47 protein-coding genes (1 of these 47 running past the window's edge) are annotated in these 44799 nt (G+C 65.9%); 13 read left to right on the forward strand and 34 right to left on the reverse strand.

The window, feature by feature from the left end; all coding sequences use genetic code 11:
- The 11 genes from JQK15_RS11305 to truB form a co-directional block, all read right to left on the reverse strand.
- Positions 1-783: the 5' portion of an acyltransferase family protein gene (locus JQK15_RS11305; RefSeq protein ID WP_214865539.1), read on the reverse strand. It extends 246 nt beyond the left edge of the window; 783 of the gene's 1029 nt are visible here — the first part of the coding sequence; the start codon lies at positions 781-783; the stop codon falls past the left edge of the window.
- Positions 784-860: 77 nt separating this feature from the next.
- A complete protein-coding gene (locus JQK15_RS11310) occupies positions 861-1178 on the reverse strand; it encodes a hypothetical protein (RefSeq protein ID WP_004211293.1) in 318 nt (105 codons plus the stop codon).
- A gap of 114 nt (positions 1179-1292) precedes the next feature.
- Complete coding sequence (gene ligA / locus JQK15_RS11315; RefSeq protein ID WP_214865541.1) at positions 1293-3404, reverse strand: NAD-dependent DNA ligase LigA; 2112 nt, start codon at positions 3402-3404, stop codon at positions 1293-1295.
- A gap of 33 nt (positions 3405-3437) precedes the next feature.
- Positions 3438-3803, reverse strand: coding sequence for a hypothetical protein (locus JQK15_RS11320; RefSeq protein ID WP_251007696.1), 366 nt, complete (start codon positions 3801-3803; stop codon positions 3438-3440).
- A complete protein-coding gene (locus JQK15_RS11325) occupies positions 3800-4174 on the reverse strand; it encodes a putative quinol monooxygenase (RefSeq protein ID WP_037511323.1) in 375 nt (124 codons plus the stop codon). Before JQK15_RS11325 ends, JQK15_RS11320 begins: the two co-directional genes overlap by 4 nt.
- Before the next feature lie 141 nt (positions 4175-4315).
- The gene (gene recN / locus JQK15_RS11330) at positions 4316-5977 is read right to left on the reverse strand and encodes a DNA repair protein RecN (protein ID WP_214865542.1); all 1662 of its coding nucleotides are present in this window, start codon (positions 5975-5977) and stop codon (positions 4316-4318) included.
- Between the two features lie 52 nt (positions 5978-6029).
- Positions 6030-6818 (reverse strand): outer membrane protein assembly factor BamD, encoded by a 789-nt coding sequence (locus JQK15_RS11335; protein ID WP_037492082.1) that lies wholly within the window; start codon positions 6816-6818, stop codon positions 6030-6032.
- 67 nt (positions 6819-6885) lie between these two features.
- Positions 6886-7905, reverse strand: coding sequence for a sensor histidine kinase (locus tag JQK15_RS11340; protein ID WP_214865544.1), 1020 nt, complete (start codon positions 7903-7905; stop codon positions 6886-6888).
- Between the two features lie 147 nt (positions 7906-8052).
- Positions 8053-10368, reverse strand: coding sequence for a polyribonucleotide nucleotidyltransferase (gene pnp, locus JQK15_RS11345; protein WP_214865546.1), 2316 nt, complete (start codon positions 10366-10368; stop codon positions 8053-8055).
- A 202-nt stretch (positions 10369-10570) separates the two neighbouring features.
- Positions 10571-10840: a 30S ribosomal protein S15 gene (gene rpsO / locus JQK15_RS11350; protein WP_010337408.1), complete on the reverse strand. Its 270-nt coding sequence runs from the start codon at positions 10838-10840 to the stop codon at positions 10571-10573.
- Positions 10841-10857: 17 nt separating this feature from the next.
- Positions 10858-11811: a tRNA pseudouridine(55) synthase TruB gene (gene truB, locus JQK15_RS11355; protein WP_214865548.1), complete on the reverse strand. Its 954-nt coding sequence runs from the start codon at positions 11809-11811 to the stop codon at positions 10858-10860.
- 163 nt (positions 11812-11974) lie between these two features.
- Between truB and JQK15_RS11360 the strand changes: the two genes are divergently transcribed.
- Positions 11975-12670, forward strand: a complete 696-nt coding sequence (locus tag JQK15_RS11360) for an HAD family hydrolase (RefSeq protein WP_214865550.1) — start codon at positions 11975-11977, stop codon at positions 12668-12670.
- 3 nt (positions 12671-12673) lie between these two features.
- Here the strand turns inward: JQK15_RS11360 and JQK15_RS11365 are convergent, their stop codons facing one another.
- The 15 genes from JQK15_RS11365 to JQK15_RS11435 all read right to left on the reverse strand — a co-directional run bounded on the left by JQK15_RS11365 (position 12674) and on the right by JQK15_RS11435 (position 24407).
- Positions 12674-13216 carry a GNAT family N-acetyltransferase gene (locus tag JQK15_RS11365; protein ID WP_214865553.1) on the reverse strand — a complete coding sequence of 181 codons (543 nt, stop codon included), beginning with the start codon at positions 13214-13216 and terminating at the stop codon, positions 12674-12676.
- A gap of 5 nt (positions 13217-13221) precedes the next feature.
- The gene (locus JQK15_RS11370) at positions 13222-13800 is read right to left on the reverse strand and encodes a thymidine kinase (RefSeq protein WP_214865555.1); all 579 of its coding nucleotides are present in this window, start codon (positions 13798-13800) and stop codon (positions 13222-13224) included.
- A 9-nt stretch (positions 13801-13809) separates the two neighbouring features.
- Positions 13810-14706, reverse strand: a complete 897-nt coding sequence (locus tag JQK15_RS11375; RefSeq protein ID WP_214865556.1) for an alpha/beta hydrolase family protein — start codon at positions 14704-14706, stop codon at positions 13810-13812.
- A gap of 22 nt (positions 14707-14728) precedes the next feature.
- Positions 14729-15118: a type II toxin-antitoxin system VapC family toxin gene (locus JQK15_RS11380; RefSeq protein ID WP_010337412.1), complete on the reverse strand. Its 390-nt coding sequence runs from the start codon at positions 15116-15118 to the stop codon at positions 14729-14731.
- Complete coding sequence (locus JQK15_RS11385) at positions 15118-15387, reverse strand: AbrB/MazE/SpoVT family DNA-binding domain-containing protein (protein ID WP_069336747.1); 270 nt, start codon at positions 15385-15387, stop codon at positions 15118-15120. The genes JQK15_RS11380 and JQK15_RS11385 overlap by 1 nt, the downstream gene beginning before the upstream one ends.
- A 31-nt stretch (positions 15388-15418) precedes the next feature.
- Entirely contained in the window at positions 15419-15820 is a 402-nt protein-coding gene (rbfA, locus tag JQK15_RS11390) for a 30S ribosome-binding factor RbfA (RefSeq protein WP_214865559.1), read from the reverse strand.
- 2 nt (positions 15821-15822) lie between these two features.
- Positions 15823-16197: a helix-turn-helix domain-containing protein gene (locus JQK15_RS11395; RefSeq protein WP_214865561.1), complete on the reverse strand. Its 375-nt coding sequence runs from the start codon at positions 16195-16197 to the stop codon at positions 15823-15825.
- Positions 16194-16418, reverse strand: a complete 225-nt coding sequence (locus JQK15_RS11400; protein WP_234831506.1) for a type II toxin-antitoxin system RelE family toxin — start codon at positions 16416-16418, stop codon at positions 16194-16196. The genes JQK15_RS11395 and JQK15_RS11400 overlap by 4 nt, the downstream gene beginning before the upstream one ends.
- 106 nt (positions 16419-16524) lie before the next feature.
- Positions 16525-19152, reverse strand: a complete 2628-nt coding sequence (gene infB / locus JQK15_RS11405) for a translation initiation factor IF-2 (RefSeq protein WP_125985155.1) — start codon at positions 19150-19152, stop codon at positions 16525-16527.
- A gap of 9 nt (positions 19153-19161) precedes the next feature.
- Entirely contained in the window at positions 19162-19875 is a 714-nt protein-coding gene (locus JQK15_RS11410) for a DUF448 domain-containing protein (protein ID WP_214865563.1), read from the reverse strand.
- 63 nt (positions 19876-19938) lie between these two features.
- A complete protein-coding gene (locus JQK15_RS11415) occupies positions 19939-20172 on the reverse strand; it encodes a tautomerase family protein (RefSeq protein ID WP_069336750.1) in 234 nt (77 codons plus the stop codon).
- A gap of 6 nt (positions 20173-20178) precedes the next feature.
- Positions 20179-21753 (reverse strand): transcription termination factor NusA, encoded by a 1575-nt coding sequence (gene nusA / locus JQK15_RS11420; protein ID WP_048937887.1) that lies wholly within the window; start codon positions 21751-21753, stop codon positions 20179-20181.
- Positions 21754-21766: 13 nt separating this feature from the next.
- Entirely contained in the window at positions 21767-22291 is a 525-nt protein-coding gene (rimP, locus tag JQK15_RS11425) for a ribosome maturation protein RimP (RefSeq protein ID WP_017499896.1), read from the reverse strand.
- A gap of 158 nt (positions 22292-22449) precedes the next feature.
- A complete protein-coding gene (locus JQK15_RS11430) occupies positions 22450-23268 on the reverse strand; it encodes a proline dehydrogenase family protein (protein WP_251007697.1) in 819 nt (272 codons plus the stop codon).
- 23 nt (positions 23269-23291) lie between these two features.
- Entirely contained in the window at positions 23292-24407 is a 1116-nt protein-coding gene (locus tag JQK15_RS11435; RefSeq protein WP_214865567.1) for a GNAT family N-acetyltransferase, read from the reverse strand.
- 160 nt (positions 24408-24567) lie between these two features.
- Between JQK15_RS11435 and JQK15_RS11440 the strand changes: the two genes are divergently transcribed.
- On the forward strand, positions 24568-25716 hold the full coding sequence (locus JQK15_RS11440) for a PQQ-dependent sugar dehydrogenase (protein ID WP_214865569.1): 1149 nt from the start codon (positions 24568-24570) through the stop codon (positions 25714-25716).
- An 8-nt stretch (positions 25717-25724) separates the two neighbouring features.
- Entirely contained in the window at positions 25725-26411 is a 687-nt protein-coding gene (locus tag JQK15_RS11445; RefSeq protein WP_214865571.1) for a pentapeptide repeat-containing protein, read from the forward strand.
- A 6-nt stretch (positions 26412-26417) separates the two neighbouring features.
- Here JQK15_RS11445 and JQK15_RS11450 read toward each other — a convergent pair whose 3' ends face one another.
- Positions 26418-27239 (reverse strand): hypothetical protein, encoded by an 822-nt coding sequence (locus JQK15_RS11450; protein WP_214865626.1) that lies wholly within the window; start codon positions 27237-27239, stop codon positions 26418-26420.
- Positions 27240-27421: 182 nt separating this feature from the next.
- On the opposite strand from JQK15_RS11450, the gene JQK15_RS11455 reads away from it, so the two are divergent.
- A complete protein-coding gene (locus tag JQK15_RS11455) occupies positions 27422-28534 on the forward strand; it encodes an NADH:flavin oxidoreductase/NADH oxidase (RefSeq protein ID WP_214865573.1) in 1113 nt (370 codons plus the stop codon).
- An 88-nt stretch (positions 28535-28622) separates the two neighbouring features.
- Here the strand turns inward: JQK15_RS11455 and pyrG are convergent, their stop codons facing one another.
- From pyrG to tpiA, 3 genes are all read right to left on the reverse strand, one after another.
- Positions 28623-30254: a CTP synthase gene (gene pyrG / locus JQK15_RS11460; protein WP_010337427.1), complete on the reverse strand. Its 1632-nt coding sequence runs from the start codon at positions 30252-30254 to the stop codon at positions 28623-28625.
- A 90-nt stretch (positions 30255-30344) separates the two neighbouring features.
- Positions 30345-30722 carry a preprotein translocase subunit SecG gene (gene secG, locus JQK15_RS11465; RefSeq protein WP_004211256.1) on the reverse strand — a complete coding sequence of 126 codons (378 nt, stop codon included), beginning with the start codon at positions 30720-30722 and terminating at the stop codon, positions 30345-30347.
- Between the two features lie 378 nt (positions 30723-31100).
- Positions 31101-31844, reverse strand: coding sequence for a triose-phosphate isomerase (gene tpiA, locus JQK15_RS11470; protein WP_004211255.1), 744 nt, complete (start codon positions 31842-31844; stop codon positions 31101-31103).
- Positions 31845-32055: 211 nt separating this feature from the next.
- Here tpiA and JQK15_RS11475 point away from each other — a divergent pair, with 211 nt between their 5' ends.
- Together JQK15_RS11475 and trpE are read left to right on the forward strand one after the other, a co-directional pair.
- The gene (locus JQK15_RS11475; RefSeq protein WP_037517726.1) at positions 32056-34005 is read left to right on the forward strand and encodes a peptidylprolyl isomerase; all 1950 of its coding nucleotides are present in this window, start codon (positions 32056-32058) and stop codon (positions 34003-34005) included.
- Between the two features lies 1 nt (position 34006).
- Complete coding sequence (trpE, locus tag JQK15_RS11480; protein ID WP_080727118.1) at positions 34007-35530, forward strand: anthranilate synthase component I; 1524 nt, start codon at positions 34007-34009, stop codon at positions 35528-35530.
- Positions 35531-35642: 112 nt separating this feature from the next.
- Here trpE and JQK15_RS11485 read toward each other — a convergent pair whose 3' ends face one another.
- The 3 genes from JQK15_RS11485 to pobA are packed head-to-tail and all read right to left on the reverse strand — an operon-like array spanning position 35643 to position 38383.
- Complete coding sequence (locus JQK15_RS11485; RefSeq protein ID WP_010337430.1) at positions 35643-36371, reverse strand: extensin-like domain-containing protein; 729 nt, start codon at positions 36369-36371, stop codon at positions 35643-35645.
- 3 nt (positions 36372-36374) lie between these two features.
- On the reverse strand, positions 36375-37145 hold the full coding sequence (locus JQK15_RS11490) for an NUDIX hydrolase (RefSeq protein ID WP_214865575.1): 771 nt from the start codon (positions 37143-37145) through the stop codon (positions 36375-36377).
- Positions 37146-37201: 56 nt separating this feature from the next.
- A complete protein-coding gene (gene pobA, locus JQK15_RS11495; protein WP_214865577.1) occupies positions 37202-38383 on the reverse strand; it encodes a 4-hydroxybenzoate 3-monooxygenase in 1182 nt (393 codons plus the stop codon).
- Between the two features lie 151 nt (positions 38384-38534).
- On the opposite strand from pobA, the gene JQK15_RS11500 reads away from it, so the two are divergent.
- On the forward strand, positions 38535-39416 hold the full coding sequence (locus tag JQK15_RS11500) for a helix-turn-helix domain-containing protein (protein WP_214865579.1): 882 nt from the start codon (positions 38535-38537) through the stop codon (positions 39414-39416).
- A 28-nt stretch (positions 39417-39444) separates the two neighbouring features.
- On the opposite strand, the gene JQK15_RS11505 is transcribed toward JQK15_RS11500, so the two are convergent.
- Complete coding sequence (locus tag JQK15_RS11505; protein ID WP_214865581.1) at positions 39445-40038, reverse strand: TetR/AcrR family transcriptional regulator; 594 nt, start codon at positions 40036-40038, stop codon at positions 39445-39447.
- A 50-nt stretch (positions 40039-40088) separates the two neighbouring features.
- Here JQK15_RS11505 and JQK15_RS11510 point away from each other — a divergent pair, with 50 nt between their 5' ends.
- The 6 genes from JQK15_RS11510 to JQK15_RS11535 form a co-directional block, all read left to right on the forward strand.
- The gene (locus JQK15_RS11510) at positions 40089-40934 is read left to right on the forward strand and encodes an oxidoreductase (RefSeq protein WP_214865583.1); all 846 of its coding nucleotides are present in this window, start codon (positions 40089-40091) and stop codon (positions 40932-40934) included.
- A 36-nt stretch (positions 40935-40970) separates the two neighbouring features.
- Entirely contained in the window at positions 40971-41456 is a 486-nt protein-coding gene (locus JQK15_RS11515) for a hypothetical protein (RefSeq protein ID WP_214865585.1), read from the forward strand.
- Positions 41456-43045, forward strand: coding sequence for an alpha/beta hydrolase (locus JQK15_RS11520; RefSeq protein ID WP_214865587.1), 1590 nt, complete (start codon positions 41456-41458; stop codon positions 43043-43045). The genes JQK15_RS11515 and JQK15_RS11520 overlap by 1 nt, the downstream gene beginning before the upstream one ends.
- A 78-nt stretch (positions 43046-43123) precedes the next feature.
- Entirely contained in the window at positions 43124-43876 is a 753-nt protein-coding gene (gene yaaA, locus JQK15_RS11525; RefSeq protein ID WP_214865589.1) for a peroxide stress protein YaaA, read from the forward strand.
- A gap of 78 nt (positions 43877-43954) precedes the next feature.
- A complete protein-coding gene (locus tag JQK15_RS11530) occupies positions 43955-44515 on the forward strand; it encodes a YkgJ family cysteine cluster protein (protein ID WP_037491139.1) in 561 nt (186 codons plus the stop codon).
- Positions 44516-44608: 93 nt separating this feature from the next.
- Positions 44609-44799: aldo/keto reductase (locus JQK15_RS11535; RefSeq protein WP_214865591.1), on the forward strand; the 191-nt coding region annotated here is incomplete at its 3' end.

The raw sequence follows: 44799 nt of genomic DNA on the forward strand, positions 1-44799 counted from the left end.
CAGCAGCCGATGGCGCAGGAAGGGCAGCCAGCCGCGCAGCATCGCGGCGAAGATCACCATCACCAGCAGCGCCGCGACCAGATATTCGCGCGGGTCGGCCCAGGCGATCGTCGCCAGCGCCGCCACGAAGAAGGGCGCCTGCTGGCCCCAGCGGCGATGGCCCGACCAGATGCGGTAGAAGAGCATGCCGATGATGAAGAAGGGGATATAGTCGAGCACCAGCAGCATGACGAGGCGGCTGGGCATCGCGTGCCAGCCGGCAATCGCTGCCTTGATCGCGAGCCAGCCGAGCAGCAGCCATTCGAGCCGGGCAAAGCCGCGCCCCATCCAGATCGCCAGCATGCAGCAATAGAAGGCGAGTTCCACGCCCAGCGTCCAGTAGACGCCATCGACCGCGGGCAAATAGAAATAGCCCTGCAGCATCGTCATGTTGACCGGGATCACCCAGGCGGGCGGCAGCAACTGACCGGCGCCGAGCAGCAGGACGATGCCGATCGAGAGCGCCATCGCCGCCCAATAGACCGGAAAGAGACGGGCGAAGCGCTTGACCGCGAAATCGGCGGCGCTGCGCGTTCCTTCCAGCGAGAAGGCGATGACGAAGCCGGAAATGGCGAAGAAGAGCAGCACGCCATAGCCGCCATGTTCGAACAAGGGCGGCAGGCGATGCCCTTGCGGGAAGAGCTTGGGATAGATGTTGAAATAATGGAAGAGCAGCACGGAAAAGGCCGCGATGCCGCGCAACGCGTCCAGTTCCTGCAATCGCGTCCGACCCTGCCCCATCATCCCCCTGCCCTACGCCCCCACGCGATAAGATTGGGTAAATTTGCGTGAACGATAGCGCCCGCACCGGGGCGCTCGGATCAATTGCCGTCGGCGTCGACCATGAACTGCATCGGCTTGCCACGCGATTCCGGTTCCCAGCCGGCCGCCAGCGCCGCGCGCACGCCGCGCGCGACGATGGCGTCGTTGATCTGGAGCCGGCCGCGCGCCAGTCCTTTGAGCAGGCGCTTGGGCGGCGGAAATTCCAGCACGGCGCCGCGCTGCGTCCCCTGCTGCTGCAGGGCGACGGTCATGCCGCGCCAGCCATCGGCATCGCTCCATTGCGGTTCGCGCCGCACTTCCCAATCATAATGCGCGCCGTCGACTAGGACGGTGCCACTGTTGTTGCTGTTTGACATGATGATCGCCCTATAGAGCATAATCCATTCATTCTGAATGGATTATGCTCTACTTTCCTTTTATTTTCCGCATTTTCCGAGCCAGCAGATGATACCATCTGCTTCGAAAATGCTCTAGCCTGCCGCTTTGACGATGTCAGCCCAGGCTTCTTCGCTAATCACCTCGATGCCGAGCGCCGTCGCCTGCTTGAGCTTCGATCCCGCGCCGGGGCCGGCGACGACCAGATCGGTCTTGGCGCTGACCGATCCCGCCGCCTTGGCGCCGAGCCGTTCGGCCTGCGCCTTGGCCTCGTCGCGGCTCATGGTTTCCAGCTTGCCGGTGAAGACGACGATCTTGCCGGTGACGGCGCTGGCGGTGGTTTCCACCACATAATCGGGCGGCGACACTTCGGAGAGGAGATCGTCCCACGCCTCGACATTATGGGGTTCGTGGAAGAAATCGGCGAGCGCATGGCCGACGGCGGCGCCGACATTCTCGACCCCGATATGCTCGGCGATGGCCTTGTCCTTCTTGGCCTGGGTCTCATGCTCCTGATCGCGCAGGGCAATGATCTCGTCCGCCAGGGTGCGCAGCGCAGGAAGCGTGGTGTAGCGCTTGAGCAGATCGCGCGCGGTCACGGCGCCGATATGGCGGATGCCGAGGCCAAACAGCAGCTTGGCGGCATCGGGCGCGCGCTTTGCCTCGATCGCGGCGAGCAGATTGTCGACCGACTTTTCCTTCCAGCCCTCACGCCCCAGCAATTCGCCGGCATGGGTGCGCAGGCGGAAAATGTCGGCCGGCTCCTTGATCCAGCCCAGGTCGAGAAATTCCTCGATCGTCTTTTCGCCCAGCCCCTCGATATCGAGCGCGGCGCGGCTGACGAAATGGCGCAGCCGCTCGAACCGCTGGGCGGCGCAGATCAAGCCCCCGGTGCAGCGATAATCGACTTCCTCCTCCTCGCGCACCGCTTCCGATCCGCAGACCGGGCAGTGGGTGGGGAAGGGAAAGGGTTCACGCACCTCGTCGCGGGTGAGATTGTCGACCACCTGCGGGATGACGTCGCCGGCACGCTGGACGACGATACGGTCGCCGGGCCGCACGCCCAGCCGCTCTATCTCGTCGGCATTATGCAGCGTGACGTTGGAGACGACGACGCCGCCGACCGTCACCGGGGTCAGACGCCCGACCGGAGTCAGCTTGCCGGTGCGGCCGACCTGGATGTCGATCGCCTCCAGCGTGGTCTGGGCGCGTTCGGCCGGGAATTTATGGGCGATCGCCCAGCGCGGCGCCTTGGCCACGAAGCCGAGCCGCTGCTGCCAGTCGAGCCGGTCGACCTTGTAGACCACGCCGTCAATGTCGAAGGGCAGATCGGCGCGCGCGCGCTCGATCGCGCGATAATGGGCAAGAATGGCGTCGATGCTATCGACGCAGACCAGCATGTCGGACACCGGCAGGCCCCAGCTCGCGATGGCCTGCATCACGCCCAGCTGGGTGTCGGCGGGCAGCGCGCTGTGGGCGCCCCAGCCATGGGCCAGGAAACGCAGCGGGCGGCTGGCGGTGACGCTGGCGTCCTTCTGGCGCAGCGACCCGGCGGCGGCGTTGCGCGGATTGGCAAACTGGCGCGCCTTGTCGGCATCCTCCGCCTCGTCCAGCAGCCGCTGGTTGAGGGCGACGAAATCCGCCTTGGCCATATAGACCTCGCCCCGCACCTCGAACAGGTCCGGGATGGCCTCACCGGTCAGGCGCTGGGGAATGTCGGCGATGGTAAGGACATTGGCGGTCACATCCTCGCCCGTGGTGCCGTCGCCACGGGTCGCGGCCAGCACCAGCTCGCCCTGTTCGTAGCGCAGCGAACAGGACAGGCCATCGATCTTCGGTTCGGCGGTCATCGCCACCGGCGCGTCTTCGGCCAGCGCGAGGAAGCGGCGGACGCGCGCGGCGAACTCGGCGATATCCTCGTCGGCAAAGCCATTGTCGAGGCTCATCATGCGGACCGCGTGCGGCACTTTCTTCAGCGCCGAGGTGGCCGCAGCGCCGACCTGCGCATTGGGCGAGTCGGCGCGGATCAGGTGGGGGAAGGCCGCTTCGAGCGCGTTGTTCTCGCGGATCAGCGCGTCATAGTCCGCGTCGCTGATCTCCGGCGCGTCCTGGTCATGATAGAGGCGGTTATGCTTCGCCACCTCCCTGGCAAGGCGCATCAGGCGGTTGGCGGCTTCGGCTTCGGGAAGGCTGGCGGGATCGGTCATGGGGATGCCTTAGACTGCCAGCCCCTCATTGCGCTAGACCGTCGCGTCTTCCGGGAAGATATCCACAACCCTTATTTCGCCGACGATCGCCGCGTTGAAACTATCCATTTCCTCGGCCGGAATCCAATATTCCCGATGCGCACGGCCGCCGGCCTCCTGCACGTCATAGTGATCGAGATAGTCCTTGCGGACATCAAACTCGGTCACAAAGCCGCTGCCACTGGCCGGCACATTCCAGTCGCGCGCGATTTTGATGGCATAGTCACGGGTCGTGACGGGATAGAAGATCGGCTGTTCCGGCAGGCGCGGCGGGAAAGCGCGCATGGCCGTATCGCGGAGAAGTTCCAGTTCGGCCGGACCGACCGGGCGCCAAAGTGTGATGGTTTCCATCTCGCTCATATACCCGCCACCGGCACGGTTTCGAAATGCTGGGGAAAGCCGGCGATGATCGGGCGCGCCTTGGCGATGGCGGCGCGGACGGCGGGGAGTTTCAGCGAGGCGGCGTGACTTTCGCGGCTGTCCCAGACTTCGGTGATCCAGAGCGCGTCGGGATTGGCGGTGTCGAGCGCCACGACATAGGAGAGGCAGCCGGGCATCGCGCCGATCGCATCCTTGAGATAACCGACCAGTTCGTCGCGCTTGCCCGGCGTGCTGAGCATCTGGCCGATCAGGCCGTAGCGCGGCTTTGCCTCCTGCGCAGCGGCGGGGATGGCCGTTGCGGCCAGCGTGGCGGCGGTGAGGCCGAGCATGTCTCTGCGATTATGGGTCATGCGGCTATCCTATCCCCTCCGTTCGTCCTGAGCGAAGTCGAAGGACGCGCCGAGCGGAGCGAGGCGCCTTCGTTTCGCTCAGGTGAAGGCTTCGACTTCGCTCAGCCCGAACGGTATGTGAAACGCGCGAATTGGCAAGCCTCAAGCTTCCAGCAGCCGTTCCGCCTGTGCCCGTGCTTCGGCGGTGATTTCCGCGCCAGAGAGCATGCGGGCGATTTCCTCGCGGCGCTCGCCATCGCTCAGCGCATGGACGCCGGTACGCGTCACCGTTCCATCACTCGATTTGGCGATCAGCATATGGCCGGCGCCGCGCGCCGCGACCTGGGGGCTGTGGGTGACGACGAGGATCTGGTTGCTCTGCGCCAGCCGCGACAGACGCTCGCCGATCGCATCGGCCACCGCGCCGCCGACGCCCCGGTCGATCTCGTCGAAGATCAGCGTGTCGGCCCCGCCCTGCTCCGCCAGCGCGACCTTGAGCGCGAGAATGAAGCGGGACAGTTCGCCGCCCGAGGCGATCTTGGCGAGCGGCGCGAAGGGCGCGCCGGGGTTGGTGGAAATCTCGAACTCGACCCGGTCCATGCCAGCGCCGCTCCATTGCGCTTCGTCGAGCGGGGCGACGACGGTGCGGAAGCGGGCAGCGTCCAGCTTCAGCGGCGCCAGTTCGCCCGCGACCGCCGCATCGAGCCGGCCGGCGGCAAGCTGACGCTCGGCCGACAGCGCCTGCGCGGCGGCGCGATAGGTTGCGGCCTTGCGCGCGACATCGGCTTCGAGCGCCGCGATATGCTCCTCCCCACCCTCGATCGCGGCGAGGCGCGCGGCCATCTCGTCGCGCAGCGCGGCGAGATCGTCGGGCGCGACCTGATGCTTGCGGGCCAGGCCACGCAGGTCGAACAGCCGGGTTTCGATCGCGTCCAGCCGGGCGGGGTCGAAGCTCAGCGCCTCGGCCGCCTCGGCCAGCTTATCCTCCGCCTCGCCCGCTTCAATGACGGCGCGGTCCAGCGCCTCCAGCACGGCGGAGAGCGGCTCATATTCGCCCGCGATCCGGTCGAGCCGGCGGGCCGCCTGCCGCAACTGGGCAAGGCCACCGTCGGAGCCGGTCAGGCAATCGGTGACGGCGGACAGATCATCGGACAGGCGCGCGCCCTTCTGCATGGTCGCGCGCTCCTCCGCCAAAGTCGCTTCCTCGCCGGCTTCGGGCGCGAATTTCGACAGTTCGGCGACGGCATGGTCGAGATAGTCGCGATCGCGCGCGGCATTGGCGACGGTGTCGCGCGCCTGCGCCAGATCGGCGGCGGCGGCGCGCCAGGCGGCGTGAGCGCTCGCGACCGCCTCCGCCTCGCACCGCCCATAGGTGTCGAGCAGCGCGCGGTGCCCGCGGGCGTTGAGCAGGCCGCGATCGTCATGCTGGCCGTGGATTTCGACCAGCGCGCCGCCCAGGTCGCGCAGCAGCGCCGCGGAACAGGCCTGGTCGTTGACGAAGGCGCGGCTGCCACCATCGGCCTTGACCGTACGACGGATCAGCAGCGGTTCGCCCGGATCGATCTCGATGCCATTGTCGGCCAGCAGCAGCGCGGCGCGATGTCCGGCGGGCGGCGGATCGAAGCTGGCGGTGACACTGGCCTGTGCCTCCCCTGCCCGGACAAGGCCGCTATCGGCGCGGGCGCCGAGCGCCAGCCCCAGCGAATCGAGCAGGATCGACTTGCCCGCGCCGGTTTCACCGGTGAGGACGGACAGGCCGGCGCCGAACTCCAGGTCCAGCGCCTCGATCAGCACGACATTGCGGATGGCAAGCGAGGTCAGCATGGCGCCTGTCTACCTGCCATCGCACAAAAGGGGAACAAATAAAGCGTGCGCCTCAGCTCTTGACCGGATGCTGCTGCATCAGCTTGTAGCTGCGCTCATACCATTTGGTGCCGGGATAGTTGCGGCCCAGCACGGCGGCCGCCTTCTGCGCTTCGGCCGGGATGCCGAGCGAGAGATAGGATTCGACCAGACGCTCCAGCGCTTCGGGCGTGTGGGTGGTGGTCTGGAACTTGTCGATCACGGTGCGGAAGCGCAGCGTGGCGGCGAGCCACTGGCCCCGGCGCTGGTAGAAGCGGCCCAGCTCCATTTCCTTGCCGGCAAGGTGGTCATTCACCAAGTCGACCTTCAGACGGGCGTCGGCAGCATAGCGGGTGTCGGGATAGCGGCGGATCAGTTCGCCCAGCGCATCCATCGCCTGCTGCGTGATCTTCTGGTCGCGGGTGACGTCGGCAATCTGCTCATAATAGCACAGCGCGATCAGATAATAAGCGTAGGGCGCGTCCTTGTTGCCGGTGTGGATCGACAGGAAGCGCTGCGAGGCCGCGATCGATTCCGGATAGTCGCGGTTCATATAATAGCTGAACGCCGACATGAGCTGCGCGCGGCGCGCCCAGGGCGAATAGGGATGCTGGCGCTCGACTTCATCGAACAGCGCGGCGGCGAGCTTGTACTGGCCGCGATCGAGGCGGGCCTTGCCGCTGTTGTAGAGGGTCGACACGTCGCGGGCGACGTAGAGGGTGTCGGCCTTGTTCTTTGATGTGGAGCAGCCGGTCAGCACAGGCGAGGCGATCAGGACCAGAGTGGTGGCCGCGCCGATGCGCGTCAGGGTTTTCGTCAGCATGCGCCGGGTCATAGCCGAGCGGATCGCCGTCGCCAAGCGCCAGAATGTTGCAGAACGTTAAGCCGTGTCAGCGCGTCTGTTGCGGCAGGTCGAGGCAGGCCATGGCGCCGCCATCCGGCGCAGGTTCCAGCCGGAAGCGGCCGCCAAGCTGCTGCGCCAGCGCGACGGCAATGCGCAGGCCGATGCTGGTCGGTCCGTCGGGCATGGTCCCGTCCGGCAGGCCGCGCCCGTCGTCGACGATGCGCAGGTGGAGCGCGCCGCCCGTCTGCTGTTCCAGCGTCACCGCGACGCGGCCGGCGCGATCGGGCAGGCCATGTTCGATCGCGTTGCTGACCGATTCCGCCACGATCAGCGCCAGCGGCACGATGACATCGGGTTCGAGCGACAGGCCATCGGGCGCGCAGATGGTGCAATCGATATCGGTGCGGCCCGACGCATCGACGATATCGGCGCAGAGCATGACCATGAAGGCGCGCAGTTCCTGCCCCTGCCCCGAGGGATCATAGAGGGCGCGGCTGATCTTGCCGATCAAAGCGAGGCGCGCGGCGGCATCGTCCAGCGCGCGACGGGCGACATCATTGTCGATCTGGCGCCGCTGGAGCGAGAGCATGGCGGCCACCACCTGAAGATTGTTCGACACGCGGTGCTGGAGTTCGCGAAACAGTAATTCGCGATTCTCGGCCAGGGCGCGGCTGCGCTCCCGCTCCACCGCCAGGTTGAAATTGGCGCGCTGCATGAAGTGGATGAGCAATATGTCGACGGCCACGACCATCGTGTAGAAGATCAGCGCCATGGCGACGCCGGGGTTGAAGGCCAGCGCATAGAAGGGCGGGATGAAGCAATACCAGGACAGCAGCCCGCCGATGACGGCGGCGAAGATGCCCGGCCGCACCCCGAACAGGAAGGAGGAGAGGATGACCGCCGGGAAGAAGGTGACGAAGGGATAGCCGACCGGCAGCAGCGTTTCCGCTGCAACCCGCACCAGCCAGGCGAGCAGGCAGAGCAACAGGCTCAGCGCATAGCCATAGACCGGTCTTGGAAGCACGAGCGGCAGGCGCTCGACAAACCGCTCATTCCTGCGTTGCATGGATATTCCCCCCGGGACCGTGACGCGAGCGTATCAGATGTCGCCCCCCGCGCCTTGATCGAAATCAGCCCTGACAGGATTCGTCACGAAAAAGGGCGCCCGGTCGAACCGGACGCCCCATTTTCTTGTCAGCGATGATGCTGCCGATCAGTCCTGGGTCAGGAAGTCGGGCAGGCCGGCGTTGGAGCCGTCATCGTCGCCCTTGCCTTCGCTGCGCGGGCCACGGTCGCGGCGCGGGCCACGATCGCCACCACGACCGCCACGGTCGCCGCCGTCACGGCGCGGGCCACGACCACGATCGCCGCGATCACCACGGTCGCCGCGCGGTTCACGCGGTTCGCGGGCCGGACGGGTGTCTTCCAGTTCCTCGCCGGTTTCCTGATCGACGACGCGCATCGACAGGCGAACCTTGCCACGCGGATCGATTTCGAGAACCTTGACCTTCACTTCCTGGCCTTCCGACACGACGTCGGTCGGCTTCTCGACGCGCTCATTCTTCATTTCGCTGACGTGGACGAGGCCGTCCTTGCCACCCATGAAGTTCACGAACGCACCGAAGTCGACGATGTTGACGACCTTGCCGGTGTAGATCTTGCCGACTTCCGCTTCCTCGACGATGCCCAGAATCCACTTCTTGGCGGCTTCGATCTGGGCGGTGTCGGACGACGAAATCTTGATGATGCCTTCGTCGTCGATGTCGACCTTGGCGCCGGTTTCGGCGACGATCTCGCGGATGACCTTGCCGCCGGTGCCGATGACGTCACGGATCTTCGACTTGTCGATCTGGATCGTCTCGATGCGCGGGGCGTGCGCCGACAGTTCGGTGCGGGTCGAGGACAGGGCCTTGTTCATCTCACCCAGGATGTGGGCGCGACCTTCCTTGGCCTGGCGCAGGGCGGTCTCGAAGATTTCCTGCGTGATGCCGGCAACCTTGATGTCCATCTGCATGGTGGTGATGCCGGCTTCGGTACCAGCCACCTTGAAGTCCATGTCGCCGAGGTGATCTTCATCACCCAGAATGTCCGAGATGACGGCGAAGTCGCTGCCTTCCAGGATCAGGCCCATGGCGATGCCCGACACCGGACGCTTGAGCGGAACGCCCGCGTCCATCATCGAGAGCGAACCACCGCAGACGGTGGCCATCGACGAGGAACCGTTCGACTCGGTGATGTCCGAGAGAACGCGGATGGTGTAGGGGAATTCGTCCTTGGTCGGCAGCACCGGGTGCAGCGCACGCCAGGCGAGCTTGCCATGGCCTACTTCACGACGACCCGGCGCACCGAAGCGGCCCACTTCACCGACCGAATAGGGCGGGAAGTTGTAGTGCAGCATGAAGTTTTCATAGTGCAGGCCGGTGAGGCCGTCGATCATCTGCTCGGCGTCCTTGGTGCCCAGCGTGGTGGTGCAGATCGCCTGCGTCTCGCCACGGGTGAACAGGGCCGAACCATGGGTCCGCGGCAGGAAGCCGACCATCGCCTCGATCGGACGGATCTGGGTGGTGGTGCGGCCGTCGATGCGCTGGCCATCCTTCAGGATGGCGCCACGGACGATTTCGGCTTCCAGCTTCTTGGTCAGCTTGATGCCGGCCATCACGGTCTGGGCGTCGAGGCCGTCTTCCGCGAACATCGCCTTCGCCTTGGCGCGGGCTTCGTTCAGGGCGTTCGAGCGGGCCGACTTGTCGGTCAGCTTGTAGGCGGCGGCGATGTCGCCACCGATCAGGTCCTTGAGCTTGCCCTTCAGCGCGCCGAGATCGTCGCCCTTGGCCATTTCCCACGGATCCTTGGCGGCCTTTTCGGCCAGCTGGATGATCGCGTCGACGACCTTCTTGCTCGCTTCATGGGCGAACAGGACGGCGCCAAGCATGACGTCTTCCGACAGTTCCTTGGCTTCGGATTCGACCATCATCACGGCGTTGCTGGTGGCAGCGACGACCAGGTCGAGTTCGCCGGTCTTCACTTCGTCCAGCGACGGGTTCAGCTGATATTCGCCATCCTTGTAACCGACGCGGGCGGCGCCGATCGGGCCCATGAAGGGCACGCCCGACAGGGTCAGGGCAGCCGAGGCGGCGATCATCGCGACGATGTCGGGCTCGCTCTCGCCATCGAACGACATCACCTGGGCGATGACGTTGATTTCGTTGTAGAATCCTTCGGGGAAGAGCGGGCGGATCGGACGGTCGATCAGGCGCGAAACCAGGGTTTCCTTCTCGGTGGCACCACGCTCACGCTTGAAGAAGCCACCCGGAATGCGGCCGGCGGCCGAATATTTTTCCTGATAGTGGACGGTCAGCGGGAAGAAGTCCTGGCCTTCCTTCACCGACTTGGCGGCGGTCACGGCGCACAGCACCACGGTTTCGCCATAGGTTGCCAGCACGGCGGCGTCGGCCTGACGCGCGATCCGGCCGGTTTCGAGGGTCAGCGTCTTGCCGGCCAGCTCGATCGAAACTTTCTTTACATCGAACATATATGTTCCTTTGCCCACCTGGCCCTATTGCCGGGCGGGGCCTCATATGCGGACGAAACCGGTCCGCGGCGGTTGTGGAGCATCGTGTGGCCCCTGAAACGAAACGGGGCGCCGGATTGCGCCCGTCCCGAATGACATCCCCAAAAGGACGTCCGTTAGAATCGGAAACGGCCCCGAATGGGGCCGTCCCTTATTAGCAGGCTTACTTGCGCAGGCCCAGCTTGGTGATGAGGTCGGTGTAGCGAGCCGCATCCTTCTTCTTCAGATAGTCCAGCAGCGAACGACGCTTGTTGACCAGCATCAGCAGGCCGCGACGGCTGTGGTTATCCTTGTGGTGACCCTTGAAATGCTCGGTCAGGTTCGAGATGCGCTCCGACAGGATCGCAACCTGGACTTCCGGCGAACCGGTGTCGCCTTCGACGCGGGCATGTTCCTTGATCAGCGCTTCCTTGCGCTCTGCAGTGATCGACATCGGGCTTCCTTTCGTATCTAGAGATTGAAGCCGCGCACCACCCGGATCTCCGGGCCACTGGACTCCACCAGCGCGACGGGCGTATCGCCCAACATCGCCAGCAGGAGACCGGTGTGCGGTTTCCCCATGAGCATCTTCCCCTGTCGGAGTGCCAATGCTTCATCGGGAGAGACTGCAAGAGCCGGGATATCGTCCAGCCCTGCCGTCAACGGGAGCATAAGCTCGCCGATGTCGCCGCCCCTAGCAGCTTCGTCCAGTTTGTCCAGCGAAATCGCGGTTTCCAGGGCGAAGGGCCCTGCCTTGATCCGGCGCAACATGGTGACATGGCCAACCGTGCCGAGCGCCAGCGCGATGTCGCGGGCGAGGGAGCGGATATAGGTGCCCTTGGAGACATGGGCGGTGAGGGTGACGGCGGTGAGTGCGCCCTCCTCCGTTCGGTTCGAGCCTGTCGAGAACCCTTGCGCATCGTTCTCGACAGGCTCGAACCGAACGGGGGTCAGCGCATGAATCGTCACCGATCGCATCTTCATCTCCACCTGCTCCCCCTTGCGGGCGAGGTCATAGGCACGCTGGCCGTCGATCAGGATCGCGCTATAGGCGGGCGGCGCCTGTTCGATCGGTCCGGTGAAGCGCGGCAGCACCGCCTCCAACTGGGCCAGCGTCGGGCGCACATCGCTTTCCGCAATCACCTTCCCCTCCAGGTCGAGCGTATCGGTCTGCGCGCCGAAGGCAATGGTGAAGTCATAAATCTTGTCGCTGTCGAGCATCCGGCCGGCGAGCTTGGTCGCCTCGCCGATCGCGATCGGCAGCACCCCGGTCGCCAGCGGATCGAGCGTGCCGCCATGGCCGACCTTCCATTTCTCCGTGCCGCCCAGAACCTCGCGTTGGGTCCGCAGCGCGCGCTTCACCGCGCTGACCGCCTGGGTCGAGCCAAGGCCATGGGGTTTGTCGAGGATGATCCAGCCGTGCATGGCGGCGCGCTCTATAGCGCCTACCCTGCCCTGTCAGCCCTTATCGCATCCTTCCGTCCGTTCGTTTCGAGCCTGTCGAAAACCGGAGGCCAATGGAAGGAAGGATGAAACGCCTCGCCGATCAGCCATTTCCCCCTGCCCCGCGCCGCGCTATTCCGGCGCCATGACGATCAAGCTCATCTGCCTCGATGCCGACGACACGCTGTGGCACAATATGCGTCATTTCAACGCGACCCAAGACGCGCTGACCGACATGTTGCAGCCCTTTGCCGATGTCGATGTGACGCGCGAACGGCTGATCCCCTGCGAGATCCGCAACCTGCCGCTCTATGGCTATGGCGCCAAGGGCTTTACCCTGTCGATGATCGAGGCGGCGGTGGAGCTGGCCGGCGATCAACTGTCGACCGCAATGATCCAGGACATATTGGCGGCGGGCCGCGCGCTGCTGGCCCATCCGGTCGAGCTGTTCGACGGGGTGGAAGAGACGCTGGAGCGACTGGCGGACATCGGCCCGCTGGTGCTGGTGACCAAGGGCGACCTGCTGCACCAGGAAAGCAAGCTGGCGGCGTCGGGCCTGGGCGACCTGTTTTCCGGGATCGAGATCGTCAGCGACAAGAAGGTCGATACTTTCCGCACCCTGTTCGCCCGCCATGGCATCGCCCCCGAACAGGCGGTGATGGCCGGCGATTCGATGCGGTCGGACATATTGCCGGCGCTGGAGGCCGGGGCGTGGGCGGCGTTCATCCCGCAGGAGGGCGCCTGGTCGCATGAGCGGGCGCAGCCGCCGATCGGCGCGGCGCGCTATACCCAGCTCGAACGGCTGGGCGAATTGCCCGACTGGATTGCCGGCATCAACTGAAGCTCAGGCGGCGCGCGCGGCCCATTCGTCGGCGAGGATCGAATAGATCACCGTGTCGCGGACATGGCCGGTCCAGGTGATGCGCTGCTTGCGCAGCACCCCCTCGCGCACGGCGCCCAGCTTCTCCACCGCCCTTTGCGAGCGGATGTTGCGCGCGTCGATGCAGAACTGGACGCGGGTGAAGCCGCAGGCAAAGGCGCGGGCCAGCAGCAGCGGCTTGATGCGGCCATTCAGCCCGGTGCCGCGCACCGACGGCGTCATATAGGTGCCACCCAGTTCCAGACCATTATGCGCGGCATCGACATTGAGATAGCCCGACATGCCGACCGGCTGACCATCGGCCAGGATCAGGAATGTGTGGCGATTGGGCGTCGCCAGGATCGCGTCGAAGGTCGGGTCGAAATCCGCGCCGGCGAGATGGTTGGGATAAATCTCCCACACCGGATCATCAACCGGGCAGATGGCGCGCAAGGCTTCGCGATGATGGTCGGCCAGTTGCTCCAGATAGAGGCCGGGCGCGTCGATCGGCGCCAGCAGATCGTCCATCCGGCTCATCCGCGCATCTGCTCGACAAAATGGCGACGGCACAGCGCCACATAACGGTCATTGCCGCCAATCTCGGTCTGGGCGCCCTGGCGGATCGCGCGTCCCGACGCATCGACACGCAGGTTCATCGTCGCCTTGCGGCCGCAATCGCACACCGTCTTGATCTCGGTCAGCGCGTCGGCGAGGCCGAGCAAATGGGCACTGCCCTCGAACAATTCCCCCTGGAAATCGGTGCGCAGGCCGTAGCAGAGAACGGGAATGCCCAGGCTGTCGCTGACCGCGGCGAGTTGCCAGACCTGATCGCGGGTCAGGAACTGGGCCTCGTCCACCAGCACGCAGGACAGTGGCGTCGCGTCATGCTGGGCAGCGATGGCGGCAAGCATGTCGACGCCCGGCTCGAACAATTGCGCCTGCGCCTCTAGCCCGATGCGTGAGGCGATCCGGCCATGGCCGAAGCGATCGTCGACCGCCGCGGTCCACAGCATCGTCGCCATGCCGCGTTCCTGATAGTTGAAGCTCGACTGCAGCAGGGTCGTCGATTTGCCCGCATTCATCGAGCTATAATAGAAATAGAGCTTCGCCATGGCCGCGCTTTAGCGCAGCGTCGGCGCAACGCCAGCCAGGAAACGCACCAGCGCATCGGCGAGCGCGATCCGCTTGTCGGAAAAGCTGTGATCGGTCGGCCAGACCATCAGGCGGGTGTTGGGATTGGCCGACTGGGCGTCCGCCCCGACCTTGCGCGCCATCGCGCCGATGCCGCGTTCCGCACCGATGATGGTCAGCGGCCGGCGGCCATAGCCGACCAGCTTGCGGCCAAGGTCGAACTTCTGGCCGTCGTCCTTGATCTCGGCGGTCAGGCTTTCATAGCTGGCGCCCGACAGCGGCGGCAGGTCGCCCGCCACCTCCGCCTTCCAACCCGCCTCGCCCTGTGGCGTCGCCAGCGACGCGACGGTCTGGGCCGGATCCCAGGGATCGATCAGGAACAGCCCGGCGACGCGCGGTTCTGCGGCCGCCGCCTCCGCCGCCATGAAGCCGCCCATGCTGTGGCCGGCGACCACGATCGCGCTCGTGTCGATGCGATATTTGGCGACGGTCGAGGCTTCCTCCAGGAACAGCAGCGCATTGAACGCATCCTCTGCCGCGTTGGCGAAGGAGAAGATGCCGGGGCTGCCCCATGATCCGCGATAATGGAGGGTCAGGACATTCCAGCCGGCGCGACGCGCGGCCTGGGCCAGATCCAGATTCTGCTCATTGCCCGGAAAGCCGTGGAGCAGCAGCAGGGTCGGATGCACGCCGCTGCCCGCCGCGACATACATGACCGCATTCATCGCCCCCTCGCCCGAGGGAATGACGAACGCATCCATCCGCGCCGGGTTGGCGGCGTCGGGCGCGGGATCGGTGGTGACGGCAGGATGGATGGCGGGTTCACGGGCGATGGCGGGCGTAGCCGCGCAGGACAGAAGCGCACAGGACAACCAGAAAGCCCGCATGAAATTCCCCGTTCTTGAATTCTTATGCCAAAGTAATGACGGCAACGGGCGGGGAATCCCCTGCCCGTTTTTCGATCCGCTGGTCGAATGTCACAAAGGCATCCGCGTCGCCAGCCATGGACAGATGCATCATGTCGGCAAAGTCTGCGCCGGCAGCGAAGCGATCCAGCACCCAATCCATATTGGCAGGCAATCCGATCGCTTCGGGCAGGTCGATGACGTCCCGGAATGCGGCTTCGATCCGTTCGCGCGGCCAACTATAGCCGGCACGCAATACCCATTCGGTTTCGACTGCGACGGTCGGAAGCAACACGAATCCCAGGCTGATCCGGTCCGCCGCCACAGCCGCCTGCGCAAGGTCGTCTCCGGTCAGGAACCGCACCAGCACATTCGTGTCGATGGCTGCGGCCATCAATCCTGCCGGTCTCGAAACATCTGCGCGATCGCCTCGTCCATCTCCTCGATCGAAACCGGCGGGCCTTGATGCTGGTAGCGCGCCCTGATCCCGGCCATGATCTCGTCAAAGCTGCGGCCGGACTTCTTGTACTGCGGCTTCAACAATATGCCGCCGCCCATCGGCACGACATCCAGCACCTGCCCCGGCGCAAGGCCCAGCTGGTCACGGACATCCTTGGGGATGACGACCTGGCCTTTGGCCGACAGGGTGGTCTTGGCGTTCATGGCGGTAAGATGCGTCTTACCGCGTCATGAGTCAATCTTCGCTGTGATCCTGCTCCAGGTCGCGGGCGACCTTGGGATCGCGGAGCAGCTTGTCGATATGGCTGCCCTCGTCGAAGCTCTCGTCCGACAGGAATTTGAGCTTCGCTGCATATTTGAGGCGGATGCGGTGCGCGACTTCGCGCTGGAGATAGGCGGTGTTGGTGCGCAGCGCCTTGAGCACCGCTTCCTCATCCTTGCCGAGCAGCGACTTGATGAAGACGGTGGCGTGGCGCAGGTCGGGCGACATGCGCACTTCGGTGACGCTGACCACATGCTGGCTCAGCACATCGTCATGCACGTCACCGCGCTGGAGAATGTCGGAAAGGACATGGCGCACCTGTTCGCCGACGCGCAGCAGGCGGACAGAGGGGCCTTCGGATTGTTGTTGAGCCATAGTCAGACCTTAAAAAACATATCGTCGAGCGAAACATTCAACTCCATGGCCAGCTTGCGCCAGAGTTCCACATTCGCGCTTCTCTTATTGCGTTCTACATTACTGAGATGGGCATGTGTCGAGCCCACCCGTTCCGCCAAAACTTTCAGCGTTAAGCCCCGATGTTTTCGCCATGCGCGTAAAGGGCTTTCCCCGGCCATCATTCCATCGACCACTTTCGCGGGAAGATATTCCTCGCCCTCATCGCGGCGCGCCTCAGCCTCTGCAGCTGCTACCGTGTCAGCCTTATCCTCCGCGATCTCGATAAGCCGTTGATAATCCTCAATCGGCAGCATCGCGATCTTCTGGCCCGCGATCTCGACAATTTGAACGGTCATGGGTTCACCTCATAAGCCGATCCGCGCGGCGCTATATCGTCAATCCACAGAATATCCTGATCGAGACGGAAAATCACGCGCCAGTCCTGAACCCGCAACCGATATTCAGGACGCCCCTGCAGGCGTTTGACATTGGCATCAAGCGATGCGGGATCGCTCGCCAACTCGTCAATCTTCTGCCGAATAAGCATTCGCTTGTTCGATCGCAGCAGCGCTCTCATCGCCGTCTTCGAGAAGCGGATATCCACATCCGCAAATTATAGGCACGACAAAGGCCGGTCAAGAAATTTAGCTCACGGCTAAATTCCTCGACCGGCCTTCTGTAACTCACAGCGTGCGTGCGCGCTCTTCGACTTCGAACAGTTCGAGCGTGTCGCCCGGCTTGATGTCGTTGGTGTCCTGCAGGACCGCACCGCACTCCATGCCGGCGCGGACTTCGGACACATCATCCTTGAAGCGACGCAGCGACGCGATGTTGGTGCGCGACACGATGACATCGTCGCGGGTAAGGCGCGCGGCCAGACCCTTGCGGATGATGCCGTCGAGGACGAGCAGACCAGCCGCCTTGTCCTTCTTGCCGGCCGGGAAGACCTGCAGCACCTCGGCGCGGCCGACGATCGTCTCGATCCGTTCGGGGGCGAGCTGGCCAGCCATTTCGCCGCGAACTTCCTCAAGCAGGTCGTAGATCACGTCATAGTAGCGCAGGCTGATCTTCTCGCGCTCGGCGAGCTGACGGGCCTTGGCATTGGGACGCACGTTGAAGCCGATCAGCGGCGCGCGGCTGGCAGCGGCCAGCGTGACGTCGCTTTCGGTGATCGCGCCGACGCCCGAATGCAGAATGCGAACCTTGATCTCGTCGGTCGAGATGCGGTTGAGCGAGGACACGATCGCTTCGACCGAACCCTGCACGTCGCCCTTCACCACCACCGGATATTCGATGACCTTGGTGTTCAGCGCCGAGAACATATGCTCGAAGCTGGTCGGAGCAGCCGTGGTGCGCTTCTTGGTCGCCTGTTCCTGACGATAGGCGGCGACTTCGCGGGCACGGGCTTCATTCTCGACGACGGTGAGCTGGTCACCGGCCATCGGCACGCCCGACAGACCCAGAACCTCGACCGGGGTCGAGGGACCGGCGACCTTAACCTGCTGGCCCTTGTCGTTGATCATCGCGCGAACCTTGCCGCTTTCCGAGCCGATGACGAAGGTGTCACCGATCTTCAGCGTGCCCTTGCGGACCAGCACGGTCGCAACCGCACCACGGCCCTTGTCGAGCTGTGCCTCGATCACATTGCCTTCGGCGTCGCGATCGGGGTTGGCGGTCAGTTCCATGACCTCTGCCTGGAGCAGGATCTTGGTGATCAGTTCGTCGAGGCCGGTCTTCTTGAGCGCCGACACTTCCACGTCCTGGACGTCACCGCCCATGTCCTCGACCACGATTTCCTCGCTCAGCAGGCGCTCGCGCACCTTCTGCGGGTTGGCGTCGGGCTTGTCGCACTTGTTGATCGCGACGATCATCGGCACGCCAGCAGCCTTGGTGTGGTTGATGGCTTCGATCGTCTGCGGCATCAGGCCGTCATCGGCCGCCACCACGAGGATGACGATGTCGGTGACGTTGGCGCCACGGGCACGCATTTCCGAGAAAGCTTCGTGACCCGGCGTGTCGAGGAAGGTGATGAGATCACCGCTCTTCGTCTTCACCTGATAGGCGCCGATATGCTGGGTGATGCCGCCGCTTTCGCCGGCCACCACGTCGGTGCCGCGCAGCGCGTCGAGCAGCGAGGTCTTGCCATGGTCGACATGGCCCATGATGGTCACGACCGGGGCACGGGGCTTGAGCGTTTCGGGTGCGTCAGCCTCGCCTTCCATGCCGATTTCAACGTCGGCATCCGACACGCGCTGGATGCGGTGGCCGAATTCCTCGACCAACAGCTCCGCCGTATCCTGATCGATCGGCTGGTTGAGCGTGACGGCGGTGCCCATCTTGAACAGGGCCTTGACCAGGTCCGCGCCCTTTTCGGCCATACGGTTGGCCAGTTCCTGCACGGTGATGCTTTCGGGCACCACGACGTCGCGGCTCTGCTTCTCGCGCGGCTGGCTGCCGCCCGAATAATGGGCACGACGTTCCTTCTCGCGGGCGCGCTTGAGCGCGGCGAGGCTGCGGGCACGGGCGCTGTCGTCGTCCGCAAGCGCGCGGGTGACGGTCAGCTTGCCGGACTGGCGGCGATTGTCATCGTTACGCTTGGCACGATCCGGCTTCGCCGGTTCGGGGCGCTTGACCGGCGCGACCGGGGTGAAGCGGCGCGGCGGCGGCATGGTCGAGCTGGTGGTCGCCGGTGCGGCGGGCGCGGCCGGGGCGGCAGCGGCAGGCTCGGCTGCAGCAGCCGGCGCGGCCGGGGCCTCGACCGGCGCAGCCGGCTTGGCGGCTTCGGCAACCTTGGCCTGCTCGGCGGCTTCGGCAGCCTTGGCGGCCTCGACCTCGGCATTTTCGGCAGCCTGGCGATTTTCCTCGGCGCGGCGCTTTTCTTCCTCGCTGGCGGCAAGGCGCGCGGCATCCTCACGGCGGCGCGCATCTTCCAGCGCGGCCATGCGGGCTTCCTCGGCCTCGCGCAGCAGCTTGGCCTGCAGTTCCTGACGCGACATCAGGCTCTGCGGCGGCGCCTGACGCACCGGGGCGGGCTGCGGCGCGCGCTGCTGCGGCGCAGGCGCGGCGGGACGGGGTGCGGCCGGCGCTGCGGGCGCGGCCGGCGTCGGATCAGCCTGGGGCGCAGCAGCGGGCGCAGCGCCGGTGCTTTCACCCGGCTTGCCCATGGGGACGCGGCGCCGCTTCACCTCAACCACGACCGTGTTCTTGCGGCCATGGCTGAACTGCTGCTGCACCTGACCGGACTCGACCGTGCGCTTGATCCCCAGCGGCTTGCGGCCCAGAACCGGCTTGTCTTCGTTGCTGTCACTCATCGACTATGTTTAACCCTTCACATCATCATCAGCCGGCGCAGCCGCCGACGCATCATTCCATGCAGCCTCATGCGCCTGCGCATCGGCGGAGTCCTGCTCCCCATGCACCGGCGCCCCGGTAGCGCATCCCAGATAGCTTTCCAAGCGGCCCAGAGCCGCACGCAGGCGCACTGTCGCCCGCGAGTCGGTCACCGCGATATGGACGACATTGTCGCGCCCCATTGCCATAGATAGGGCGTGCCGGTCCACAGGCAAGACGATGCCCGCAAGATCCGTGCCTTCCGCTTCCTGTCCCACGCGCAAGGCCTGGTCCAGTTTTCGATTGCCGTCCGTGCCCGCATCGGCGGCATGGAGCAGCATTTTCACCATGCCCTTGCGGCATGCGACGTCGATCTTTTCCGATCCGGTCAGCAGCATGGAGGCGCGAGCCTCCAGCCCCAGGCGGCTGAGCAGATCCTGCCGCAGCCCGGCCTCTACCAGATCGGGAAGATTGTCGGGAATTTCAAGAGCGCCTTCCTTGAAGGCGCGGGCGAGCACACCCTTGAGCTTGCCCTTGGCCAGCGCCGTTTCCAGTTCAGCCCGTGACACACCGATCCAGGCGCCCCGGCCCGGCGCCTTGGCGCGGACGTCAGGGAGCACCTGTCCTTCAGGCCCGATGGCCAGGCGAATCAGCGTTTCGGGATCGGCGCGGTCGCCGCTCAATATGCATTTGCGTTCGGTCATGCGCGCCCCTCCGCCAAAACGGACAAAAGGGCAAGACCAACGCTGTCGAGTAGGCTTATTCTCTCATCGGGGAGTGTCCGCAGCATTGGCGTCCTCCCTGGCTGGAGAAATTGCGCGGTCGGCGATCAACTGACCGCCGGCCGCATAATTTTCGGTCGAGACTTCCGAGATCACGATCTGGACGGCAGCCGCCGGCTTTCCCAGCCGCTCCACGAGCGACTGGGTGACGTCAGCAACGATCGCGGCTTTCTGCTCGCGAGTCGCGCTACCGGCCAGGCGGATGTCGACGAAAGGCATCTTGGCTTACGCTTCCTCACCTTCGAACCAGTGGGCGCGGGCGGCCATGATGATCTCATTGCCCTGCTCGTCGGTCAGGCCATAGGCAGCCAGGATGCCGCCCTTGTCCTCATTGCCGCTGTCCGACTTGCGACGACGCTGGTCGACGCGCTTCTTCTGCACCAGTTCATCGGTGGCCAGATCGGCGAGGTCGTCGAGCGTCTTGACGCCAGCCTTGCCGAGCGTGACCAGCATCGCTTCGGTGAGGTGCGGCATGTCGGCCAGCGCGTCCTCGACGCCCAGTGCCTGACGCTCTTCACGGGCGGCCTGTTCGCGACGGTCGAGCGCTTCCTGCGCGCGGCTCTGCAGCTCGGCAGCCAGATCCTCGTCGAAGCCTTCGATCCCGGCCAGTTCCTCGACGCTGACATAGGCGACTTCTTCCAGCTCGCCAAAGCCTTCGGCGACCAGCAGCTGCGACAGCGTCTCGTCCACGTCCAGCTCGTTCTGGAACATTTCCGAACGGCTGACGAATTCCTTCTGGCGCTTCTCGCTGGCGTCGGCCTCGGTCATGATGTCGATCGCCTTGCCGGTCAGCTGGCTAGCGAGGCGGACATTCTGGCCGCGGCGACCGATGGCGAGCGACAGCTGATCGTCGGGGACGACGACTTCGATGCGCTCTTCTTCCTCGTCGATGACGACGCGGGCGACCTGGGCCGGCTGCAGCGCGTTGACGACGAAGGTGGCGGTATCTTCCGACCAGGGGATGATGTCGATCTTCTCGCCCTGCATTTCCTGCACGACGGCCTGGACGCGGCTACCCTTCATGCCGACGCAGGCGCCGACCGGATCGATGCTGCTGTCACGGCTGATGACGCCGATCTTGGCGCGCGAGCCCGGATCGCGGGCGGCGGCCATGATGGTGATGACGCCATCATAGATTTCGGGCACTTCCTGCGCGAACAGCTTCTTCATGAATTCGGGGTGCGCGCGGCTGAGGAAGATCTGCGGGCCACGATTTTCGCGACGCACGTTCAGCACGACCGAACGGATGCGGTCGCCGACGCGAACCACTTCGCGCGGGATCTGCTGGTCGCGGCGGATCACGCCTTCGGCGCGGCCCAGATTGACGACGACATGACCGAACTCGACCGACTTGACGACGCCGGTGATGATTTCACCCACGCGGTCCTTGAACTCGTCGAACTGACGTTCACGCTCGGCGTCGCGGACCTTCTGGAAGATCACCTGCTTGGCCGACTGGGCGTCGATACGACCCAGGTCGATCGCGGGCAGCGGATCGACGATGAAGTCGCCGACCACGGCGTCCTTCTTCAGCTTGGCGGCCTGCTTGAGGTCGACCTGCTTGAAATAATCCTCGACCACCTCGACGACTTCGACGACGCGCCACAAGCGCAGGTCGCCGCTGTCCGGGTCCAGCTTGGCACGGATGTCATTCTCGGCGCCGTAACGGGCACGGGCGGCGCGCTGGATCGCATCTTCCATCGCCTCGATGACGATCGCCTTGTCGATCATCTTCTCGCTGGCGACGCTGTTGGCGATCGCGATCAGCTCGGCCTTATTGGCGGAAATGGCGTTGGCCATGACGATAAAACCCTTATTCCTCGGTTTCGAACTCGTCCGCCCCATCGGAAGAGAGCGGCATGGTAGCAGAAATCAGTGCATCGGTCAGCATCAGCTTGGCATCGCCGACCAGCGCGAACGGGATGGTGACATCGCCGGCCTTGGCATCCTGGAACAGGATATCCTCACCCTCGACGCCCTTGAGGATGCCACGGAAGCTCTTGCGCCCCTCGACCACTTCGGTCGCGGCGATCTTCGCCTCATGGCCCGCCCATTCGAGAAAATCATGCAGACGGGTCAGCGGCCGGTCGATGCCAGGCGAACTGACTTCCAGACGATAGGCTTCCTCGATCGGGTCGACTTCATCCATCACGTCGGACAGGCGGCGCGAGATGGCGGCGCAATCCTCGATGACCAACTGCTTGGTCTTCGGGTCTTCGGCCATGATCTGCAGCGTATATTCGTCGCCCGATCCGAACAGCTTGATGCGCACGAGGTCGAACCCCAGGGCCTTTACCTCGGGCTCGATCAATGCGGTCAGTTCGGCGATGTCCGCCATGGATACTCCAGAAATCAGATAGGCCAGAAATATATAGCTGCTTGTTGCCGCCGCAGGCTTGGTGCCTGCGACCCTGACATGTGTGACGATGTAAGGAAGCAATATCCATATAGGCAGGTTGCCAATGACCTGCAACATGTTTCGTAAAATGCGCTATTTCAGGGGTCTGCGCGGCCCGTCCAGTCGCGCCACATCCACGCCAGCAGATAGGGCCGGGCCAGCGCCCGGTCCAGCGCATAGGGAATCCAGCCGGGACCGAACGGCACATAGAGGCGCACCGGCACCCCCTGCCCCCGCGCCACCGCCCGGCAACGACGGCCCGGCAGGCCCCGCAACTGCTCCAGGCTGCACGGCGTGCCGGCGTTGCGCAGCAGGGCCAGCGCCCGGTCGGCCAGCGCGGGGCGATGGGTGGCGATCGCGACCGGTGCCGCGCGGCCGGCCAGCGCTTCGACCAGCGTCAGATAAGCGGCATCGGGATCGACGGCATCGCCCGCCGGGTCGGGCCATTCACCGCGCACGACGCGGACCGGCGCGCTGCTGTCGCGCAGCCGGGCCGCATCGGCCACGCTGCGCTGCCAGCGGGCGGGCAGGACGATGCCGGTATCGGGAAAGTCGGGCAGAAGCCGTTCGACCGCCGCCAGCGTCTCGTCCGCATCCTGCGGGCCATGGGCGTCGAACACCAGCGACAGGCCGGACTGGCGCGCAATCTGCGCCAGTTCGCGCAGGCTGACCGGATCGAAACGCAGGGGCGGCGCCTTGACCGACAGGCTGAGGTCCAGGCCGCGCGCGCGCTGTGCCACCCGCGCATAGGCGGCCATGATCGACGAGGGATCACCCCCCGCCCCTTCGAAATAACCGATCGTGGTGGCGGCGCCGGCGCGGGCCTGTTGCCGGGCGATCGCCACGGCATGGGGGGCATCGGGCGCCGGGATGACCCGCCCCAGCGCGCCGGGCAGGGCATAACGCGTGTCCCGCAACAGGCGCCAGGCCGCCCCGCCCCTCACCGCCGCAACAGCCGTTGCCGCGACCAGACAATAGCGTCCGCCGCAAAGGCCGCCGCCCCGCGCAGATTATAGGGATAGGTGCGCAACTGGACGCAGTCATGCTCCGTCTGGGTCCAGAGCTTGCGAATCCAGGGTTCGGCGACGCCGAGAAATTCGAAACTGTGCAGCCGCGCCTGCGCCGCCCAGCCGATGGCATGGAGCATCAGCAGCCCGCCGGGCGAACAGGCGTTGAAGGCCGCGTCATGACCGATCTTGAACAGCCAGTAGCGGCCGTTCCACAGCACCGCCATCTGCATCGCAATGGCGCGGCCATCGATCCGCAGGAAGGAGATGCGCAGATCGCCGCGCTGCGCCACCGCGCGGAAGAAAGCGCGGAAGATTGCCGCCTGGCGCGGGTCAGTGGCGATGGCGGTGCCCGCCTCGCTCTTCCAGCCCAGCGCCTCGACCGCGACAGCCTCGTCGAACAAGGCATCGAAATTATCGGCGTCCGGCGCCAGCGTCTCGCATTGGAGCAGGCCACACCCTTCCGCCTTGCGCCGGGCGCGACGGAAGTCGGAGCGGCGGCCGGCGTTGAAGCGACTTTCCGGGTCGCGCCAGCCCTCGTCCAGCGCGATATGGGGACAGGCCATGGCCGGCCGCACGACCAGCCGCCCACGCCGCCGCACCGCCCGCGCCAGTGCGGGGATCAGGGTCGACCCGGCGGAGATGCGATCGAGCAGCAGCGGATGGGGCAGGCGCGCGATCGCGCCGGCCAGCGCATCGGCCGCCGCCGTCCCGTTGCACAGCATGTCGCCCGGCTCATAGGTTTCGCGCGCGCCGATCATCCGCCAGCGGGCCAGTGCGCCACCATCGCGGCACAGCGGCAGCAGCGCGACCAGATCGGCGCCCGCCCAGACCGTCATGATGCGGCTCGGCCCGGCAGCAATCAGGTCGTTCAGCGTGGCGGCGAACAGGCGGGTCTGGGTCGGCCAGTCGGCGCGGGCCTCCAGCCTTTCCCAGGCGCGGGCAAGCGCGGTCGAATCCAGCGCGTCGGCAAGGCATAGCGGCTCGACGCGCAAGGCGCCTGCCTGCGCGCACGCAGCATCGAAATCCGATACGCCGTGCAGCACCATATTCCCCCTCTTGCCGCCCCGGTCTCTAGCGGCAGAAGCTTAAGAAATCGGCTGATCGCCGATGAGGCTTGCATCCATGCCCGCATCCGGTGGAGGATGCGGGCATGGAACCCCCGCCGAAAATCGGCTTTCCCCCGCGATATTATAACAGGAGTTTCCCATGCTGCGCGTGATGGCCGTCACTCTCCCCCTCGCCCTGCTGGCCTGTTCAGCCGATGATGCGACCGGCCAGAATGCCGGTGCGACCGCGGGGGAAAAGCCGTTCAAGACATCGGTGATCGCCGATTTCGAATCGCCCTGGGCGATGACCTTCCTGCCCGACGGGCGGATGCTGATCACCGAAAAGGCCGGTGAGATGATCCTGTTCGATCCGAAGAACGGCACCAAGATCCCGATCGCCGGCATCCCCAAGGTCGACAGCGAGGGTCAGGGCGCGTTGATGGACATCGTCCCCTCCCCCACATTCGCGCAGGACAAGAAGGTCTATTTCAGCTTTTCCGAAGCCGGCCAGGGCGATCGTGCCGGCGGCAAGGGCGTGGCACTGGCCACCGGCATCTTCGACCAGGCGAGCGACGGCACGACCAGACTGGCCGACGTGAAGGTTATTTTCCGCGCCAGCGATTATGTCGAGGGCAATGGCCATTATTCGGGCCGCATCGCCTTCTCGCCGGACGGCAAATATCTCTTCTTCACCAATGGCGAGCGACAGAAGTTCGAGCCGGCGCAGGATCCCAAATCGACGCTGGGCAAGGTGCTGCGCCTCAATCTGGACGGCACGCCGGCGGCGGGCAATCCGCTCAGCACCAAGGGCTTCAACCCGGCGGTCTGGTCCTATGGCCATCGCAACCTGCTGGGCATCGCCTTCGACAAGGACGGGCGCCTGTGGGAACAGGAAATGGGCCCCAAGGGCGGCGACGAAGTCAATTTGATCAAGCCCGGCCTCAACTATGGCTATCCGCGCGTGTCGAACGGCGATCATTATGACGGCCGCGACATTCCCGATCACAAGCCTGGCGACGGCTATGAGGCGCCGAAGGTCTGGTGGAACCCGGTGATCTCGCCGGGCGGCCTGATCTATTATTCGGGCGACCTGTTCCCGCAATGGAAGGGATCGCTGTTCATCGGCGGCCTGTCGAGCCAGTCGCTGGTGCGGGTGAAGCTGGACGGCGAGAATGCGGAAAAGGCCGACCAGTGGGACATGGGCGCCCGCATCCGCGAGGTCGAACAGGGGCCAGACGGCGCGCTGTGGCTGCTGGAGGATGGCGGCAAGTCGCAGGGCCGCCTGCTCAAGCTGACGCCCAAGGCATAGATAGCCGCATGACCGACATGGATGCCCTGCCCGCGCGCAACGGGCAGCAACTGGCGCGCGCCGACATCATTGCCCTGGCGGGCACGCCCCACGCCCTGATCGACTGCGACCTGGAGGCGGCGGAGCTGGCGCAGCTCGACCTCACCGGCTGGCAGTTCGAGCGCTGCAACCTGCGCAATGCAGATCTGGCCGGCGCCATGCTGGAGCGCACGCGCTGGCAGGGTTGCCGGGGCGGCGGCGCGAATTTCACCGGCTGCGATCTCTCCGACGCGGTGCTGACCGGATGCGATTTCAACAATGTCGTGTTGCGGCGGGCGCGGCTGGAGGGCGCACGGCTGGCCCAGTGCAAGCTGACCGGCGCCGACCTGTCGGACCTGCGCGCGCTGGAGATCGACATGACGGAATGCCTGCTGATCGACGCGCGCCTGCCCGGCCTGTCCTTCCGCAAGCAACGGCTGAGCCGCATCGATTTCTCGCAGGCGGACCTGCGCAAATGCGATTTCCGCATGGCCAGTTTCGAGGGCTGCAGCCTGCGCGAGGCGATGCTGGACGGTGCCCGGTTCGAGGGCGCCGACCTGCGCGGCGCGGACATAGGCGGCGTGCATCTGGGCGATGCCAGCCGCTTTCGCGGCGCCACCATCTCACGCGACCAAGCCGGCGAACTGCTCGCCGAACTGGGGCTGAAGGTGCGCTGATCCCTCCTATCGGACCGGCGGCATCTCGCTCGCCACCATCTCGCCAGCACCCCGGCCGATCGACCAGAGGCGCCGGGGCGCCTTGGGATCCCAGTCTATCGCCTGCCCCGGTGTCGCGATGCCAAGCGTCCCGACATGCTCCAGCACCGATCCCGCCTCGGGCAGTTTCAGCGCATAGACTTCGGGCCGGTCATGGCCGGTGGCATAGATCAGCCCGTCCGCGCCCCAGCTGAGGCCCGAACAGCTTTTGGGGGCGAAGCGGGCCAGCACGTCCGGCGGGAAGGCCCAGCTCGCCTCCGCCCGGAAAGCATCGTCCATCCGCACCAGCAGCGTATAGCGATAGTCGCGCCCCGGCTCGCCGCCCTTGCCCTCATAATTGGCGAAGACCGCCCACCATTTGCCGGCATGCCGATCCATGACGGTCAGCGATCCGGGGCCAAAGCCCAGACTGACGCTGCGGATATGTTTCAGCGTCTTCGTATCGAAAATCTCGACCGCGCTGGTCTGCGGCACGGCCGGATAGTTGGACGCGGCGCAGACCAGTTCGACGCCGACCACGGTGCAACTGTTCATGTGCGGATAAAGGCGGCGCTCCCCCTGCCACTGCGCCACGCGCCGGCCGTCGGCGATGCGATATTTGCCGATCCGGTCATTATCGATCGCATAGACATGGGTGCCGTCCGACGCCGCACCCTGATGCGCTTCCGGCGCCTTGATCCGCAGGCTGACCGGGGATGGCGGCGGCGACGGTGCATCCGCCGGCGCCTGCGCGACCGCCGCGCCGCCAAGCCCGAGGACCAGCAGCCCTGTCACGACACGTAGTGCCATCGCCATGAACCCGTCCTCCTTGTGGTGGCCGCAGATCCGATGCCCGAGCGATGTTGCGGCGACAAGGCAGGGCGATGACGTATTGATGACGAATCCATGCCAGCAATCCAGCCCCTTTCGGCCGCCCGGCCGGCTTCCTATCTTGCGGGCCTTCTCTCCCTCTCCCACTTCTGGAGACCTGCATGAGCGCTCCCAAGCTGTTCCAGCCCTTCGATGTCGGCGGCCTTGCCCTCGACAACCGCATCGTGATTGCGCCGATGTGCCAATATTCCGCCGTCGATGGCCAGATGAACGACTGGCACCTCATCCATCTCGGCCAACTCGCCCTGTCGGGCGCGGCGCTGCTGACGATCGAAGCGACCGCCGTGCTGCCCGAGGGGCGGATCAGCCATGCCGATGTCGGCCTGTGGGATGATGCGACGCAGGCGGCGATGCAGCGCGTGCTGGACGGCGTGCGGCGCCATAGCGACATGCCCATCGCGATTCAGCTCGGCCATGCCGGGCGCAAGGCATCTACCGAAGTGCCATGGAAGGGCGGCGCGCAGATCGCGCCCGATGCAGCCAATGGCTGGCAGACGGTCGCCCCCTCCGCCCTGCCCTTCACGCCCGGCACCAACGCGCCGATGGCGCTGGACCAGGCCGGGATCGATCGGCTGCGCGACGCCTTCGTCGCGGCGGCGAAGCGGGCTGACACGATCGGTATCGACGCGGTCCAGCTGCATGGCGCGCATGGCTATCTGCTGCACCAGTTCCTCTCGCCGCTCTCCAACCAGCGCGACGATGAGTATGGCGGCAGCCTGGAAAACCGGATGCGCCTGCCGCTGGAGATTTTCGACGCGGTGCGCGCCGCTTTCCCGGCGCACAAGCCGGTGACGATGCGCGTGTCCGGCACCGACTGGGTCGATGGCGGCTGGGACATCGAGCAGACGATCGCATTTGCCAAGGCGCTGGAAGCGCGCGGGTGCAGCGCTATCCATGTGTCGAGCGGCGGGCTTGACCCGCGCCAGGATATTCCGGTGGGGCCGAGCTATCAGGTGCCGCTGGCCCGCGCGGTCAAGCAGGCGGTCGACATGCCGGTGATCGCCGTCGGCCTGATCACCGACTTCGAGCAGGCCGAGGCGATCATCGGCACCGGCGACGCCGATCTGATCGCGATCGCCCGCACCATCCTCTATGACCCGCGCTGGCCCTGGCATGCGGCGGCCCATCTGGGCGCAAGCGTGAAGGCCGCGCCGCAATATCTGCGCTGCCAGCCGCGCCAGTATCGCAATCTCTTTGACGCGCCGAAGGGCTGAAACGAAAAACGGGGCCTTTCGGCCCCGTTTATCCTTATTTTGCGCGTTTTCCGAGTCAGCAGGCGATCCCGCCTGCTTCGAAAACGCTTTATACCAACCGGCTCTGCTTGACCGCCGCTTCGATGAAGCTGGCGAACAGCGGGTGCGGGTCGAACGGCTTGGACTTGAGTTCCGGGTGAAACTGCACGCCCACGAACCAGGGATGGTCGGGCCGCTCGACGATTTCGGGCAGCGTGCCGTCCGGCGACATGCCCGAGAAGATCAGGCCGCCCTTTTCCAGCGGTTCGCGATAGCCGGCATTGACTTCATAGCGGTGGCGGTGACGCTCGCTGATGTCGTTGCTGCCATAGATACCGGCGACGACGCTGTTGCCCGCAAGCTTGGCCGGATAGGCGCCCAGACGCATGGTGCCGCCCAGATCGGTCTCGGCAGTGCGCTTCTGCAGGCCTTCCTTGCTCATCCATTCGGTGATGAGGCCGACGACCGGCTCGCTGGTCTCGCCGAACTCGGTGGTCGAGGCATTCTCGATCCCCGCCGTGTTCCGCGCGCCTTCGATGCAGGCCATCTGCATGCCAAGACAGATACCAAAGAAGGGCACGTCGCGTTCGCGCGCGAACTTGACCGACGCGATCTTGCCTTCCGACCCGCGCACGCCGAAGCCGCCGGGGACGAGAATGCCGTGCATCGGTTCGAGGCTGGCGGCGAGATCGTCGCCCTTCTCGAACAGTTCGGCGTCGATCCACTTGATGTTGACCTTCACCCGGTTGGCAAGGCCGCCATGGTGCAGCGCTTCGTGCAGCGACTTGTAGGCGTCGAGCAGGCCGACATATTTGCCGACCACGCCGATCGTCACTTCGCCTTCGGGATTGAGCTGGCGATCCATGATGTCGGTCCAGCGGTCCATCGACGGCGCGGGCGCATCGGTGATGCCGAAGGCGCGCAGCACTTCATTGTCGAGACCCTCGGCATGATATTGCTCGGGCACGGCATAGATGCTCTTGGCGTCGAGCGCCGGAATGACCGCCTCGGGACGGACATTGCAGAAGAGGGCGATCTTCTTGCGCTCGCTCTCGGGCAGCGGATGCTCGGCGCGGCACAGCAGGATGTCGGGCTGGATGCCGAGCGAGGTCAGCTCGCGCACGCTATGCTGGGTCGGCTTGGTCTTCAGTTCGCCCGCCGCCGCGAGATAGGGCACCAGGGTCACATGGACGAAGATCGACTGGCCGCGATCCAGATCATTATGGAGCTGGCGAATCGCTTCCATGAAGGGCAGCGATTCGATGTCGCCGACGGTGCCGCCGATTTCGCACAGCACGAAGTCCAGATCGTCGGTCTCCGCCGTGGCGAACGCCTTGATCTCGTCGGTGACGTGCGGGATGACCTGGACGGTCGCGCCAAGATAGTCGCCGCGCCGTTCGCGCTGGATGATGGTCTGATAGACCCGGCCCTGCGTGACATTGTCCGACTGGCGCGCCGACACGCCGGTAAAGCGTTCATAATGGCCAAGATCGAGGTCGGTTTCCGCCCCGTCGTCGGTCACATAGACTTCGCCATGCTGATAGGGCGACATCGTGCCCGGATCGACGTTGAGATAGGGGTCGAATTTCCGGATTCGCACGCGATAGCCCCGCGCCTGCAACAGCGCTGCCAAGGATGCGGCCATGAGGCCCTTACCAAGCGAGGAGACCACGCCGCCGGTGATGAAAATATACCGCGTCATGGGATAAGAGGCTTAGCCTTATACAAACGAGTTGAGCAAGCGCGCGAATCCGCACGCTCGCAAAAAATATGGCGATGAACGACGAAAAGGTCAGTTAGCGAGCGGAACTGCGCCGTTCGCTGCCGAACCATTGCCGGCGGCACTGGCCGCACCGGCCAGCGGGTCGGCGTTGCCGGTCGCGGGCGCCGGGGCCTGCGTGGCGGGAGCCGACTTGACCAGCGAGGTGTCGATGTCGCCGCCAGCATGACGGACCGAGGCGATGACCGCCAGGGTGATCGACAGCAGGACGAAGATGGTCGCCAGGATCGTGGTCGAACGCGTCAGGAAATCCGCCGCGCCGCGCGCCGACATCAGCCCGGCCGGGCTGCCACCGACGCCCAGACCGCCACCTTCCGACTTCTGCATCAGAATGACGGTGACCAGCAGGGCAGCGACGATCGCCTGCACGACGAGAAGGAAGGTGAACATGCGGGTTCTTTTCTGTCCAATGAAGGAATGCGTTGGCGCGCACATAGCGATGATGGGCCGCCGGGGCAACCGGCGAGCCTGTCGATATGAACGAAGGCATGGATGAGGCCGCGTGCGGAGGGTGCCGCGGCTGGCTTGCAATGGCCCATATAATCAAGTCTGGACAGTGAAAGAACCGTTCGGGCTGAGCGAAGTCGAAGCCCTCGGCCGAGCGGAGCGAGGCAATAGCTTCGCCTTCGCTCAGCAGCGCCCTTCGACTTCGCTCAGGGCGAACGGAGTGAAGATAGCCCGCCCCCTTCAACGCACAGCCAGCAACGAGCCCGACTCGCATCAAGCCAGAATACCCCCCTCTTCCGCACGAAGAGAGGGCACTCCGCATCAATCCGCGGCGGCGATCACCGGTTCGAACTTGGCCGCCGACAGGCTGGCGCCGCCGACCAGGCCGCCGTCGACGTCCGGCAGGGCGATGATCTCGGCGGCATTGTCGCCGTTCATTGATCCGCCATAGAGGATGCGCATGGCGTCGGCCTGTTCCTGGCCGATCCGACTGGCAAGCGCAGCCCGCAAGGTGGCGTGCATCGACTGGATCGCCTCCAGCGTCGGGATGCGGCCGGTGCCGATCGCCCAGATGGGTTCATAGGCGACGGCCAGCCAGTCGGCGCTTGCGCCTTCGGGCAGCGAGGCGAGCAACTGGGCGGTGACCACTTCGTCGGCATCGCCCGCATCGCGCACGGCGAGCGTTTCGCCCACGCACAGGATCACCTTCATGCCCGCGGCATGGGCGGCGACCGACTTGGCGGCGACATCGGCGTTGGTCTCGCCGCGCGTCTCGCGCCGTTCGCTATGACCGGTGATGACCCAGGTCGCCCCCGCCTCGATCAGCATCTCGGCCGACAGCGACCCGGTATAGGCGCCGCTCAGTTCCATATGGCAATTCTGGGCGCCGATGAAGGCCGCGCCCTTCAGCTGCGACCCGGCCATGATCAGCGTGGCCGGCAGGCAAAGCCCGACTTCCACCGCCGGATGCTGCGCGGCGAGCTTGCCGATCGCCTCCACCTCGTCGAGATGCGCGCGCATCCCGTTCATCTTCCAGTTGCCGACCACCAGCTTGCGCCTGCTCATCGGTCCATGTCCCCTTGTGATTATTGCTGCACGTGCCCGCAGCGGGTCCCCACGGCATGCACCGCGTCTCCTGGTTCCGCTTTCAGGCAATCAAGCCGATGGACGGCGATGCAGCATTTGTCCAGACCGTCCGCCACGGCCGCACTTGCCGCCGGGTCGATCCGCCCCTAAAGCGGGCCGCCATATCGCCGCATAAAAACCGGACATTCTCATGCTCTCTGTCTTCCGCAGTTTCATCCGTTCCAAATTCGGCGCCTTTTTCGCGATCCTCTTTTTGGGGTTGATCGCGGCGGCGTTCATCCTGGGCGACATTTCCAGCGGCAAGTTCGGGACCGGCCTGGGCGGCGGCGACACCGTCGCCAAGGCCGGCGGTTCCAAGCTGCGCATGAGCGAGCTGCAGGACCGCATCCAGCGCGTGTTCGAAAATGCGCGCCGCGAAAATCCCGGCATGCAGATCGGCGATTTCTTTGCCCAGGGCGGCGGCAAGCAGGTCTTTGACCAGCTGGTCGCGGCGCTGACGCTCAAGCAGTTCGCCAGCGATCAGGGCGTCCATATCAGCAAGCGGCTGGTCGATGCGCAGATCGCGCAGATCCCCGCCTTCCAGGACGCCGCCGGCAATTTCAGCCAGGATAATTTCCGCGCCCTGCTGCAGCGCGAGCGGATCAGCGAACAGTCGCTGCGCGACGATATCAGCCGCGAAATCCTGCAGCGCCAGCTGCTGGCCCCGGTCGGTCTGGGCGTGAAGCTGCCCGACAGCGTGGCGCTGCCCTATGCGTCGCTGCTGCTGGAGGAACGCCAGGGCACGATCGCCGCGATCCCGGCCGCCGCCTTCCTGGACGCCAAGGAGCCGACCGACGCGCAGGTCGCCGATTTCTACAAGAAGAATGCCGCGCGCTACACCATCCCGGAACAGCGCCGCATCCGCTATGCCGTGATCGACAGCGAGCGTTTCGCCCAGGCGGCCCAGCCGACCGAGGCGGAAATCACCGCCGCCTACAACCAGAACAAGGCGGCCTATGCCGCCAAGGAAAATCGCAGCGTCGAGCAACTGGTGCTGCCGACCCAGGCGGGCGCCAAGGCGATCGCCGACCAGGTGAAGGCCGGCAAGACGCTGGCCGCCGCGGCGCAGGGCGCGGGCCTTGCCGTGTCGACCCTGACCGACCAGAGCCGCGAGGCGCTGGCCGCCACCGCCTCCAAGCCGGTCGCCGACGCCGCCTTTGCCGCCAAGCAGGGCGAACTGGTCGGCCCGGTCCGTGGTTCGCTCGGCTGGATCGTGCTGCGCGTCACCGCGCTCAACAATGTCCCGGCCCGTGCGCTGGCGTCGGTGCGTGATGAGATCATCGCTACCCTGCGCACCCAGAAGGAAAAGCAGCTGCTGACCGACTTCACCGGCAAGATCGAGGACCAGATCGCCAATGGCGGCACCTTCGAGGAAGTCGCGAAGGATAATGGCCTGAAGCTGGAAACCTCGCCGCTGCTGGTGTCGAGCGGCAAGCAGGTCGAGGACGAGACCTATCAGCCCAACAGCGACCTGCAGCCGCTGCTGGCGCCCGTCTTCGCGATGAGCGCCGACGATGATGCCCAGCTGGTGCCGATCACCGCCGACAAGCGCTATGCGCTGGCCGCGCCGGGCGACATCGTCGCCCCCGCCCCGCCGCCGCTCGCCAAGATCAAGCCGCTGGTCGTGGCCCAGTACAAGCTGAGCCAGGGCTATGAGAAGGCGCAGAAGGTCGCCGAGGACATCCGCGCCAAGGTCGCCAAGGGCACCAAGCTGGCCGATGCGCTGGCCCAGGCCGGCGTCAAGCTGCCCGCCCCGCAGGTCGTGGGTGGCCGTCGCGCCGACCTGATGCGCGGTCAGCAGCGCCCGCCGGCCGAAATCGCCATCCTCTTCTCGATGGCCGCCAACAGCGTGAAGACTCTGCCGATCGGCCAGGATCGCGGCACCTTCGTGGTGCAATTGAACGCCATCAAGCGTGGTGACGCCGCCGGTCAGCCCGAATTGCTGAACCAGGTCCGCACCCAGCTCGGCGACGTCGTGGGCGAGGAATATGGCGCTCAGTTCGAGCGCGCGATCGAAAAGGACATGGGCGTGACCCGCAAGGCGAACGCCGTGGCTGAAGCCCAGAAGGCGCTGTCCGCCACCAATAGCGGCGAGCAGTAAGATGGCGGCGCAGGGGGGAATGGTGGACGGCACGGCCGTCGCTCGCGCGGCACTGGCACAGGGCCGTTCGGGTCTGGTGTGGCGGCGGCAGATTGCCGACACCGACACGCCGATCTCCGCTGCGCTCAAGCTGTTCGAGCCGGACCGCGGCGACTTCCTGCTTGAATCGGTCGAGGGCGGCGCGGTGCGTGGCCGCTACAGCCTGATCGGCCTGGCCCCCGACCTCGTCTATCGCGCCGAGGGTGCCAAGGGCGAGATCAACCGCCAATGGGCGACCGATCGCGACGCCTTCGTTCCCGCCGAACAGGATGCGTTGCAGGCGCTGCGCGCACTGGTCGCCGAATGCCGCGCCGATCTGGATCCCGCCCTGCCGGCCGCGCTCGCCTGTCTGGTCGGCTATTTCGGCTATGAGACGGTAGGCCTGGTCGAAAAGCTGCCCCGCCCGGCCGCCAACGACATCGCCCTGCCCGACATGCTGTTCGTGCGGCCGACCGTCATCCTGGTGTTCGATCGCCTGGCCGACGCCCTGTTCCTGGTCGCCCCGGTATGGAAGGATCAGGCCGCCGACGCGGAAAAGGCCATCGCGCAGGCGCTGGAGCGGATCGACGCGACCGCCGCGCGCCTGGCCGCGCCGCTGCCGGCCGTGCCCGCCCCGGCCGACATTGCCGAGATCGACGTGACGCCGGTGCTGGAACCGGGCCGCTACGCGCAGATGGTCGACCGCGCCAAGGACTATATTGTCGCGGGCGACATCTTTCAGGTGGTGCTGGCGCAGCGCTTCACCAGCCCCTTCACCCTGCCGCCGATCGCGCTCTATCGCGCGCTGCGCCGGATCAACCCGTCGCCCTTCCTCTATTATCTCGACCTGCCCGGCTTTGCGCTGATCGGGTCCAGCCCGGAAATCCTGGTCCGCGCCCGCGATGGCGAAGTGACGATCCGGCCGATCGCCGGCACCCGCCCGCGCGGCAAGAATGCGGTCGAGGATGCCGCCAACCGCGCCAGCTTGCTCGACGATCCCAAGGAACGGGCCGAGCATCTGATGCTGCTGGACCTGGGCCGTAACGATGTCGGCCGCGTCGCCAGCGCCGGCAGCGTCACCGTGACGGAAAGCTATACGGTCGAATTCTACAGCCATGTGATGCACATCGTGTCGAACGTGGTCGGCCGTCTGGCGCCCGAAAAGGATGCGATCGACGCGCTGTTCGCGGGCTTCCCGGCCGGCACCGTGTCGGGCGCGCCCAAGGTCCGCGCCTGCGAGATCATCGCCGAACTGGAGCCGGAAACGCGCGGTGCCTATGCCGGCGGCGTCGGTTATTTCGGGCCGGACGGCAATATGGACAGCTGCATCGTGCTGCGCACCGCCGTGCTGAAGGATGGCGTGATGCACGTCCAGGCCGGTGCCGGCATCGTCGCCGATTCGACCGCCGAATATGAACAGCGCGAATGCGAGGCCAAGAGCGGCGCCCTGCTCGCCGCCGCGCGCGAAGCCGTCAGCCTGGCCAAGCAGGCCGGCTACGGGCAGTAATTACAGCCGTTCGCCCTGAGCGAAGTCGAAGGGCCCTGCTGAGGCGAAGCCGAAGCCCTTCGCTGCGCTCAGGAGAAGGCTTCGACTTCGCTCAGCCCGGACGCCTTAATCCCTAACGACAGGCCCGCCAGCCCGTCGCGCCGCGTTCCGCCTGGTCGAGGTGGAAATGGTCGCGATGGGCGGCATTATAGTCGGGCGAGAGCACGGTCGAGAAAAGGTCGCAGGCGCCATCGCGCACGTCACGCAGGAAGGTGGCATCCTTGCCCTCTCCCTTCCAGTCGCCGACCACGCTGATCCGGTGGCCATCGGCCAGCACGAAGCCCGCGACATCAATCGCGTCGGCCGTGGCATGTTCGCTGAAGTCGCCCTGGCTGCGGCCATACATGCGCCGGCAGCTATAGGAACCGAAATGGGTGATGGAGCGCACCGGCTGGCCGAACAGGCGCTGGGCGGCGGGCTGCACCACCTGCCATTCCCAGACGCGCAGGGCGGCAACCACCGGGCAGGACGGCGCCACCCCGGCGGGTGACAAGGCGATCATGCCCTTTTCCGCCTTCAGCCGGACCGCGTCGGCATAGCCGCACTGCCCCTCGCCCCCGCCCGGCTTCATCGCCGTATAGGCAATGCCCGCCCGGTCGAGCAGCGCCAGGCATTGCGCCCGCTCCCCGGTCAGGGCGGCAAGCTTGCGACCCGTGAACAGGCCGACCGGCTGCGACAGGTCCAGCCTGGTCCAGGGCAGATCCTGCGGCCGCTGGCGCAGCAGCGCGTATCCGACCCAGAGCAGGCCAAGGATGACAGCGACAATGACAAGGGCACGAAGGGTCAGATGAAGGCGGCGCATCCCCTAACCACGCCGGACCTGCCGCATTGGTTCCGACGTGACCGGATAGCCCAGATGCGCCGGGATGCAGAGATGCGGCTCGCCGTCGCGCTCCTCGAACCAGGGGCGCACCTTTTCCACCGGGATGCTGCGGGCATGGGCGGCGAGGGCGTCGAAACTGTCATATTGCGCCAGCCGTTCCAGATTGCGGCGGGTGGGGAAGATGACATGCCCCTCGCCGCCATCGGCGCGGGCGATGGTCGCGGCGGCGCTGCTCCAGAACAGGCGGACATTCTCGGTCGCGTCGACGCTCGCCTCCTGCCCCAGTGGCGCGCGGGCGAGATAGAAGCGGGTGTCATAGACGCGGATCGCCTTTTCCCGTGCCGAAGGGTGCCAGCGGGCGAACGGCACCAGCGCATCCAGCGCCAGGGCGATGCCGCGCGGCGCCAGCAGATCGCCCAGCGCCGCCCCGTCGAGCAGGCCCGCGCGAATCGCCGACACGGTGGCGGCATCGACAGCCCCCGCCAGACCGACGCCCAGGCCGCTTTCCTCGATCGTCTCGCGAATGGCGGCGATCCGCGCGGCGACCTCATCACTGGCCAGATCGCTGGACATACTGGCGGCCAGCGCCCGGTCGCCATCGTCGACGCCGCCGCCCGGAAAGACCAGCGCACCGGCGGCAAAGGCCATGGTCGCGGCCCGTTCCATCATCAGCAGGTCGGGCGCTTCCCCCGGCCTGTCGCGCACGATCACGATCGTCGCTGCGGGGCGGCCCGCGTCATTCTCTTGGCTCATGCCCCGGTCTAGGCCGCATCCGGCGGGGTGGTAAAGCCCCGCCCCGGCCAGAGGCGTCAGGCAGCCATCAGCGGAAGGCCGACATAATTTTCCGCCAGCGTGCGCTGCGCCGCCTGCGACCCGCGAATATAGTCAATCTCGGCCGCCTGGATGCGGCGCGCGAAACCGTCCATGTCGGGGAAGCGGTGCGTGATCGAGGTGAACCACCAGGAAAAGCGCTCCGCCTTCCAGACACGCGCCAGAGCGCGGGCGGAATAGCCGTCCAGCCCGGCATCCGATCCGCCGCGATAATGGTCAACCAGCGCATCGCTCAACATGATGACGTCCGACGCGGCGAGGTTGAGTCCCTTGGCGCCGGTCGGCGGCACGATATGGGCAGCGTCGCCGGCCAGGAACAGCCGGCCCCAGCGCATCGGTTCCGACACGAAGGAGCGCAGCGGCGCGATCGACTTCTCGAAACTCGGCCCGCGGGTGACGCGCGATGCGGCGTCGGGGCCAAGGCGCAGGCAAAGCTCGTCCCAGAAACGATCGTCGGACCAGTCCTCGACCTGCTCGTCGAGGCCGCACTGGATATAATAGCGGCTGCGCGTGGGCGAGCGCATCGAGGCGAGCGCGAAGCCGCGCTCATGATTGGCGTAGATGAGTTCATGGTCGGCGGGCGGCACATCGGCCAATATGCCGAGCCAGCCGAACGGATAGACGCGCTCAAACGTGCGCAGCACATGGGCGGGGATGCTGTTGCGGCTGACGCCATGATAGCCGTCGCAGCCGACGACATAGTCGCATTGCAATTCCTGCGCGACGCCATCCTGGCGCCAGCGGACCACGGGATGATCGCCGTCCAGCCCCTCCAGCGTCACATCCTGCGCATTCCAGACGATCTCGACACCGCGCTCCGGCGCCGCCTCGAACAGGTCGTGCATCACCTCCTGCTGGCCATAGACGGTGACGGCGCTGCCGCCGGTCAGCGCCGCCATGTCGATGCGGAACAGCGAACCGTCGAGCGAAATCTGGGTGCCCCCATGGACCAGCCCCTCGCGATCGAGCCGGTCGCCGAGGCCCAAGCGATGCATCAGGTCGGTCGTCACCTGTTCCAGCACGCCGGCGCGCACCCGCCCCTCGACATAGGCCCGGTCGCGCCGTTCCAGCACGACCGCGGCGATGCCCTCCGCCGCGAGCAGATGGGCCAGGAACATGCCGGCCGGGCCGGCGCCGATAATGGCTATGCTGGTGCGCATTCGCATCCTCTCATGATCCGGGCGCGCTGACGGCGCCCCTGTTTGTCCGATGCGCCCATCGTATCCGCACGGCCGGCGATGGACATGGGCGCACCAGCCTATTAATTGGACAATTCATCAGCCTCAGTGCATCCCGACGGGACCATGCCCGATGTCGAAACAGTCCTTCCCGACCTTCTATCTTTATGGTGAACCCCACAGGTTGGTGGCGGAGGGCTTCGTCCATGTCGAAACCCTGGACGATCGCTCACGTCCCAGCGAATGGACGATCAAACCGCATGCTCATAGCGAGCTGAGCCATATCTTCCTCATTACCTCGGGCGGCGGCGCGATGGAGGCGGATGGCGCGGAGCTGCGCTTCGTCGCGCCCAGCTTCCTGCTGGTGCCGGCCACCGCCGTGCATGGCTTCAAATGGCTGGAGGAGACCGCCGGCTTCGTCATCACCATGGCCGACGCCTATCTGCAGGATCTGGGCCGCCATGGCCCGGAACTGACCGGCCTGTTCGAGCGCCCCGACGCGATCGAGATGAGCGCGGCGCAATTGCCGCCGGTCGAGCGGCTGGTGGCCGATCTGATGCGCGAACTCAGCTGGTCGGCGCCGGGCCACCGGGCGGCGGTCGATGCGGCGATGCTGTCGCTGCTGGTGACGGCACTGCGCCATCGCAGCGCCGCCATCCATACCGCCCCGCGCGCCGGACCGCATGCGTCGATCGTCGCGCGGCTGCGCGAACGGATCGAGCAGCGCTTCCGCCTGCGCGAACCGGTGTCGGTCCATGCCGCCGCACTGGGCGTCAGCCAGACCGCGCTGCGCGTCGCCTGCGCCCGGATGGCGGGCCGATCGCCGGCCCAGATGCTGGACCAGCGCGCCCTGCTCGAAGCGCAACGGGCCTTGCTCTATTCCAACCTGTCGATTGCCGAGATCGGCTTTTCGATCGGCTTTGCCGACCCGGCCTATTTCAGCCGCTTCTTCCAGCGCAACATGGGCCTGTCCGCCCGCGCCTATCGCGAGGCACAACAGGGCACGAACGGATAAGACACGCCGCCCGCCCTAGGCATGACGATCAGGACTGGCTGGCTGCGCCGCCCAGCAAGGCGTTCGCCACGTCGCGGGCATTGGCAGCAAGTTCGTCATCAGGCAATTCACCGGCCGTCCAGAAGGACAGCACACCGCGAAAGCCGAAGGCCAGATGCCGTGCCAGGGCGGGCAGCGCCGGGTGTCCTTCAACCAGGCCTTCGCCAGCACCGATCGCCAGGGTCCACAGCGCGGTGGACTGCGCCAGCACTTCGCCATGGGTCGGCCCCGGCGTGCCGAGCCACCCCATCACCGCCCGGTTCACGCGCGGTTCTTCCAGCATCAGCTCGACCACCGTGGCGACCGCCAGCAGCACACGCTGGCCGGCATCATCGCGCCGCGGCTTGTCCGCGAAGCGCTGGGTCGCGGTGGCTATCCGCCGCGCCGACAGGGCGTGCATGATCGCGGCCTTGCTGCCGAACTGGTTGAACGGCGTGGCGAAACTGACGCCCGCTTCGGTCGCCAGATCGCGCATCGAAAATTCCGCCTTGCCGTCGCGCAGCAGGCGTTCGGCCGCGTCGATCACACGATTGCGCACAGGTTCACCACGCGAACCGTTCGAGGGGGGCTTGATGGACGTCATATTGCTATCTATATCATGATATAATTGATGTTCAAATCATGGAGTAGGCCATGTCGGCGCTGATCCCCAAGACTTTCCTGATTACCGGCGTCAGTTCCGGCCTGGGCCGGGCCTTTGCCGAGGGCGCGCTGGACGCCGGCCATGCCGTCGTCGGGACCGTGCGGCACCCCAAGGATGCCGACGCCTTTGCGGCGCTGGCGCCCGGACGCGCGCATCCGCTGTTGCTGGACGTGACGCATCTTGACGCGATTGCGGATGCCGTGGCGGACGCCGAGCGGCGCGCCGGGTCGGTCGACGTGCTGGTGAACAATGCGGGCTATGGTCATGAGGGCGTGCTGGAGGAATCGTCGATCGACGATCTGCAGCGCCAGTTCGCGGCCAATGTGTTCGGCCCGGTGGCAATGATGAAGGCGGTACTGCCCGGCATGCGCGAAAGGCGGCGCGGGCATATCGTCAACATCACCTCCATGGGCGGGTTCATCACCATGCCCGGCATCAGCTTCTATTGCGGCAGCAAGTTCGCGCTGGAAGGGATTTCCGAAGCGCTGGGCAAGGAAGTGGCGCCGTTCGGCATTCATGTGACGGCGCTGGCGCCCGGCCAGTTCCGCACCGACTGGGCCGGGCGGTCGATGGACCGCACGCCGCGCAGCATAGCCGACTATGACGCGGTCATGGACCCGATAAGGGCGGCGCGTCAGGCCAAGAGCGGGCAGCAGCCGGGCGATCCCGCGCGCGCGGCGCAAGCCTTGCTGGCGCTGGTGGAGGCGCCGGCACCGCCGACGCGCCTGTTCCTGGGCGACGATGCGCTGGGCCTGGTCGAAGGCAAGATGGCCGCTATGGAGGCGGAGATCGCGCAATGGCGCGCATTGTCCCGCTCCACCCGCTTTGCCGCATAAGCGCGGCGATCCCCCGCCAACAGAAAGACACAGACCATGTTTGGAATAACGCCCCTGGGCTGGGTGCATACGCTCGGCAGCCTGCCCGCCATTCCACTGGCGGCCTATATGCTTGCGCGCCATGGCCGGATCATGCCGCGAACGGCACCGGGCATCGCCTATCTCATCTTCATGCTGATCGGTGCCGGCACCGTGTTCCTGGTGGTGCATCAGCCGATCAGCTACGGGATCGGCACAGTCACGATCCTGCTGCTGATCGCCGGCTATGGCGTGAACAGCATCCGCTTTCTCGGGCGGGCGCGACGCTATCTGGAAACCGTCTTCCTCAGCCTCACCACATTCCTGCTGATGGTGCCGACCGTGACCGAAATCCTGCGCCGCGTGCCGGACGGTCATCCTCTCGTCACCGACCTCAAATCGCCCTTACTGCTGGGATCGCAGGCGGCGCTTCTGGCTATGCTGATCCTGGGCCTTGCCGCCCAGTTCATTGCCCTGCGCCGGCAAAATGGCGGGGACGCCTGATGTCGACCGCAATCGCCCGCTTGCTTGCACTTCCCCTGTTTGCACTGGCGCTGATCGGCGCCGCGCCGCCCGAAACGCGCTTCGATATCAGTTTGCCGGCTGCGCTGAGCGATGACGCATCGGGACGATTGCTGCTCTTTGCGGCACCGCTGAGCGCCGACAATGGCGAAAGCGAGGATATCGACATCTATGACCCCGACGACGCCCGCATCTTCGTGGCGGGCCGCGATGTCGCCAGTTTCGGGCCTGATCGCACCGTGAGCATCGATGCCGAGGAAGGCGCCTTCCCCAAGGGGCTCGCGACCCTGGCGCCGGGGGACTATCGGATGCAGGTCGTGCTCGATCGCGACGGCGACTATAATTATGGCGGGCGGGGACCGGGCGATCTGGTCTCGAAGGTGGTGACATTGCGCCTGCCGCTTCGCGCTAGGCCGTCGATAGCGCTCGATCACAGGCTGCCGCCGGCGGCCGCGCAGTTCGACGTCACCGGCCTGCCGCCGCGCGCCGCCGAACAGATCACCGCGTCGCGCCCGCATCTGCACGACGAACAGGTCGCATCGAAAGTGCTGACCCGCTTTCGCGGCACGCCGCAGAGCGTCGCCGCCTGGGTGCTGACCCCGCCGGGCTATGATCCCAACGGCCGCGTCACCTATCCCACGGTCTATACGGCCGGTGCGTTCGGCACCAATCACCGGGTGGACGGGCAGCAATTGTCGCGCATCTGGCATCTGATGGAGACAAAAGCCATTCCGCCGATGATCTGGGTGACGCTGGACTTCGCCTCGCCGACCGGCACGACCGAATTTGCCGACAGCGTCAATAATGGTCCCTGGGGCGAAGCGCTGACGCGCGAGATCATCCCGGCGCTCGAAAGCCGCTATCGGATGGATGCGAAGCCCTCGGGCCGCTTCCTGACCGGCCATAGTTCGGGCGGCTGGTTCGCGCTCTGGGCGATGGTGCGCTATCCCGCCATCTTCGGTGGAAGCTGGGCCTCGTCGCCCGATCCGGTCGATTTCCGGCATTTCATCGGCGTCGACCTCTCTCAGCCGGGCGCGAACATGTATCGTGATGCCCAGGGCGTGGCCCGTCCGCTGGAGCGCGCCCATGGCGCGGTGAAGACGACGATCGAGCAGGCGGCTGGGATCGAGACGGTGCTGGGCCGGGACGGCGGGCAGTTGCGATCCTTCGACTGGACCTTTTCGCCGCGCCGCGCGGACGGGACGCCGGCACCGCTCTTCGATCGGGTGACGGGCGCGGTCGATGCCGATGTCGCGGCCTATTGGCGGGACAATTATGATATCGGCCACCGGATCGAGACCCAATGGCCGCGCCTGCGCCATGACCTGGACGGCAAGGTCCATGTCGTGGTCGGGACCGCCGATTCCTATTATCTTGACGGTGCCGTCCATGATCTGGAGGCCGCGTTCCACAAGGTGGGTGGCCGGGCGGAGTTCATCTATGTCCCCGGCGCGTCGCACAGCATCAACGAAGTCTATACGCGGGACGGCGATCGCAACGCCTATTATCGGGAAATGGCGCAGGCCATGTATGCGGTGGCGCGGCCATCAGGCGGCGTACGCGGGCGCTGAAGCGAAATGCGCCGTCGGGCGGGAGGTTGAAAAGCGTGCGGTTTGACGCCCGGACGAGCTGCGGCTACCGCGCGGGCCATGATCGTTCTGCTCTCTCCCGCCAAGACGCTCGACTTCGAGCGCGCGCTGCCGCCCCTTGCCGTCACGATGCCGCATTTTGCAGAGGAAGCGCGCGGGCTTGCCAAGTCGGCCGCCAACCTTTCGCAGAAGCGGCTGGCGGAACTGATGCATATCTCGCCGCGTCTGGCCAAGCTCAATGCCGACCGGTTCCGGGACTTTGCCGACCTGCCCGAACGGCAGGCGCTCTATGCCTTTGCCGGCGACGTCTATTCCGGTTTCGAGGTGGACACGCTGGACGAGGCGGCGGTGGCCTTTGCGCAGGATCATGTGCGCATGCTGTCGGGCCTTTACGGGCTGCTGCGTCCGCTGGATGCGATCCGTCCCTATCGGCTGGAAATGGGCACGCGCTGGGCACCGCGGCACAAGAAGCTGACCGACTGGTGGGGCGATCGCATCGCCGCGCTGCTGCGCGCGCAGGCCGCGGAAGAGGGATCGGGCGTCGTCCTCAACCTGGCCAGCCAGGAATATTTCGCGGCGGTGGAGAACAGGCTGGACGGCCTGCGCGTGATCCATGTCGATTTTCGCGAGCCGGGGCCGAACGGCCCGCGCTTCGTGAGCTTCAACGCGAAGCGGGCACGCGGCATGATGGCGCGCTGGATGTGCGAACATCATGTCGCCGATGTCGAGGCCATGCAGGGGTTCGACAGCGACGGATATCGCTTCGATCCGGCCGAGAGCGACGCCGACCACTGGCGCTTCATGCGCGCCTGACCGGCGCAGGGCATCTGCCGCGAGGCGGCGCGCATGATGCCGCTTGCATTCCCGACAAGGCCAAGGCACCCCGCCCGGATGCACATGGATACAGATCTGGAAACCGCTCTGCTGGGCCCTGTCATCCCTGACCGGTCCTGCGGCGATTGCACCATGTGCTGCACCATTCTGACCGTCGACACCCCCGATTTCAAGAAAGCGGCGGGCGCGCCCTGCGCGCATCTGGGCGAGCAGGGATGCAGCATCCATGCGGTGCGCCCGCATATCTGCCGGACATGGTTTTGCGCATGGCGCCGGGTCCAGGCCATGCCCGATGAAGCCCGTCCGGACCGGTCCGGCATCCTGGCGTCGATCGATTTCGTCCGCGAACCGCGCAACTGCTTCGAAGGCGTATCGATCATGGTTCGCATGCTGCCCGGCAGCGCTGCGATCGAGAATGGCATGGCCGGCGCGATCCTCGACAGTCTTTGCGATCAGCTGGTGCCCGTCTGGTTCAGCGACGGATCGCGGAAGATGTTGATGCATCCCGACAATGAGGTCGCGGCCCTCGTCCTGTCGGGGGATGCCGCCCCCGCCCACCTGCGCGCCGAAGTCGCCGCCTGGCGCGCGCGTTACATGAGCTTTTCATCCAGGGCATGACACCGGCCCCGGCAAGCGCCGGTCGCCCGGCCGGTCATGTGGGACGCGGATGGCCCCTACCGCCGGCACATTGCTTGTGCCATTGATCGATCCATGACGACGCTGCGCCTCTCCGCCGAACCACGTCCGCTCGGCAAGAGCGGCATTTCCGTCTTTCCGATCGCCTGGGGCATGTGGCGCCTGGCCGGCGAGGATATCGCCGAGGCCCGCGCCAGGGTGGAGGCGGCGCTGGACGCCGGCATCACCCTGCTCGACACGGCGGACATCTATGGCTGCGACACACC

Source organism: Sphingobium sp. BHU LFT2 (assembly GCF_018604485.1).
Taxonomy (GTDB): Bacteria; Pseudomonadota; Alphaproteobacteria; order Sphingomonadales; family Sphingomonadaceae; genus Sphingobium; species Sphingobium yanoikuyae_A.

Excerpts from the sequence above, each read along its gene's own strand:
- JQK15_RS11310 (WP_004211293.1), bottom strand. The coding sequence starts at position 1,178 with ATGTCAAACAGCAACAACAGTGGCACCGTCCTAGTCGACGGCGCGCAT.
- ligA (WP_214865541.1), bottom strand. The coding sequence starts at position 3,404 with ATGACCGATCCCGCCAGCCTTCCCGAAGCCGAAGCCGCCAACCGCCTG.
- JQK15_RS11320 (WP_251007696.1), bottom strand. The coding sequence starts at position 3,803 with ATGAGCGAGATGGAAACCATCACACTTTGGCGCCCGGTCGGTCCGGCC.
- JQK15_RS11325 (WP_037511323.1), bottom strand. The coding sequence starts at position 4,174 with ATGACCCATAATCGCAGAGACATGCTCGGCCTCACCGCCGCCACGCTG.
- recN (WP_214865542.1), bottom strand. The coding sequence starts at position 5,977 with ATGCTGACCTCGCTTGCCATCCGCAATGTCGTGCTGATCGAGGCGCTG.
- JQK15_RS11335 (WP_037492082.1), bottom strand. The coding sequence starts at position 6,818 with ATGCTGACGAAAACCCTGACGCGCATCGGCGCGGCCACCACTCTGGTC.
- JQK15_RS11340 (WP_214865544.1), bottom strand. The coding sequence starts at position 7,905 with ATGCAACGCAGGAATGAGCGGTTTGTCGAGCGCCTGCCGCTCGTGCTT.
- pnp (WP_214865546.1), bottom strand. The coding sequence starts at position 10,368 with ATGTTCGATGTAAAGAAAGTTTCGATCGAGCTGGCCGGCAAGACGCTG.
- rpsO (WP_010337408.1), bottom strand. The coding sequence starts at position 10,840 with ATGTCGATCACTGCAGAGCGCAAGGAAGCGCTGATCAAGGAACATGCC.
- truB (WP_214865548.1), bottom strand. The coding sequence starts at position 11,811 with ATGCACGGCTGGATCATCCTCGACAAACCCCATGGCCTTGGCTCGACC.
- JQK15_RS11360 (WP_214865550.1), top strand. The coding sequence starts at position 11,975 with ATGACGATCAAGCTCATCTGCCTCGATGCCGACGACACGCTGTGGCAC.
- JQK15_RS11365 (WP_214865553.1), bottom strand. The coding sequence starts at position 13,216 with ATGGACGATCTGCTGGCGCCGATCGACGCGCCCGGCCTCTATCTGGAG.
- JQK15_RS11370 (WP_214865555.1), bottom strand. The coding sequence starts at position 13,800 with ATGGCGAAGCTCTATTTCTATTATAGCTCGATGAATGCGGGCAAATCG.
- JQK15_RS11375 (WP_214865556.1), bottom strand. The coding sequence starts at position 14,706 with ATGCGGGCTTTCTGGTTGTCCTGTGCGCTTCTGTCCTGCGCGGCTACG.
- JQK15_RS11380 (WP_010337412.1), bottom strand. The coding sequence starts at position 15,118 with ATGGCCGCAGCCATCGACACGAATGTGCTGGTGCGGTTCCTGACCGGA.
- JQK15_RS11385 (WP_069336747.1), bottom strand. The coding sequence starts at position 15,387 with ATGAACGCCAAGACCACCCTGTCGGCCAAAGGCCAGGTCGTCATCCCC.
- rbfA (WP_214865559.1), bottom strand. The coding sequence starts at position 15,820 with ATGGCTCAACAACAATCCGAAGGCCCCTCTGTCCGCCTGCTGCGCGTC.
- JQK15_RS11395 (WP_214865561.1), bottom strand. The coding sequence starts at position 16,197 with ATGACCGTTCAAATTGTCGAGATCGCGGGCCAGAAGATCGCGATGCTG.
- JQK15_RS11400 (WP_234831506.1), bottom strand. The coding sequence starts at position 16,418 with ATGAGAGCGCTGCTGCGATCGAACAAGCGAATGCTTATTCGGCAGAAG.
- infB (WP_125985155.1), bottom strand. The coding sequence starts at position 19,152 with ATGAGTGACAGCAACGAAGACAAGCCGGTTCTGGGCCGCAAGCCGCTG.
- JQK15_RS11410 (WP_214865563.1), bottom strand. The coding sequence starts at position 19,875 with ATGACCGAACGCAAATGCATATTGAGCGGCGACCGCGCCGATCCCGAA.
- JQK15_RS11415 (WP_069336750.1), bottom strand. The coding sequence starts at position 20,172 with ATGCCTTTCGTCGACATCCGCCTGGCCGGTAGCGCGACTCGCGAGCAG.
- nusA (WP_048937887.1), bottom strand. The coding sequence starts at position 21,753 with ATGGCCAACGCCATTTCCGCCAATAAGGCCGAGCTGATCGCGATCGCC.
- rimP (WP_017499896.1), bottom strand. The coding sequence starts at position 22,291 with ATGGCGGACATCGCCGAACTGACCGCATTGATCGAGCCCGAGGTAAAG.
- JQK15_RS11435 (WP_214865567.1), bottom strand. The coding sequence starts at position 24,407 with ATGGTGCTGCACGGCGTATCGGATTTCGATGCTGCGTGCGCGCAGGCA.
- JQK15_RS11440 (WP_214865569.1), top strand. The coding sequence starts at position 24,568 with ATGCTGCGCGTGATGGCCGTCACTCTCCCCCTCGCCCTGCTGGCCTGT.
- JQK15_RS11445 (WP_214865571.1), top strand. The coding sequence starts at position 25,725 with ATGACCGACATGGATGCCCTGCCCGCGCGCAACGGGCAGCAACTGGCG.
- JQK15_RS11450 (WP_214865626.1), bottom strand. The coding sequence starts at position 27,239 with ATGGCACTACGTGTCGTGACAGGGCTGCTGGTCCTCGGGCTTGGCGGC.
- JQK15_RS11455 (WP_214865573.1), top strand. The coding sequence starts at position 27,422 with ATGAGCGCTCCCAAGCTGTTCCAGCCCTTCGATGTCGGCGGCCTTGCC.
- pyrG (WP_010337427.1), bottom strand. The coding sequence starts at position 30,254 with ATGACGCGGTATATTTTCATCACCGGCGGCGTGGTCTCCTCGCTTGGT.
- secG (WP_004211256.1), bottom strand. The coding sequence starts at position 30,722 with ATGTTCACCTTCCTTCTCGTCGTGCAGGCGATCGTCGCTGCCCTGCTG.
- tpiA (WP_004211255.1), bottom strand. The coding sequence starts at position 31,844 with ATGAGCAGGCGCAAGCTGGTGGTCGGCAACTGGAAGATGAACGGGATG.
- JQK15_RS11475 (WP_037517726.1), top strand. The coding sequence starts at position 32,056 with ATGCTCTCTGTCTTCCGCAGTTTCATCCGTTCCAAATTCGGCGCCTTT.
- trpE (WP_080727118.1), top strand. The coding sequence starts at position 34,007 with ATGGCGGCGCAGGGGGGAATGGTGGACGGCACGGCCGTCGCTCGCGCG.
- JQK15_RS11485 (WP_010337430.1), bottom strand. The coding sequence starts at position 36,371 with ATGCGCCGCCTTCATCTGACCCTTCGTGCCCTTGTCATTGTCGCTGTC.
- JQK15_RS11490 (WP_214865575.1), bottom strand. The coding sequence starts at position 37,145 with ATGAGCCAAGAGAATGACGCGGGCCGCCCCGCAGCGACGATCGTGATC.
- pobA (WP_214865577.1), bottom strand. The coding sequence starts at position 38,383 with ATGCGCACCAGCATAGCCATTATCGGCGCCGGCCCGGCCGGCATGTTC.
- JQK15_RS11500 (WP_214865579.1), top strand. The coding sequence starts at position 38,535 with ATGTCGAAACAGTCCTTCCCGACCTTCTATCTTTATGGTGAACCCCAC.
- JQK15_RS11505 (WP_214865581.1), bottom strand. The coding sequence starts at position 40,038 with ATGACGTCCATCAAGCCCCCCTCGAACGGTTCGCGTGGTGAACCTGTG.
- JQK15_RS11510 (WP_214865583.1), top strand. The coding sequence starts at position 40,089 with ATGTCGGCGCTGATCCCCAAGACTTTCCTGATTACCGGCGTCAGTTCC.
- JQK15_RS11515 (WP_214865585.1), top strand. The coding sequence starts at position 40,971 with ATGTTTGGAATAACGCCCCTGGGCTGGGTGCATACGCTCGGCAGCCTG.
- JQK15_RS11520 (WP_214865587.1), top strand. The coding sequence starts at position 41,456 with ATGTCGACCGCAATCGCCCGCTTGCTTGCACTTCCCCTGTTTGCACTG.
- yaaA (WP_214865589.1), top strand. The coding sequence starts at position 43,124 with ATGATCGTTCTGCTCTCTCCCGCCAAGACGCTCGACTTCGAGCGCGCG.
- JQK15_RS11530 (WP_037491139.1), top strand. The coding sequence starts at position 43,955 with ATGCACATGGATACAGATCTGGAAACCGCTCTGCTGGGCCCTGTCATC.